This window comes from Pseudomonas sp. C9 (assembly GCF_002000165.1).
In the GTDB taxonomy this organism is placed as follows: Bacteria; Pseudomonadota; Gammaproteobacteria; order Pseudomonadales; family Pseudomonadaceae; genus Aquipseudomonas.
Map to the genome: position 1 here is coordinate 922,493 of NZ_MPAK01000001.1, position 57,671 is coordinate 980,163.

General features: G+C 59.5%; 48 protein-coding genes and 4 tRNA genes (2 of these 52 running past the window's edge). 7 read left to right on the forward strand and 45 right to left on the reverse strand.

Annotated features, from left to right (window positions below):
* A protein-coding gene (locus BMS17_RS04405) for an endonuclease (protein ID WP_046028251.1) crosses the window boundary here: on the forward strand, positions 1 to 247 show its 3' portion. The gene continues 443 nt to the left of window position 1, outside the view; 247 of the gene's 690 nt are visible here — the last part of the coding sequence; the start codon falls outside the window, past its left edge; the stop codon is at positions 245 to 247.
* Positions 248 to 313: 66 nt separating this feature from the next.
* Here the strand turns inward: BMS17_RS04405 and BMS17_RS04410 are convergent, their stop codons facing one another.
* On the reverse strand, positions 314 to 679 hold the full coding sequence (locus BMS17_RS04410) for a sporulation protein (RefSeq protein ID WP_046028252.1): 366 nt from the start codon (positions 677 to 679) through the stop codon (positions 314 to 316).
* A gap of 250 nt (positions 680 to 929) precedes the next feature.
* On the opposite strand from BMS17_RS04410, the gene csrA reads away from it, so the two are divergent.
* On the forward strand, positions 930 to 1,124 hold the full coding sequence (gene csrA, locus BMS17_RS04415; RefSeq protein ID WP_007938114.1) for a carbon storage regulator CsrA: 195 nt from the start codon (positions 930 to 932) through the stop codon (positions 1,122 to 1,124).
* A gap of 192 nt (positions 1,125 to 1,316) precedes the next feature.
* Here the strand turns inward: csrA and BMS17_RS04420 are convergent, their stop codons facing one another.
* Entirely contained in the window at positions 1,317 to 1,772 is a 456-nt protein-coding gene (locus BMS17_RS04420) for a DUF2214 family protein (protein ID WP_046028254.1), read from the reverse strand.
* A 517-nt stretch (positions 1,773 to 2,289) separates the two neighbouring features.
* Here BMS17_RS04420 and BMS17_RS04425 point away from each other — a divergent pair.
* On the forward strand, positions 2,290 to 3,042 hold the full coding sequence (locus BMS17_RS04425) for a carbonic anhydrase (RefSeq protein ID WP_046028255.1): 753 nt from the start codon (positions 2,290 to 2,292) through the stop codon (positions 3,040 to 3,042).
* Positions 3,043 to 3,112: 70 nt separating this feature from the next.
* Here the strand turns inward: BMS17_RS04425 and BMS17_RS04430 are convergent, their stop codons facing one another.
* Positions 3,113 to 3,307, reverse strand: a complete 195-nt coding sequence (locus tag BMS17_RS04430; RefSeq protein WP_046028257.1) for a hypothetical protein — start codon at positions 3,305 to 3,307, stop codon at positions 3,113 to 3,115.
* Between the two features lie 149 nt (positions 3,308 to 3,456).
* On the opposite strand from BMS17_RS04430, the gene BMS17_RS04435 reads away from it, so the two are divergent.
* Positions 3,457 to 3,771 (forward strand): hypothetical protein, encoded by a 315-nt coding sequence (locus tag BMS17_RS04435; protein ID WP_046028258.1) that lies wholly within the window; start codon positions 3,457 to 3,459, stop codon positions 3,769 to 3,771.
* 643 nt (positions 3,772 to 4,414) lie between these two features.
* Here the strand turns inward: BMS17_RS04435 and BMS17_RS04440 are convergent.
* The 3 genes from BMS17_RS04440 to BMS17_RS04465 form a co-directional block, all read right to left on the reverse strand.
* Positions 4,415 to 4,705, reverse strand: coding sequence for a hypothetical protein (locus BMS17_RS04440; protein ID WP_077430516.1), 291 nt, complete (start codon positions 4,703 to 4,705; stop codon positions 4,415 to 4,417).
* 105 nt (positions 4,706 to 4,810) lie between these two features.
* Complete coding sequence (locus BMS17_RS04445) at positions 4,811 to 5,200, reverse strand: hypothetical protein (protein ID WP_077430517.1); 390 nt, start codon at positions 5,198 to 5,200, stop codon at positions 4,811 to 4,813.
* Positions 5,201 to 6,202: 1,002 nt separating this feature from the next.
* Positions 6,203 to 6,279: transfer RNA gene (locus BMS17_RS04465), tRNA-Val, on the reverse strand.
* Positions 6,280 to 6,462: 183 nt separating this feature from the next.
* On the opposite strand from BMS17_RS04465, the gene BMS17_RS04470 reads away from it, so the two are divergent.
* Positions 6,463 to 7,746 (forward strand): FAD-binding oxidoreductase, encoded by a 1,284-nt coding sequence (locus BMS17_RS04470; protein ID WP_077430519.1) that lies wholly within the window; start codon positions 6,463 to 6,465, stop codon positions 7,744 to 7,746.
* Positions 7,747 to 7,914: 168 nt separating this feature from the next.
* Here BMS17_RS04470 and BMS17_RS04475 read toward each other — a convergent pair whose 3' ends face one another.
* From BMS17_RS04475 to leuC, 39 genes are all read right to left on the reverse strand, one after another.
* Entirely contained in the window at positions 7,915 to 8,886 is a 972-nt protein-coding gene (locus tag BMS17_RS04475) for an XdhC family protein (protein WP_077430520.1), read from the reverse strand.
* 1 nt (position 8,887) lies between these two features.
* On the reverse strand, positions 8,888 to 10,123 hold the full coding sequence (locus tag BMS17_RS04480) for a cytochrome c (protein WP_077430521.1): 1,236 nt from the start codon (positions 10,121 to 10,123) through the stop codon (positions 8,888 to 8,890).
* Between the two features lie 2 nt (positions 10,124 to 10,125).
* Entirely contained in the window at positions 10,126 to 10,665 is a 540-nt protein-coding gene (locus tag BMS17_RS04485) for a (2Fe-2S)-binding protein (protein ID WP_046026867.1), read from the reverse strand.
* Positions 10,658 to 13,489, reverse strand: coding sequence for a xanthine dehydrogenase family protein molybdopterin-binding subunit (locus BMS17_RS04490; RefSeq protein ID WP_077430522.1), 2,832 nt, complete (start codon positions 13,487 to 13,489; stop codon positions 10,658 to 10,660). The genes BMS17_RS04485 and BMS17_RS04490 overlap by 8 nt, the downstream gene beginning before the upstream one ends.
* 217 nt (positions 13,490 to 13,706) lie before the next feature.
* A complete protein-coding gene (locus tag BMS17_RS04495; protein WP_077430523.1) occupies positions 13,707 to 14,339 on the reverse strand; it encodes an RraA family protein in 633 nt (210 codons plus the stop codon).
* Complete coding sequence (locus BMS17_RS04500; protein WP_077430524.1) at positions 14,330 to 15,112, reverse strand: IucA/IucC family C-terminal-domain containing protein; 783 nt, start codon at positions 15,110 to 15,112, stop codon at positions 14,330 to 14,332. Before BMS17_RS04500 ends, BMS17_RS04495 begins: the two co-directional genes overlap by 10 nt.
* Positions 15,109 to 15,900: an ABC transporter ATP-binding protein gene (locus BMS17_RS04505; protein ID WP_046026871.1), complete on the reverse strand. Its 792-nt coding sequence runs from the start codon at positions 15,898 to 15,900 to the stop codon at positions 15,109 to 15,111. The genes BMS17_RS04500 and BMS17_RS04505 overlap by 4 nt, the downstream gene beginning before the upstream one ends.
* Positions 15,901 to 15,912: 12 nt before the next feature.
* Positions 15,913 to 16,944, reverse strand: a complete 1,032-nt coding sequence (locus tag BMS17_RS04510; RefSeq protein WP_046026872.1) for an iron chelate uptake ABC transporter family permease subunit — start codon at positions 16,942 to 16,944, stop codon at positions 15,913 to 15,915.
* Positions 16,937 to 17,926, reverse strand: a complete 990-nt coding sequence (locus BMS17_RS04515) for an iron ABC transporter permease (protein ID WP_046026873.1) — start codon at positions 17,924 to 17,926, stop codon at positions 16,937 to 16,939. The genes BMS17_RS04510 and BMS17_RS04515 overlap by 8 nt, the downstream gene beginning before the upstream one ends.
* Positions 17,923 to 18,846, reverse strand: a complete 924-nt coding sequence (locus BMS17_RS04520; protein WP_046026874.1) for an ABC transporter substrate-binding protein — start codon at positions 18,844 to 18,846, stop codon at positions 17,923 to 17,925. The genes BMS17_RS04515 and BMS17_RS04520 overlap by 4 nt, the downstream gene beginning before the upstream one ends.
* Positions 18,836 to 20,683 carry an IucA/IucC family siderophore biosynthesis protein gene (locus BMS17_RS04525; protein ID WP_046026875.1) on the reverse strand — a complete coding sequence of 616 codons (1,848 nt, stop codon included), beginning with the start codon at positions 20,681 to 20,683 and terminating at the stop codon, positions 18,836 to 18,838. The genes BMS17_RS04520 and BMS17_RS04525 overlap by 11 nt, the downstream gene beginning before the upstream one ends.
* A gap of 4 nt (positions 20,684 to 20,687) precedes the next feature.
* Positions 20,688 to 21,461 (reverse strand): HpcH/HpaI aldolase/citrate lyase family protein, encoded by a 774-nt coding sequence (locus BMS17_RS04530; protein ID WP_046026876.1) that lies wholly within the window; start codon positions 21,459 to 21,461, stop codon positions 20,688 to 20,690.
* On the reverse strand, positions 21,455 to 23,326 hold the full coding sequence (locus BMS17_RS04535) for an IucA/IucC family siderophore biosynthesis protein (protein WP_077430525.1): 1,872 nt from the start codon (positions 23,324 to 23,326) through the stop codon (positions 21,455 to 21,457). Before BMS17_RS04535 ends, BMS17_RS04530 begins: the two co-directional genes overlap by 7 nt.
* A gap of 18 nt (positions 23,327 to 23,344) precedes the next feature.
* A complete protein-coding gene (locus BMS17_RS04540) occupies positions 23,345 to 24,772 on the reverse strand; it encodes a DHA2 family efflux MFS transporter permease subunit (protein WP_077432168.1) in 1,428 nt (475 codons plus the stop codon).
* Positions 24,769 to 25,980, reverse strand: coding sequence for a type III PLP-dependent enzyme (locus BMS17_RS04545; RefSeq protein WP_077430526.1), 1,212 nt, complete (start codon positions 25,978 to 25,980; stop codon positions 24,769 to 24,771). Before BMS17_RS04545 ends, BMS17_RS04540 begins: the two co-directional genes overlap by 4 nt.
* Positions 25,973 to 27,754 (reverse strand): IucA/IucC family siderophore biosynthesis protein, encoded by a 1,782-nt coding sequence (locus BMS17_RS04550; RefSeq protein WP_046026879.1) that lies wholly within the window; start codon positions 27,752 to 27,754, stop codon positions 25,973 to 25,975. The genes BMS17_RS04545 and BMS17_RS04550 overlap by 8 nt, the downstream gene beginning before the upstream one ends.
* A 211-nt stretch (positions 27,755 to 27,965) precedes the next feature.
* Entirely contained in the window at positions 27,966 to 29,342 is a 1,377-nt protein-coding gene (locus BMS17_RS04555; protein WP_077430528.1) for a diaminobutyrate--2-oxoglutarate transaminase, read from the reverse strand.
* Positions 29,343 to 29,703: 361 nt separating this feature from the next.
* Entirely contained in the window at positions 29,704 to 32,127 is a 2,424-nt protein-coding gene (locus tag BMS17_RS04560; RefSeq protein WP_077430529.1) for a TonB-dependent receptor, read from the reverse strand.
* A 67-nt stretch (positions 32,128 to 32,194) separates the two neighbouring features.
* Positions 32,195 to 33,145 (reverse strand): FecR domain-containing protein, encoded by a 951-nt coding sequence (locus BMS17_RS04565; protein ID WP_077430530.1) that lies wholly within the window; start codon positions 33,143 to 33,145, stop codon positions 32,195 to 32,197.
* A complete protein-coding gene (locus BMS17_RS04570) occupies positions 33,142 to 33,651 on the reverse strand; it encodes a sigma-70 family RNA polymerase sigma factor (RefSeq protein WP_046026883.1) in 510 nt (169 codons plus the stop codon). Before BMS17_RS04570 ends, BMS17_RS04565 begins: the two co-directional genes overlap by 4 nt.
* Positions 33,652 to 34,048: 397 nt before the next feature.
* Positions 34,049 to 34,125, reverse strand: a tRNA-Asp gene (locus BMS17_RS04575).
* A gap of 92 nt (positions 34,126 to 34,217) precedes the next feature.
* A tRNA-Asp gene (locus tag BMS17_RS04580) sits at positions 34,218 to 34,294 on the reverse strand.
* A 55-nt stretch (positions 34,295 to 34,349) separates the two neighbouring features.
* A tRNA-Val gene (locus BMS17_RS04585) sits at positions 34,350 to 34,425 on the reverse strand.
* A gap of 158 nt (positions 34,426 to 34,583) precedes the next feature.
* Complete coding sequence (locus BMS17_RS04590) at positions 34,584 to 35,360, reverse strand: SDR family oxidoreductase (protein ID WP_077430531.1); 777 nt, start codon at positions 35,358 to 35,360, stop codon at positions 34,584 to 34,586.
* Positions 35,357 to 36,568, reverse strand: a complete 1,212-nt coding sequence (locus tag BMS17_RS04595) for an O-succinylhomoserine sulfhydrylase (RefSeq protein WP_046026885.1) — start codon at positions 36,566 to 36,568, stop codon at positions 35,357 to 35,359. The genes BMS17_RS04590 and BMS17_RS04595 overlap by 4 nt, the downstream gene beginning before the upstream one ends.
* A gap of 79 nt (positions 36,569 to 36,647) precedes the next feature.
* On the reverse strand, positions 36,648 to 38,153 hold the full coding sequence (purF, locus tag BMS17_RS04600; protein WP_046026886.1) for an amidophosphoribosyltransferase: 1,506 nt from the start codon (positions 38,151 to 38,153) through the stop codon (positions 36,648 to 36,650).
* 41 nt (positions 38,154 to 38,194) lie between these two features.
* Positions 38,195 to 38,755 (reverse strand): CvpA family protein, encoded by a 561-nt coding sequence (locus BMS17_RS04605; protein ID WP_046026887.1) that lies wholly within the window; start codon positions 38,753 to 38,755, stop codon positions 38,195 to 38,197.
* 278 nt (positions 38,756 to 39,033) lie between these two features.
* The gene (locus BMS17_RS04610) at positions 39,034 to 39,690 is read right to left on the reverse strand and encodes an SPOR domain-containing protein (protein ID WP_046026888.1); all 657 of its coding nucleotides are present in this window, start codon (positions 39,688 to 39,690) and stop codon (positions 39,034 to 39,036) included.
* On the reverse strand, positions 39,674 to 40,981 hold the full coding sequence (gene folC, locus BMS17_RS04615; protein WP_046026889.1) for a bifunctional tetrahydrofolate synthase/dihydrofolate synthase: 1,308 nt from the start codon (positions 40,979 to 40,981) through the stop codon (positions 39,674 to 39,676). The genes BMS17_RS04610 and folC overlap by 17 nt, the downstream gene beginning before the upstream one ends.
* Positions 40,978 to 41,898, reverse strand: a complete 921-nt coding sequence (gene accD, locus BMS17_RS04620; protein ID WP_046026890.1) for an acetyl-CoA carboxylase, carboxyltransferase subunit beta — start codon at positions 41,896 to 41,898, stop codon at positions 40,978 to 40,980. The genes folC and accD overlap by 4 nt, the downstream gene beginning before the upstream one ends.
* A gap of 207 nt (positions 41,899 to 42,105) precedes the next feature.
* A complete protein-coding gene (locus BMS17_RS04625) occupies positions 42,106 to 42,726 on the reverse strand; it encodes a phosphoribosylanthranilate isomerase (RefSeq protein WP_077430533.1) in 621 nt (206 codons plus the stop codon).
* 63 nt (positions 42,727 to 42,789) lie between these two features.
* A complete protein-coding gene (gene truA, locus BMS17_RS04630; protein WP_077430535.1) occupies positions 42,790 to 43,614 on the reverse strand; it encodes a tRNA pseudouridine(38-40) synthase TruA in 825 nt (274 codons plus the stop codon).
* A gap of 246 nt (positions 43,615 to 43,860) precedes the next feature.
* Positions 43,861 to 46,500, reverse strand: coding sequence for a FimV/HubP family polar landmark protein (locus BMS17_RS04635; RefSeq protein WP_077430536.1), 2,640 nt, complete (start codon positions 46,498 to 46,500; stop codon positions 43,861 to 43,863).
* Between the two features lie 208 nt (positions 46,501 to 46,708).
* Complete coding sequence (locus BMS17_RS04640; protein WP_046026894.1) at positions 46,709 to 47,719, reverse strand: aspartate-semialdehyde dehydrogenase; 1,011 nt, start codon at positions 47,717 to 47,719, stop codon at positions 46,709 to 46,711.
* A gap of 238 nt (positions 47,720 to 47,957) precedes the next feature.
* Positions 47,958 to 49,070 carry an aspartate-semialdehyde dehydrogenase gene (gene asd, locus BMS17_RS04645; protein ID WP_046026895.1) on the reverse strand — a complete coding sequence of 371 codons (1,113 nt, stop codon included), beginning with the start codon at positions 49,068 to 49,070 and terminating at the stop codon, positions 47,958 to 47,960.
* Between the two features lie 66 nt (positions 49,071 to 49,136).
* Positions 49,137 to 50,219, reverse strand: a complete 1,083-nt coding sequence (gene leuB, locus BMS17_RS04650) for a 3-isopropylmalate dehydrogenase (RefSeq protein WP_077430537.1) — start codon at positions 50,217 to 50,219, stop codon at positions 49,137 to 49,139.
* Between the two features lie 69 nt (positions 50,220 to 50,288).
* Positions 50,289 to 51,056: a class I SAM-dependent methyltransferase gene (locus BMS17_RS04655; RefSeq protein WP_077430538.1), complete on the reverse strand. Its 768-nt coding sequence runs from the start codon at positions 51,054 to 51,056 to the stop codon at positions 50,289 to 50,291.
* 155 nt (positions 51,057 to 51,211) lie between these two features.
* The gene (gene leuD / locus BMS17_RS04660) at positions 51,212 to 51,856 is read right to left on the reverse strand and encodes a 3-isopropylmalate dehydratase small subunit (RefSeq protein ID WP_046026898.1); all 645 of its coding nucleotides are present in this window, start codon (positions 51,854 to 51,856) and stop codon (positions 51,212 to 51,214) included.
* A 10-nt stretch (positions 51,857 to 51,866) separates the two neighbouring features.
* Positions 51,867 to 53,285 carry a 3-isopropylmalate dehydratase large subunit gene (gene leuC, locus BMS17_RS04665; protein WP_046026899.1) on the reverse strand — a complete coding sequence of 473 codons (1,419 nt, stop codon included), beginning with the start codon at positions 53,283 to 53,285 and terminating at the stop codon, positions 51,867 to 51,869.
* A 154-nt stretch (positions 53,286 to 53,439) separates the two neighbouring features.
* Here leuC and BMS17_RS04670 point away from each other — a divergent pair, with 154 nt between their 5' ends.
* Together BMS17_RS04670 and BMS17_RS04675 are read left to right on the forward strand one after the other, a co-directional pair.
* On the forward strand, positions 53,440 to 54,330 hold the full coding sequence (locus BMS17_RS04670; RefSeq protein WP_046026900.1) for a LysR family transcriptional regulator: 891 nt from the start codon (positions 53,440 to 53,442) through the stop codon (positions 54,328 to 54,330).
* A gap of 69 nt (positions 54,331 to 54,399) precedes the next feature.
* Positions 54,400 to 57,671 carry the 5' portion of a PAS domain S-box protein gene (locus BMS17_RS04675; RefSeq protein WP_077430539.1) on the forward strand. 7 nt of this gene lie beyond the right edge of the window, so the window shows 3,272 of its 3,279 coding nt (coding positions 1-3,272); the start codon lies at positions 54,400 to 54,402; its stop codon lies off the right edge, out of view.

Sequence of the window (57,671 nt, forward strand, 5' to 3'; positions counted from 1 at the left end):
AGTCGACTTCAAGGCAAAGAAGGTCATGCCCCGCCCATCCATTCGCGGCATGATCGCCCGGACTTATTTTTACATGAGCAAGCAATACGGCTTGAGCCTGTCGAAACAGGATCGCCAACTGTACGAAGCCTGGAACAAGACCTATCCGGTGGAAGCCTGGGAACGTCAGCGCAACCAAAGCGTGGCGTGCGTCATGGGTCGCGGCAATGAGTTTGTCGGGCCGGTGGACATGAAAGCCTGCGGTTGATAGCCGCTGAAAAACAAAAGGCCTCGGTGTAATACCCGAGGCCTTTTTTATTTCTATCTGCCACTGTCACTGAGCCAAAGGATGCTCAAGCACCAGCAATTCGATGTTCTGCTTCTTGGCCCGAACCAGCGCCGCCGCCACCTCTGACTGCTTGGCCTCGGCCTCGGCTTTCGAACTGAATGGCCCCATCAGAATGCGCGTCTTGCCATTTTCCATGATGACGTTGGAAACGAAGCTATGCTCGATCAACCAGCCGCTCAGATCGCTGACAGCCTGGGTTGTTTCGCCTCGCACCTCGAGATCCCATTGCGGCCCGGTAGCCGTTACTGGAGCGGAAACGACTGCCGGCTTAGGCTTTTGAGCGTCAACCCCCTTACCCTCACCGCACCCAGCCAACGCCAGTACAGCGAATACCAAGACCATTTTGCGCACAACGGTTCCCTCTGAATGCCGAAAGCGGCGATTTTAACACCCATGAATACTTCTCGAGTGCCGCAAAATGGACTCAAAACAACGAGAATGATGATGGCAGCCTCTGTATAGTTACGCCTTGGGAATTAATGCAGCATCTGCGCGTCAGAAAGAGGCACCCAAACCGTGAGACTTCGCACTAATCTATACATAACACCGACCTCTGCACTGTTCGAATCAGGTGCCCTACAAAGCAATCAAGGAGAAGACCATGCTGATACTCACCCGCAAAGTCGGTGAAAGCATAAACATCGGTGACGACATTACGATCACCATCCTGGGCGTGAGCGGCCAGCAAGTCAGGATTGGCATCAACGCTCCGAAAGACGTTGCAGTGCATCGTGAAGAAATCTATCAGCGCATTCAGGCTGGCCTCACCGCGCCAGACAAGCCACAAACTCCCTGAATCCTGTTGCAGTCAGTAGCCAGCCCGTTCGCCCTGAACATCGGCTGGCTAAAGATTCGGGCGCTGTAGTGCCCGCCGTTTAATTGCTCACCCTCTCCCCTCCCGGCAAGACGTCGATACTACCGGCATGTCACATGCCATGGCTGTCAGACATTTCTGAATAAACCCGAGGAAGGACCTGATCGCACCCGCTTAACCTAACGTCACCCCGCGCGCCATACCCGTCGCAGCAATGACCATCAGCAACACCAGCAGCGCTTCGATGTGACTGAAACGGGCAAACAGTTTTGCGCGCCCGGCATCGATCGCCGCACCACGGCCAAGCGCAATTCGCCATTTGATCAGTGTCACCATGGGTGCGACTTCTAGCAGCAGGATAAGCACGAAGAGCGTCATCTTGAGATGAAACAGTGGCTGGTGCAGGTAATAATCGGTGCCTTTCTCGTATCCGCCAAAGGCCCGCATTCCACCGCTAACCAAGAGGATGACTGCGCTGATCCCCCATAGGTTATCGGCCATCAGTACGCGACGCACCTCCCCCGTCCCGGCCGCCAAGCGACTGAACGCCGTCCCTCGGGTCAAAACCGCCCAGAAGCCCAGCGCAAAAGCCAGCAGGTGAATTGCTGCAAGTGACCAATGAACCAGCATTGATATACCCCCGTCAGTTTGAGTTTAGCCAGTCAGTAGTAGCCCAAAAAACCGGGACTTGCCCGATTTGAGCGCAGGGCGCTTTATCAGGGATTGAGTCAATGGATCGTCAAATAGCGTTGCTGCCGGGGATAGGCGCAACAGCAGTTCGAAGGTGCGGGACAAATCTCAGGCAAAAAAAATCCCAAGCAGCTGATGGAAGCTTGGGACTTAAAAATGCATAAACCGTGGTGGTGAACGCGGGGCGATAATATCCCAACGACTTACTTGTAACAATATATTTTAGGTCACTAGTTGGTTAAAAAATATCGTAACCCATTAAATATCCACAATTTTTGTATGGATCCTTGGAAAGTTCCAGTTGAAACAAGCCATCACCCGCCATACCCGCAGGCCTGAATATGACGCCAGAAACATAACGTCACAGACCGTCTAGACTCCATCCATCAAGAGCTGAAGGTTTCTGCTCGCTTTTGACAGCAAGCCCCCCCTCCCAATTCACCTGAGTACACAAGCCATGTGTGAATCATGTGATTCAAATCCGCTTCAAAAAACGAGTGGCCGCCGTAAGTTCCTTCAGCTTGCCGGACTTAGCGCAGGAGCACTGTTGTTGGCTGGCGCCTTGCCTGGCCAACTCCTCCACGCTGCGGAGAAAACGGCGCCACCCCCAAAACCGCAAAACGCAATCAACCCCGACATGGCCCTTCAAAGGCTTATTGAGGGAAACGAACGGTATGTTTCGGGCACTTCCAAGACGCATGACTTCAAAGCCGAACGAGAAGCCTTGGTCTCAGGCCAGAACCCGTTTGTGTCGGTGCTCAGTTGCTCTGACTCTCGCATCGCCCCCGAGTACGCTTTCGACACTGCACGCGGAGATCTTTTCTCCATACGTGTCGCCGGTAACTTCGTTACTGATGAAGGCCTGGCAAGCCTTGAGTACGCAATCGCGGTGCTCGGCTCACCGCTGATTCTCGTGCTCGGGCATGAAGACTGCGGCGCTATCAATGCAGGTATAAAAGCAGTAAAAGATCAAACCGTTTTCCCCGGCCACATCCCAAAACTGACTGATGCACTCAAGGCTTCTATCGAGAAAGTGCTAAAAGAATCAGGGAGTCTTCCTGCCAACGCTGTAGCGCAAAATGTCAAAGACTCGGTCAACAAACTCAAAAACGCCTCACCCATTCTGACTGATGCCCTCAGCAAAGGTACGTTGAAAATAGTGGGCGGCATCTATCGCCTGGCGAGCGGAAAGGTAGACCTGGTCGCCTGACTCAGAACACCCAACGCCTGTCGTTGAGATAGCCAGAAACAAGGAGCCCAGCGCAAAGGCTGGGCTCAAGTTATTTTCTGTTGTCCATCATCTTGTCGGCGAGAGCCTTAGCCCTTTCAATCAACAGGTTCTGCCTGTCCTCATGAGTAGCCCCTCCTACGACCGGGGCCGTCAGGTTGCTTTCGGCAATCAACGCAGCGCAGAAGTACTGATCCCAAACAGCCCTGCCTTCAAATGCCTGCCTTTTCATTTCGTCGGCGATCATATGCGGCTCCTTTTGGTGAGGTAGCACTGCTATCTTACGCCCGAATTTCAAACAACCTGGGTCACTAAAGACAATCAGCACGAGTCGAGTGGCAAACCATGGGGCCGAGTGGTTCAATTCATGAGCACTTCAAACGAGGGAGACGTGCGGTGGGTGTTTTAAAAGCGTTAAGTGTATTTTCATTCGGCCTTTACTCGCTTGTGGGTGCAGGCCTGATGGTTGGGACGTATTTATTGCTCTATGGAGCCCAGTGTGCAGAGTCGCGGATAAAACACCAACCCCTGCCAACAGACCGCGTCTTGGTGTTTGTTGTTGTCGCAGCGCTGGCCGGCTTCTGCGTGGGCAGCCTTGCGCAAGGACTTGCGGAGATACGGGATGAGTGCGCCGCCATCGGCGAAATGCCTAAACCCTGCCTGTTAAAGCGGTTGGGACGCACAACCCTGAGTGCCGGCTCGGCGCTGTAGCATCAGGTATCGACGGAAATGGCAGGATCAATCTTGCTTTTGTTGCCAGTAGTGCGCTCGCTCCACTGGGTTATCCATGATTTTAGCGCATTGATCTGCATACTTGGCCGAGAGGGTCGAAAGGCTCACCGCGCCGCTTTTCAAGTCGCTATGCATCGATATGATTGATGCTCGAGATCTGGCTCGAGTCCCGGCCTTATCGGTGATGGCCATGGAATAGCCCAAAGCATCCACCGCTGTTTGTTTGTTTTTTCAGCCAACTCCGGTTGTTGCCCCCGAACAAGTGAAGCGCAGACCAAATAATATGCAGCGCACTCGTCGAGTTCCTGCGCAAAGCTGTAGGCTGCTCGTTCGAGTTCGAAAGCTGATGCTGAGCCCATCGAAAACAACAAGAAAAGAAGAAAATATCGAACCACAGCAGAGCGTCCTTTCACGGCTTGAGATAAGCAGGGTTTGCAACACATCCGTAGAGGGCAAAACCAACGCCCACCCTGGTCGCCACTAGTCATGCAAATCATGACTTATGACCGAATTCGCTCTTGCGCCAACGCCCCCACTTCAACAAATCACGTCAGCCGGCGAGGCAGATACCTGACTGGAGATAGCCCTGAGCCCTCCCCGTAAACGCCCAAATCTGTGGCGATCAAAACCTGGGGAGATCACCAATTTGCTCAAGCTCGGATACATGAGCCTCTAGTTCTATAGTCCTCTCGCCGGAGGCATTGACTCCCAAAAATACCCTGCCTCGGTTTTCACCGAAGTCATCTCCAGCAAAAACTTCATCGCCTCGAGCAAGCGCATCGCAAACATGATCGAAACTGACGACCTGGCTATCTCCGATAGCCTGCATGTGCCCATCCACCTTTACCCATACGAACTCTACAAACTTGCCGTCATGGTCCTTCCGTGCCGTGGAAACGATGTACGTATCCATATCGCTTGCCTCATTGAATGCCCCATAGCTAATCCTAGCCCCATTTCCTGGTGCCATTTGTTTGCACGCCAGCCGGTGAGGATCAACAAAGGGAGGCGACATGAATCACCTATGCTCAGAAGATCGACCGATCTCCTCACGAGTAGGCATGGTCCAGTCCGAAGATCGTCTTTCATAAATCGAGTCGTCGCGTTTATATCCGTCATAGGTGAACATCAATAGGTAAAACGCGAACGCAGTTGCAGCTAAAGCAGCCCTACCTATGGGATTCGCATCTTTGGATAAGCCACCAGGACCAATGGCAACCCTACCTCCTCGAAGGTAGGAAAACACTGCCTGACCGAACCAAGCCTGTAGCGCCAGCGCCTCCCAGAAATGCCCCCAATCCCCTACGAAGCGCACAATAGCGTTTGTCAGAGAAGCTACGATCAACAGGGCCAGCATCAAATACCGAAATTGCTTGAGAAAAACCAGGACGCGGTTCTCCGGCTCCATATTCCCCCTGCCTCCCAATCGATTAATTGAGCTACCAACACTATCCGAGTCCTGATATCGGTTGATTCGAGCCGATCCTAAGTCACGACTAGCAGTACCCCCCTTCAAAGTCAGCCGCTATTGCGGCAAGGAATCGGCATCAGGGATAGGGAACAAAATCTCCTAACCACTCTCGGGCTATTGGGACCGCGTATTCAAGCAACTCAAGCGGAACATTCTCTACGAACAGGGTGACCTCAAAACGAAGCGTTTCGTCGTTTCGTCGTTTCGAAAGATTTCAAACAACAGCCCGTTGTTACCTCTCCAGCATTCCATCGCAAGGCCATCGTGACCTTCAACAACGCTTGAAGCACAGCAAAACCGATATTCAACTCCGTGTACGACCACATCGCACCTCCATTTATTAATGGCCGCAACCATACCCCTCCCCCATGAGCCAGGCATGGACTCAACGTACTCATCCAATAATTCCGGAAGTTGCTCACCAAAACTGGCGGCAATATTTCGAGCAAGCGCGATCTCCCGCTCCACCGACTCGATGATTCGAGGGTCAACCTCGGGTGACGCAGAGTAACGGTCTTGCCCACGGTGTCCAGTTTCGAGCCGATCTGTGCGGCGATGTTGGCAAGGGCAAATGTGGCGAATGGGACTGGTCACCAGCATTGCCAACCTGGTAGCCAGGTTTGGCATCTCGGCATCCTCCCAGCATGGGAGTGAAGGAATAAAAAGGCCTGTGCAGAGTGTTTTCGCGAGATGCGCAGCAGGACACGCCCGAACCCAATACCACCCACCGCCCCCAGTGCTTCAGCAGATCTTCAGCAGTGTGTTCGGTGAAGCACTATCAGGAGTGGGCACGACGAAAAGAAGATCGAGTACCTGGAGGTGGGCGCCGGGTTGGCGTTTTGAGTGGGGTTTTGCAAAAGTTTTGCAAATCACAGACAACAAAAAAGGGCCCACCTTTCGGTGAGCCCTTCTAGACCGCCCAGCAGAGCGGATTTTGTTTGGTAGGCGCGATTGGACTCGAACCAACGACCCCCACCATGTCAAGGTGGTGCTCTAACCAACTGAGCTACGTGCCTGCTGTGAGGCGGCATTCTACGGAATTCCGGAGGGGTGTCAACACCTTTTTTCGAGCTAACCCTATGAATATGCAAAATATTTAATTTTGCTGCCGAGAAGCAGAATTTCCGGTGGCTGGCGGTCGATTTTTAACTCGGGTAGGATCAATGCACTCGTAAAATATATTAAACAGAGGCAGCAGGATGGCGAACATTCCCTACCCAGAGTCCTATTACGCCGCATCGGCCAATGCGGTCCCGCCGCGTCCGGCCTTGCAGGGCGAAGTAGAGACTGATGTCTGCGTAATTGGCGCCGGCTACACCGGCCTGTCCTCTGCCCTGTTTCTGCTGGAGAGCGGTTTTAAAGTCACGGTCCTGGAAGCGGCCAAGGTGGGTTTTGGTGCGTCGGGCCGTAACGGCGGCCAGATCGTCAACAGCTATAGCCGTGACATCGACGTGATCGAGCGCAGCGTCGGCCCCAAGCAGGCTCAACTGCTGGGACAGATGGCGTTCGAGGGCGGTCGGATTATTCGTGAGCGGGTCGCCAAATATAATATCCAGTGCGACTTGAAGGACGGCGGCGTGTTCGCAGCCATCACGGCCAAGCAGATGGGGCATCTGGAATCGCAGAAGCGCCTGTGGGAGCGTTTCGGCCACACGCAGCTTGAGCTGATGGATCAACGCCGCATCCGTGAAGTCGTGAACTGTGATCAGTACGTCGGCGGCATGCTCGACATGAGTGGCGGGCACATTCACCCGCTCAACCTGGTGCTGGGCGAGGCAGTGGCTGTTGAGTCGCTGGGCGGCACTGTCTATGAGCAGTCGCCAGCGGTGCGCATCGAGCGCGGCGCCAATCCGGTGGTGCATACGCCACAGGGCAAGGTCAGGGCCAAGTTCATCATCGTCGCCGGCAACGCTTATCTCGGTAATCTGGTGCCGGAACTGGCGGCCAAGTCGATGCCTTGTGGAACCCAGGTCATCACCACCGAACCGTTGGGTGACGAATTGGCGAAAAACCTCCTGCCACAGGATTACTGTGTCGAGGACTGCAATTACCTGCTCGACTATTACCGCCTCACGAGCGACAAGCGGCTGATCTTCGGCGGCGGCGTGGTGTATGGCGCGCGCGATCCGGCGAACATCGAGGCGATCATTCGGCCGAAGATGCTCAAGGCGTTCCCGCAGCTCAAGGACGTGAAAATCGACTACGCCTGGACGGGCAACTTCCTGCTGACCCTGTCGCGCCTTCCGCAGGTCGGGCGACTGGGTGACAACATTTACTATTCCCAAGGCTGTAGCGGTCATGGCGTGACGTACACGCACCTGGCAGGCAAGGTGTTGGCCGAAGCGTTGCGAGGTCAGGCCGAGCGTTTTGATGCGTTTGCTGATCTGCCGCACTATCCGTTCCCCGGCGGACAATTGCTGCGCACACCGTTTGCGGCGTTAGGCGCCTGGTACTACGGGCTGCGGGACAAGTTCGGATACTGATACAAAAAAGGGCCGCTGAATGCGGCCCCTTTTTGTATCAGCCTGGAAAGTCAGCACTATCCCTTGTAGGAGTGAGCCTGCTCGCGATGGCGGAGTGTCAGTCTATGAAGTATTGACAGGAAAACCGCTATCGCGAGCAGGCTCACTCCTACAAGAAGAATCGGGGGGTCAGAGTCGATCCCGCGCTATCCCGCTGCGAATCCGCAGGATGTCGGCGAGTACGGCGAGGGCGATTTCAGCGGGGGTTTTGCTGCCCAGGTTCAGGCCGATGGGTGCATGAATCCGCGACAGCTCCAATTCCCCCAAACCACCAATCCGACGCAATCGCTCGAAGCGCTTTTGCGAGGTTTGCATAGACCCCATCACACCGATGTAAAACGCCTCGGTGCGCACCGCTTCCATCATCGCCAAGTCATCGATGCGCGGATCGTGGGTCAGCGCCACCACCGCGGTGTCGCTGTGGCAGCCGCCGTCAGCGATGAATACCGAGGGCAGTTGGCGACGAATCTCGACGTTTTCCAGCACCACGCCTTCCAGCACCTCGTCGCGCGGATCACAGAGAATGACTTCGAAACCCAGCCCGACGGCAAACTCCGCGCAGGCCTGAGCGACTGAGGAATACCCCGCCAGCAACAATCGCTGTGCCGCACCGATGCGCACGCGCACCCGATCGATCTCACGTTCGATTCGCACACCCTGCTCGCGATCATCGAACAGGCTGCGCGCACCATTGGCCAGATCGATCTCGCGGATCAGTCGACGCTGCCCCAGCAGCGCCGACTCCAGCTCCCGCAGGTGTGCCTGAACCTCGCAATCGGGCTCAAGCTTCTCCACCAGCACATCGAGCACACCGCCACAGGGCAAACTTACCCGGGAGCGTGGATCGTCGCCCTCGCCATAACGGACGACGCTGACCGCTTCAAGGAACGCCCCTTCGGCGACTCGCTCGAGAAAATCCTCCTCGACACAACCGCCCGACAGCGAACCGATCCATTGCCCGTCGGTGTTCACCGCCAGCAGCGAACCCGGCGCACGAGGCGCCGAGCCGTAGGTGGCAAGCACCGTACAGAGCCAAAGGCGCTTTCCGGTCGTCGACCACTCCAGCGCCCGGCGCACCACTTGCAGGTCGAGATGCTGCATGTCAGTGCGCCTTGTGCTCGAGCGGCGGCGCATCGGCGCGCAACGTCTGCACATCATTGACCGCCAGATCACCAGCCTGACCACCCCACGCTTGACGCAGGTAGTTCAGCAGATCAGTGAGTTGCTCGTGACTGAGCTTCTCGGCAAACCCCGGCATCGGTTGCATGTGTTCGAACCCGGAAAACTTCTGCTCACCAATACCGTCGTCGATCACCCGGACCAGGTTGCGCGGATCTTCCAGGCGCAGCGTGGTGTTGCCCCGCATGGCCACGGCAATGTGCGGCTTGCCTTCGCCACCGACAGCGTGGCAACCGGCGCAGACGTTGAGGTATTCCTGCCGCCCACGCTGGGCGCTCGCCGTGAGTTTGTCCAACGGCATGTCTGTCAGCACTTTCGCCGCCGGTGGTTGATCGCCGAGCAGGAAGGTCGCCATCGCCGCCAGGTCCGGATCTGTCAGGCCCTGGGTGCTGTTGTGAAACACCGGGAACATTTCGTTGAACATCGTGCCCTGGGCGCTCATGCCGTGCTTGAGGAACGAACTCAGGTCCTGATGATTCCAGCCGCGAGCCGCCAGGTCATTGGCCAACAGGCTTGGCGCCAGATAGCCATTGAGCAGGCCGCCCGTCATACGTTTGTCCTGCTGCATCGCCCCCGGTAAACCGCGCGGGGTGTGGCATTCGCCGCAGTGGCCGAGCACGTCGACCAGATACTGGCCACGCTTGAAGGCGTCACTTTTGCCTTCGGTGGGCGCCAATTTCACGTCCTTGCCGTAAAGCATGTTCCAGCCCATCAGACCGAGGCGCACGTTGAATGGAAAGTTCAGGCTGGTGACCGGGGCTGCACGCTCAATCGGCTCGATGGTTTTCAGGTACGCATGAATCGCATCGGAATCTTCACGCGGCATCAAGTGATACGAGGTGTACGGCATCGCCGGATACAGGTTCGCGCCGTCGCGACGCTTGCCTTCGGTGAGCGCAGCAAAGAACTCGTCATCGTTGTAAAGGCCGATGCCGTGCTCTTTACTCGGGGTGATGTTGGTGCCGTAGATCGTACCGAACGGCGAGACAATCGGCAGACCGCCCGCATACGGCGCGCCACCCGGCGCGGTGTGGCAAGCCATGCAGTCGGCAGCGCGGGCGAGGTATTCGCCGTGCTTGACCTGATCTTCCGCGTGGGCCAGCAATACCGGCGCAGCCAGACCAACCGCCAATGCCAGGCGGGAAAGTAGTTGCTTCATGCTCAACCCTCCTTGACCAGGCCGAGATCGGTCAGCACGTTGCGCGTCGCGCTGTAGTAGCGCACGTAGCCGGTGCAACGGCAGATGTGGTGACCGAGGCTGTCCTCGATGACTTTTTCCAGTTGGCTTTTGACGATGGGCTGACGCTGCAGCTTCTCGACCAATACCGTCGCGGCATTCACAAATCCGGGGGCGCAGTAGCTGCACTGGAAAGCGAATTCATCGACGAAACGCTGCTGGATCGGGTTCAGCTCAGTGACTTTCCCTTCCTCGTCACGTTTCGCATGGCCTTCGATAGTGCGTACTTTTTTGCCTTCGAAGTAATGCGCGCCGGTGATGCAGGTGCGCACTTCTTCGCTGGTGCCGTCCGGGTTGTCGACGATCACCACGCAGGCGTGGCAGATGCCCTGGCCGCAGCCCAGACGCGAGCCGGTGAGGTTCTTGTATTCGTGCAAGTAGTCGATCATCGGCAGATCATCAGGGATGTCCACCGGGCCGACGGATTGACCGTTGAGGGTCAGTTGAAGCGGACGGTTAGCCATTGAGGGCCTCCTTGATGCGAGCAGAAGTGATAGGCAGGTCGCGGACCCGTTTACCGATGGCGTGCGCCACGGCGTTACCGATGGCACCGACCACCGGGATCATCACCACTTCGGCAATGCCCTTCGATGGATCGCTCGGCGACAACGGCGGCAGGATTTCAGCTGTCTGCTTCCACACCGCAACGTGGCGCGCCATCGGCAAGCGGTAACGGTTGAAGTTCCAGTCACCCTCCCCCGGTCCGCCTTCGTACAACGGCATCTCTTCCATCAACGCATGGCCGATGCCCATGGCGATCCCGCCTTCGATCTGGCCCCTGACCAGTTCTTCCACCAGCACCCGACCGCACTCGACCCACGAGTGATGATCGAGCACCTGCACTTCGGCCGAGCCCTTGTTCACTTTCACTTCCACCAGCGTCGCCACCGGGCTGTAGTAAGTCACGGCCGCGTTGTTCAACTGAGTGTCCGGGTAATGCACATTCTGGCGATCCAGCAGGTGGAAACCGGCGCTGTTCATTTGCGCCTTTTTCACGTTTGGAGCGCCGTCGCCATACTTGACCGCCAGGGCGTCGAGCGGCAGACGCTCACGCACGCCGTCGATGCTGAACTCGGCCTCGGCCCAGCTCCAGCGGTTGAAACCGTGCACGGTCGCGCCAGTGACCAAACCGCGTTCGTGGGCATGTTTGGCCAATTGCTCAAAGCTCAACGGCTGCATGCCGTTGGCGGTAAGTTTGCCGTCGACCCAGTGCGCATCTTCGCGACGCACCACATAAGGGTTGGCCGAACCGCCGTAAGGGCCCTGACTCCAGATCTGCAACGCCGCCGGCCACAAACCGTGGTTGAACAGCACGCGTGCCGCTTCACGGGTGGCGTGGCTGAAGTAGTACGCAGAGTTGGTCGCCGACGACGCCGAGGCAATCTTGCCGACCCAGCGCGGATTACGCAGCAAACTGTCCTGCTCGGCCTGACTCATGATGTACGGGTTGCCGCCGCTGATGAGCTGCAACTCCTTCCATTCGGTCTCGCCGGTCTTCACTTCAGTCGCCGCGATGCCGAGGAAGTCAGCCACGACCAACGCCTGGGACGTGGACATGCCCGTGCCGATTTCGATACCGATGTGGCGCAAGGTCATATGCCCTTGCGCGGTGAATTCGATACTGGCCATCGGCGCTTCGGAACCGGTGCCGAAGTCTTTCTGGCAGATGGCAAAACCCACGCCATACCAGTTATCCGGATCCTGCGCTTCGCGCTGCTTTTTGATCGCGTCGCGGTTTTTCCAGACTTCGTGAACGGCGGCCTTATCGAGAATCTCGTGCAAGCGCAAGGCACCCGCCGGCACCGCGCCCTGGGTGTTTTTCATGCCCGAGACCATGGCGTTTTTCTTGCGCAGGTCGATGGCATCGATGCCGAGGCGATCGGCAATTTCGTCGACCATCATCTCGGTGGACGCCATGCTTTGCAGGGTGCCGTAGCCACGCATCGAACCGGCTTCAACGGCGCGAGAATGGTAGGCCGTGACCTGCAAATCGTTCTGCGGCATGTAGTAGATCGACTGCGCCGCCGTGGCGCCAACCGCCGCCACCGATGGGCTGTAGTTGACTCGCCCGCCGCCGTCGACGCTCATCTCGGCGCGGAAAATCTTGAAGCTGTGATCGGTCTTGTCCACCGCCAATTGATAGCGGATATCGAACGGGTGACGCTTGATGCCGCTCTGGAACTGCTCATAGCGATCGTTGGCCAGGCGCACCGGCACACCCGCGCCGTACAACGCCGCGAGGGCCGCGTAGTAGACGAAAATGTTGTGGTCCTTGGAACCGTAGCCGACGGTGTAGCCTGGGTGCATGTTCAAGTGCGCCAGACCGAAGCGAGACGGCGCGATCATCTTCGCGGTTTCGGTCGCGGTTTCCAGCGGGCACTGGGTCGCTACCACGAAATGCAGGGTCTTGGTCGCCGGGTCGTACCAACCGTTGCCGTTGTCCGGCTCCATCGCGGCGGGTTCGATCGATGGGGTTTTGTAGCGTTCGTCGAACACCAGCCAGTTGTCCGGCGGCGTGTCGATCTGCTGTTTCATGCGATCAGCGTAGAACAACCCGCGCTCGGTCAGGTTGCCGTGTAGGTTCGGTTGGGAATTCCACACCGGGCGACGGTTTTTCAGCATCGGAAACAGGATCGAGTCCTTGAGGCTGGCGAATTCGTCTTCGTCTGCCGAGGTCTTGCCGCCCACACGCACGTAGCGGAAGCTGCCGTAGGGATCGCCTTCGTAGAACGGCACTTGGGCGCCGTAGCGGATTGCTTTGTCATTGAATTTGAGTTTGGCCTTGGCCTGGCGAAAACGCTCGAAGTCGTTCCAGATCAGGATCGCCACCGGATGACCGATGAACATCGGCACCTTGCCTTCCGGCAGCAGCGGATCAGGCGCGTGATCTTCCGGAAAGGCGATACCGTCTTTCTCCAGGTCGGCGGCGGTGACGATGCGGTCGGGCTGCAATTCGGCGCCAAGCCACGACAGGTCCATGCCCGCGTAGATGCGGTCGGCCTTGATGGTTTTCAGCAGCATGGCGTGGCCTTGTTGCTGCGGCCAGCCCGGCATGTCCTTGGCGCGGATGTCGCGGGCAAAGACTTTGCTGCCGCAGACCTTCGACAAGGCATCGTTACGCGTGCGTGCCTTGCCGTTGTTGCCGAGCCATTGCTCGGACGGCACGGTCACGCTGTTTTCCATCAAGGCTGCCAGCGCCTGGCTGCTCAGTGGCGTGAGCGTCACGCTCACACCCGCTACCAGCCCGCCCTGAAGGAACGAGCGCCGGGATATTTCACGGTTGGACATGGATCATCCTCTGGGCGGTTATGGGCCCGCCCTTCTGGTTATGTACTGGAAATCTCGAGTCTAGCGGAAGCCCTTTTTGACGATTCAAAGGGCTGAGTTTGACAGCGCAAAGCTGACCGAAAGGTTAAGTTTATAGACTAATGCCATTGCGGCAAACAAAAAACTGACCAGCGAATCAAAAAACCGCGACTGTTCGACGCAGCAAATCGATGATGCCTTAGGACAGGCGGGCGTCCAGTCTGAGCAGGAACTCCGCGCGGCGGCGTTGATCGGTTTCTTCCTTGGTGATTAATTCGGGCAGCAGTTCGGCAGCTCGCCGGGCATCGAGAATGTAGACGCCGTCCTCGTCGCCAATGACCAAGTCCCCTGGCTGCACCCGAACCTCGCCCACCTGGATCGGCTGATTGACTTCACCCTCGGCGCCAATACCCCGAGTGGTGAACGCACTGACGTCGCGACAAAACACCGGCAACCCATGAAGACGCAAGGCGCCGACATCAGTAACCGCGCCCGATACCACCACCCCGGCCAGTCCCTTGATCAAGCCAGCCAAGGTCCGAAGCTCACCCCAGCAGCCGCACTCTGCGTCGCCCACACATTCGATCACCAGCACGTCGCCTGGCTCACTCAGCAGCAACGCTTCACGCAAAATGCTGCCGTCCGGTGGGAAAACTTTGACGGTGACCACATTGCCGACCATGCGGATATCGTTGAACAGCGGCTTGATTCCCCGCAGGAAGCCGCGGTCGGAAAAATGGCCTATCGTGGACGACGGGATTGCCCGGTACTGGTCGATCAACTCTGGACTGACGAGCTGCTGGCGAGGGCTTATCTGGTAACTCATCGGCATTTCCCCGGACGTAGCAATGGGCAGGTCGAGCAGTATTCAGCGGGCTCGGTGGCCAGGTAGTAAAAGCAACAGGTTCGGCGAAAGCGAATGCTGCGCTGCCCGTCGTCCACCAGCGTCGGTGGTCGGCGGAAGTGGCTCAGCGGGTTGTAGTCGAGGCCGAACAGTGCGGGTTCGGCTTGGGTCAGCAGCCACTGGAAGTCCGCTTCATAACGCGCCCGTATCGATGGATCGTCGATTTTCGCCATGCGCTTTTCATACAGCGAATAAACGCGCACGGCGGTGTTTTCCCAGAGGATGCGCCGGGAAACACCGGTAACCCGATTGAAGGTGTGCCACAACGGCTTCAGCAGTCCAGCGAACAGTCCCTGCACCAAGGCTTCCCGCCAGGCTTCGCGTTCATTGACCCCATACGTCAGCGGCTGGCCGTGATGCAGCGGCATCGAAGACGTCCACAACCCGTCATCGTGGCCGTATTCAATCACCGAGTTGTCGAGCGTCAGCAGCAGCCCTTTGTCATACACCGACATCGCATACAAGCAGGCGCCGGTCGCCAGGAAGGACAAGCGCTTGCCCAGCAGCGAGGCCGTGATCGCCCGGGTGGGCGAGCCAATCACCGGACCCAGGGCGTCCAGCAGTTGCTCGCACACGTCCTCCTGCAACAAATCCCGGGCCAGCAACGAGCGCAACGGGTCGCGCTCGTCGCTGCCCTTGAGCCGCAAGCCTGCGGACAACACCGCCCACTCCGGCGCCGTGAAATGTCGCGCCAGACTCATTGCGGCAGCTCCCGGCCAAACGGAATGCACAGCGGCGTCCCGAAGAACGGATCGGGAATGATCCGGCAATTGAGGTCGAACACGGTTTTGACCAGTGCCTCGGTCAGCACTTCGTCGGGCCGGCCTTGGGCAAACGCGGTCTGGTTGTGCACCGCCACCATATGGTCGGCATAACGACAGGCCAGATTGAGGTCGTGCAGCACCATGATGATGGTTTTGTTTTCCAGCCGATTGAGGTCGCGCAGCAGGTCCAGCACTTCGATCTGGTGCGCCAGGTCGAGAAAGGTGGTGGGCTCGTCGAGCAGCACGATGCCGGTGTCCTGGGCCAGGGTCATGGCGATCCACGCACGCTGGCGTTGCCCGCCGGACAACGCGTCCACCGGTCGATCCGCCAGGGCCTGCAGACTGGTTTGCGCCAGCGCGCGGTTGACCATGGCTTCGTCTTGCGCCGACCACTGTTGCATCCAGCTCTGATACGGGTAACGCCCCAGCGCCACCAATTGCCGGACGGTGATGCCCTCCGGCGCGCTGGGGGTCTGGGGCAAAATGGCCAACTCCCGGGCCACGGCAGCCGTGGACTTTTGCTGAATATCCACACCGTTGAGAATCACCGAACCCTGCTGCGGTTTCAGCAGTCGGGCGAAGGATTTGAGCAAGGTGCTTTTGCCGCAGCCGTTGCTGCCAATCAGTACCGAAATCTTGCCCTGGGGCAGTTGCATGTCCAGCGCGTCAATAATCACCTGGCGCTGATAACTCAGGGTCAGGCCGCGACTTGCAATCGACGTCATACGTTGAATTCCTTAATGACGTTGTTTAATCAACAAATAGAGAAAAAAGGGTGTGCCCAGCACGGCGACAAAAATGCCGGCCGGCAGATCCAGCGGCAAAAACAGCACACGCCCGGCAAGGTCGGCCAGCACCACTAGGTTCGCCCCGACGAGCGCCGCCATCACCGCCTGACCGCCGAAACCCGGGGCCACCAGACGCTTGGCAATGTGTGGCGCAATCAATCCGACAAATGCAATCGCCCCGCCCCAGGCAATCGCTGCCCCAGCCAAGGCCACGCTCACCAGCAACAAACCGGCGCGCAACCACTGCACGCGAACGCCTATGCCCTGGGCCAGGTTGTCGTCCAGTTGTTGCACCATCACCTGCCGGGCCAGCAGCACCAGCAGCGGGCAAATGCCCAACAACCAGCGACCCAGCGCCAGCGGTTCCGGCCAACTGGCGCCATACACGCTGCCGGTCAGCCAGACATAAGCCGACAGGGTCGTGGTCAGCGGGCTGAAGACCAGAATGAAGGTGGTCGCCGCCGTCAACATCGCGCAGACGCCGACGCCAATCAACACCAGTCGCAGCGGTGAAGCGCCCTGTTTCCAGGCCAGCAGATAGATCGCCAATGCTGCCAGCCCCGCGCCGAGCATCGCCGCCAGCGGCAGATACTGTTGGCCCAGCGCCACGGAGAAAAACGACAAATACAGCACCGCCGCCGCACTGGCGCCACTGGTGATACCCAGCAGGTCAGGGGACGCCAGCGGGTTGCGGATGATGCTTTGCAGAATCAGCCCCGACACCGACAGCGCCGCCCCCACCAACGCTGCCAACAGCATGCGTGGAAAGCGCAGTTGCTCGACGATGAACGTCAGGCTGGCGTCCTGGCTCGACAGCAAAATTCGCAGCACCTCCAGCGGCGACAGCATGACTTTGCCCAGTGACAGCGAACCGAGCATGATCAGCACCGTCACCATCAACGCCGCCAGTAACCGCCACAACGTGATGACGTTGATCCGCCGGGAAAACCCGCTGCGCCGCCAGGTCAGGACCTTATCCATAACGACCTCCACGTCGGGCCAACAGAATAAAAAACGGTGCGCCGAACAACGCCGTCATCACGCCCACCGGCACTTCCTGAGGCAGGATCAACACCCGCGACAAGGTGTCCGCCAGCAATAGAACAATCGCGCCGAGCAGCGCACACCCCGGCAGCAACCAGCGATGATCGATGGACAACCCCTTGCGCACCATGTGCGGCACCAGCAAACCGATAAACCCGATGCTGCCCGCCAATGCCACGGCACTGCCCGCCAGGCAGACCACCAGCACGCTCATCAATAGCCGGATCAAACCGGTTCGCTGGCCCAGGCCGGTGGCAATCTCCTCGCCTGCGTTGAGCACGTTGACCTGCCCCGCCAGCAACATCGCGCCGAACAGTCCGAGTACGCCACACAGCAGCAATGGCGCGGCGACCGACAGGCTGCGCTCCGTCAACGATCCCGCCAGCCAGAACAGCACGGTGTCCAGCCCATCCTGATTGACCACCAGCAACGCCTGGCTGAAGGCAGAGAACAAAGCCGCCATCGCCGCACCCGCCAGCACAATGCGCAGCGGGCTGAGACTGCCCTGGCCCATGTTGCCGATCAGCCACACCAGACAACCGGCCACGGCCGCGCCCATGAACGCGCACCACAGCCAGGCATCCGGGGATGACAGGGAAAACAGCGAGGAACCCAGAATGATAAAAAACGTCGCGCCGGCATTGATCCCGAACAACCCGGGTGACGCCAGCGGATTGCGCGTCAGCGCCTGCATCAAGGCCCCCGCCACTGCCAGGCTCGCGCCCACGGCCACGGCCATCAAGGTGCGCGACAGGCGCGTAGTGGTCACCAGCACATGACTGACGCTCAACGGATCGGGATGCGCAAACGCCGCCACAATCTGCGACAACGGAATCCAGGTCGCGCCGACCGCCAGGCTCAGCACGCAACTCATCAGCAACACGACACCGGCAATCCACAACTTCAAACCATTGCTCATGAGGCCGCGTCCGCCGTGACCAGCCGCGCAACGTCATCGAGCATCAGGTTCGCCCCCAAAATTCCCCCGGACAGGTTCCAGGTCACCCCGTCGACCCGCCACACTTGCCCCTGTTGTGGCGCACGCATTTGCTGCCACAGCGGATGCTGCACCAGGTGTTCATAGTTTCGCTGCACTGCCGGTTTCTCCGCGCGCATGAAGACAAAGAAAATGTCGGCATTCACCACCGCCAGGCTCTCCTTGCTGGTGAGTTTGATAGATGCCCCACTCGCTGCCCGACTGGCCTCACTCCAGTCGAAACCTAGCTCGGTGATCACCGAACCTGGAAAGCTGGCCGGCAAATAACTGCGGATATGGTCTTCACGGACATCCAGAATCGACACCGTGGGCGGCCAGCGCCCGGCAAACTTCTTCTGCAGTTGTTGGCGCAGTTGCGCCGTGCGCAGCTGCCAGCGGGCCAACACTTCGTTGGCCTGCTGCTGGCGGTGCAAGGCGACGCCCATCAATGCCAAGGTCTGTTTGAACTCGAACACTTCCTCCACCATCACCACCGGGGCGATCTGCTTGAGCAACGGTGCGATGCGTTCATGGCGAAAGCGCGAGGCGAAGATCACGTCCGGCTTCAGCAGCGCGATGTCCTCAAGACTGGGCTGGGTTTCCAGCCCGACATGGGGCGCCGGCTCCAGCGTCGAACGCAGATAGCGATAGGTCGGTTTTTCGCTCCAGGAATCGACGATGCCGCACGGTGTGATGCCCAACGCCACGGCGCTGTCGGTGGCGCCCTGAAACAGGGTGATCACCCGCAGCGGCGCGGCGTCGGCCTGGGCCCACGCCGATGGGGTAAACCTGAGTGCAAGCACGCCCAACGACAGGCGCAGCAGCGTGCGCCTGGAGGGATGGCAATGAAGGTCAGGCTTCACGATGCAACCGGTGGAAAGGGTTCACCACCTGGCCTTTACCGAACGGCATGCTGCCGGGACCGCCCGCCCGCTCGATCATTGGCGTGAGCAGCAGTTTCTGTGGCCAGTGAGGGGCTTCGAACAATTGCTGCTTGATCATCGCCCGGGCTTCAGTGTCGAACTCGATAGTGTCAATCAACTCGTTCAGCACTTCGCCCATCGCCGTCCACAAGGTACTGGCCGGCAGCGAGTAAACCTGCGCCAGCGTATCGATGATCGCCCGGAAGTTGACCTGGATCCCCAGTGTCTGCAACCAGAACAACAGGTCTTCGGGACGCTCGTGATACAGCGTGTTGGCGTGCCCTTTCTTGAGCCGGTACGCCGGATCGGCCAGGCCATTGCGTTCCAGCCACGGCACGTAAATGCGCAACGAATCGTGATCGCGCAGCAACAGCCCTTGGGCGTAGCCGGCCTTCCAGACCAGCACCGCGTTCTGCCCGTGAACTTCACCGAGCATGCCGATGCGGAACATCCGCAGGTTGATCTCGAAGAAGCTGTGGCACAACTCGCGGAACAGCGTCATCACCGACGCGGTGTTGGCCGGCAGTTGACGGTAGCCCATCCAGTCATCGAAAAAGTGCTGGTTGTTGCCGGGCAATGGCGTGCCGAGGGCCGCCATGGGCACCAGTCGGGTGTCCGCCTCTTCGAGCAGCACCGAAGGATAACTGCGAACCATGGCTGCCAGATGACGCGGCGCTTCGTCGAACAGTGTCGCGTGCGGCGGCATGAACGCCCACCACTTGGTTTCATCGCACAGGTGCAGGGACTGTTGCAGCGTCTGATCCTTGCCCAGTGCCCGGCGCAACAGCGCTTCACTCAAACCGCCGTTGATCATTTTCACCGCAGGCAGGTAACGCGAGGCACCCAGCGAATAGATCGCCATCGGTAACTTCAGGTAATCAGCGCTGTTGAAGCAGGGGGTCATCGAACGCAACGATGAGGTGGCGAAGAAATCGCCGTCGGTGAATTTCAGTCGCTGGCAGTCGCCCTTGGCGAAAGCATCGCCGAGTTGCGCCTCCAGTACATGGTCGAACTGCCATGGGTGCACCGGCAGTGCGATGTGGCTCTGGGCGATACCCCGTTGTTGCAGTTCTTTATGCAAGTCGGCCTGCAACGCCGGCGGCAACAGGTAGCGGGCGGGATAGCTCTGCTCCAGGTCCACCACACCGTCGCCGCATTGCAGCAGCGCGCGGTCGATCGCGACCCAGTTCAGCGCCACTGGCTGGGCGAATTCCGCTTGATACTGCTGATATTCCGCGTCATCCAAACCTTGCTTGGCTTTGGCCAGTGGATGGTAAGGACGATCACGCAGCGAAGCCCACTGCTCCATGGTCAGGAAAAAATCCGCGTTACTTTTTTCCAGCAAGCGCTGGCTGTCGACCCGATGGGCCAATGACATTTCAGTTTGGCTAACGCTGGTGCGCAATACATCAAGGAACAGCGCAAAGCCCTTTTCATTGTCCTCGTAGCGATCGGTCATTCCGGCCAACACTTGGGTCATGAACGCTTCAGGCGACAGTTCTCTCAGTTGCCCATTCTCCCGACCCACGACGGGCGTACCCGGTACCTTTTCCCATTGCTGAGTAATGCCGGGGCGCAGTGCCACGACGATCGAGGCCTGCGGCGCACTGTGCCATTCCCAGATGCGCTGCTCGGCGCTCAATCCGCTGAACGGCTGATCGACCGATGACGCGGGCGCCATCAGGTTCAGCGGTTCGGTCCCGAAAAAATGTTCGGCCAGCAAGCAATCGACCAGATCTTGCATCACCCTGTCGGCGGCCATCGTGGTGAAGTTCATCGGATTATTTTCCTTCTGCTGAAGTGGCGGCCAATCTGGCCTGGAGGGCACGAAAAGCGATGCCACGCTCGTCACCCAAAACAAAACTTTTTACGCCCCGGCTCAACCACCGTTCGTGGTCGCCCGGTTGGCGTGGAATCGCGCAATACGGCACGCCCACGGCACGGGTTGCTTGCCAAGCGGCGAGCAACGCTTGCTGCACCTCGGGCCGGTCGATCTGCCAGGGCAGGCCCATCGATTGCGATAAATCGGCAGCGCCTTCGAGAATCATGTCGAGGCCGGGAACGGCCGCAATCTCTGCGGCGCGCCGCACACCTTCGGCGCTTTCGATCATCGCCACGATCATGATTTGCTCGTTGGCCAGCTCGATGTAGTTCGCCAGGCTGTGTTTACCAAACGCGCCGGGGCGCCCGGCATTTAGGCTGCGAGTGCCCTGCGGGTGGTATTTGCAGGCGCGGATGCTCTGGGCCAATGGCTCGGGGGCTTCGATCATCGGCAACACAATGCCCTGGGCACCCCCATCGAGCAGGCGCAGCAGGGTTTTCGGGTTGAGGTCCGCGACCCGCACCAACGGCGTGATCGCGTAGCTCTCGGCGGTGCGAATCATGTTCTCCACAGTTTCGGGATTGATCAGCACGTGTTCCATATCGATGATCACGAAATCGAAACCGGCTTCGGCAATCAACTCGATGGCCGCCGGTGCCGGAATCGAACTGATCAACCCATACACCGGCGCACCCGCCGTGAGTTTCTGCTTGAGTAGGTTGGTCCTCAGCATGATTGCGGCCGGAAGGCATGCAGCGGATTCGGCACTGATTTGAAACGACGTTCGCCATCGCCCAGCAAGCGGCGCTTGGTCAGTTCTTCGACTTCATAGAACGGCGCGAACACATCAAACGTTTCATAACGCACACGGTGTTGCGGGTGTTCGGCCTGGTAAGCCGAGATCACTTCGGCGGTCATCTGCCAGAACAGGGCTTCCTCCAGTTGATAGTGCTGATGCAGGAAGATCGCCATCTCGGCCAGGCAGATGAAGAAGAACGAATCACAGGAGAAATCCCGTACCGCATCCACGTCATCGGTGAGGATGAACGAGTTGCGGTTGAGCTTGGCGTGGCTGGCTGGCAGTGGTACCAGGGTCGGGCACAGCTCGGGGCGCCCGAGATGCTCGGGTGAATAGCGCACACCGTCGTGGAAATCTTTCAAAGCAATACGCTGCGGCCAGCCCTGCTTGACGATCAGGACGATATTCTGACCGTGGGACTCCATGCCGATGCCTTCGGCGTAGAGCATGTGAATGATCGGCGACACCGCGACCTGCAACAGTTGGCGGGTCCAGGCATGCAGCCCGTATTGTGTGATCCAGGCATCGATGAACGGGATCTGTTCACCGCTGCCGTAGCGGTTGTCCACAGAACTCAGGCCATTGAACGGCACCGCTTGCTCATCTTCCTGCAGGTATTGATGGATGCTTTCGCGCCACAGAGTGCCCATCGTGCCGTAGGCCTGGGACATGCGCGTGGCCGGCAGGTGCTCGTAGTCAAAACTGACGCCGACCACCTCGCCGAGAATCACAAAACCCAGGTCGCGCGCCGTGCTGTCACTGCGGATCAACTGGTGCAGCCAGTCAGTGATGATCGGGCCGTTCATCACGGTGTGCCGGGCCAGAATGCGTGTGCTGGACGTGTTGGTCATGCTCAACGCGAGCTTGACGTAAGGCCGCTGTTTTTCAGTGACATTGGCCAAGGTGCGGATCGACTGCTGAGCCTGGTAGCGATCATCGGTGGTGCCCAGATAGATCACCTCTCCGCTGACCAGCTCTGGGTAAAACACCGGGACAATGACGTTTTCCCACTGCCACGGGTGCACCGGCATCAACCAGTAATCGCCCAGCGACTTGCCTTGATCGATGAGGCTTTCGGCGAGTTGCTGCCAGCGCTGCAGGCCGAATTCCTGCTGGATGAAGCCGTCGTATTGCAAGTGCCGCGAGACGTTCATCGCCCCACAGGATTTGGCCACCGCCAGCCAGACAATCGCGACGGGCGCGGCAAATTCCGGCCCATAGCTGGCGTTGTCCTTGAGCGAGAAACCGATGCGCGATTTGTAGCAAGGGTGATAGCTATGGGCGTCCATGAAGTGCTGTTCCAGCGCATCGACATCCAGTTGATGGGATGGCTGGGCCGCCTGATAACCCTGACTGCGCGATTGCAGATCCTTGAGCAGCGTCTGTTCCAGTTCATGGGTGAAGCGTGGCAGGTGCGGGCTGTCCTGAAGCTCGACCAGCAATTCGGCCAGCGCTTGATGCAGGCGCACACGGCTGTGTTCGCCCGAAGCATTGACGCGTTCAAGGGTGGCGTAATCAAGGCGGATCAGTTCGAAGCTGGCGCTCAGCAAGCCTGTGCAGTGGTATTCCACCGGTTGTTGCTGTGCATCGAGGCCGCTGACGACAAACCGGCATTGGCTGCCGCTCAATGGAGAATGGCGGTAAGGCAGCACGTTTTCATACAGCAGGGTTTGCAGCAATTGACCGACCACCCGCTGTTCCACTTGTTGGTAGTGCCGTGTGTCAGCGCTCGCCAGCCAGACGCCTGGCGCGTGATCTTGAGCCTGATGGGTTGCCTGAGAAGAGGTCGCCATTGTCATACCTTGTCGATTAGATAATTAACGTTGTTCGAGGGCCGAGGGCAGTGCCTCGACCGGCTCGTCGGATGCGTGAACGGGAAAACGCCAGGCGCAGGGCAGCGCCAACAGAACCAGGATGCCGGTGGCCATGAACACTTCGCTGACCGCCCCAGAGGTGCTCGCCTGTTGAATCCCGGCCCCGGTCTCGGCGGCCAGACGAAACTCCAGCCAGAGCGACGCGATGACGATGGCCAATGACGACACCAGTCGACGGGAAATGTTGTTCATCGCCGCGCCCTGGGTCACCATCGGTTCAGGCAACGCGTTGAGCCCGGCGGTGGTAACGGGGATGTAGGACAGACCGATCCCGGCGCCGCGAACCATCATCAGGAAAAACACCACACCGATGGAGGCGCCAGCGCCGAGCATGCCCAGGCCCAGCGTCGACGCACCGGTCAGCAGCAACCCCCAGAACACCACGCCCCGCGGCCCGTGCCGATCCAGCCAGCGACCTCCGATATGTCCGAACAGGCTGGCAAACAACGCTGTGCACAACAGCGACAGGCCAGTCCAGATCGGGCTGTAGCCCATCACCACTTGCACCAGCAGCGGCAGCAATACGAGGCACTCGAACATCCCGACCGATTGCACCACCGCGATAATCACGCTCAAGCGATAACCGCGCAGCGCGAAGATGCGCAGGTTCAACAGGGGTGAAGTCCGGTTCAGTTCCAGCCGTACGAACGCGACCAGGCACACGATCGCCACCAGCAACATGCCGAGGTTGAGAGGATCAGCCAGGGCTTCGGCGTGACGTAGACGACCCACCGCAATCATCAGCAAGCCAATGCCCGCCGCAATCAGCAGATAACCCGCGAGGTCGAACGGTTGGCGCTCGGACGGTTCAGAGGCTGGCAGCACCGCCACGCCGAGGATCAGCGCCACGAAACCGATCGGCACGTTCATCAGGAACAGCGAACGCCAACTGAACCACTCCAGCATCAGGCTGCCGCATAGCGGCCCCAACGCCGGCGCCAGCATGACCGCCGCGCCCCACAAACCGGTAACCCGACCCCGCTCGCCTTTGGCGTACACCGAGAAAATGATCGCCAACGACAACGGGATCATCAGCCCGCTGGCAATGCCTTGCACCACGCGAGCCGTGATCACCAATGCGATGGAGTCGGCCAGCGCGCCCATCAGCGAACCGCAGACAAATAACGCCACACCCCACAGGTAGAGACGCTTGCGCCCCACCCGCTGGCTGAGAAAACTGGTGAGCGGCATGGTCATGCCCATGCTCACCATGAACGCGGCCACGATCCAGGTGGCCAACAGCGGTCCGATATCGAAGGCACTCATGAAGGCCGGCAACGCCGGGTTGAGCGAGCTGTTGTTCAGGCTGACGGTCAAGGTACCCAGCAGCACATTGACCACTACCAGCCAGCGCGGCACTGCAAACGTCAATCCCAAGGTGCGACTCCTGCCGCTTGCACAAACACTTGCGGCGGTCGCGGATGGCAGAGGAAGTCCGCATGGGAAATGTTGTAGCCGTAAGCCCCGGCCAACGGCAGCACCAGCATGTCGCCGACTTCGACGCCGGTCAGCGGGCAATCGCGACTCAGCACATCCTTGGGCGTACACAGTTGCCCGACCACGGTCCACGCCTGCTCCAAGGCACCCGATGTTGCCGGGTGCCTGGGCAGATGAATGACCGGGTGATCGTGCCCCTGTGCCACTGGCAAGCGAAACTGATGTGTGCCGCCGCGACAAACCAGGAAGTGCTTGCCGTGACTGGTTTTGGTGTCCAGCACTTCAATCGCGTAGTAACCGCAGTAAGCACTTATGAAACGGCCGGGCTCAAAGCGCACGATCGGCGCATCGACACACGTCGCCAGGGACCGGCCCAGATGCGCGCACAAACGCTGCCAGTCGAACTGCTGCGGGCCGAGGTAATTGACCCCGATGCCACCGCCCACATTCAGATGGGTAATCGTCGCCGGGTCGGCGGACAGCGCCTTCCATTGCGGCCAGCGTTCCAGGTACAGGTCGAGCAGTTGTTCGTGACGCTCCACTTGCGACTGATGGGACATCGCATGGACATGGAAACCCTTGAGCCGCAGATGGCTTACGCTGTCGACCCAGCTAACGGCCTGGGCCAATGCCGACTCGTCAATCCCGAACGGCGTAGCCGTGCCAGCCATCGCCAGTTTGCTCGACAGGGGTGACGGCAGTTGCGGGTTGATGCGCAGCAACACGTCCTGCACTCGCCCCGCTTCCCGTGCCAGCCGTTGCAGGCGGACGATTTCATTCAGGCTTTCGATGTGAACGGCTTCGACCTGATGTTGCAGGGCCAAACGCAGATCGGAATCCAGTTTGCCGGGGCCGGAAAAGATAAACGGCTTGATGGCCGGGCAAGCCTGGAGTCGATCGATCTCGCCGCCAGACGAAATTTCGAAACCGTGCACCAGCGGTGCTACGGCGGTGAGAATTTGCGGGTCGCTGTTGGCCTTGATCGCGTAGTAAAGCTCCACACCTTCAGGCAGTGCCGCCATCACCTGGGTCACGTGCTGTTTCAGTGCGTCCAGGTCATAGATGAACAGCGCCAACGGGTCTTCGTGTCGCGTGCGGGCTTCGCCGATGGCGGCCAAAACCGCGGCTGGCAGCTTACCCATGGGTGGCCTCCTTACCCCACGGGCACACCAGACTGACGTAGCTGGCCTGACGATCCGCCTTGGCCGCCAGACGGACTTTCAAGTTGGTTTTGCAAGCAATCGGCTGACCGGCGATCAGCGCATCCAGCTCCGGCGCAGCGCGGGACAATTCGGCGCGGATACTGATCAATTGCTGCTCCACCCGCTGCCACATCAGCGGCGCCAGGTGCGCACGCTCCCAACTCAGGGCCAGCACCGCCTCGGACAAGTTGTTGACGAACAGGCAGTAGACGATGCGATTCCAACCCTGCTGTCGGGAATACAGCAGCGACTCACGCACCCGAGGATGAATGTCGGCATCGATCCGGGAAGCACCCAGTTCCTCAGTCAGTTTCACCCCTTCAAAATCCCGCAGCAGCAGGCGCTGCGGGCGACCGTTGTCATGCACCAGCACGCTGTTCTGCAAATGCGGCTCCATGACGATGCCATGGTTGAAGAACAGCGACAGCACCGGCCTCAGCAGCAGCGCCTGATAGTCGTCAAACCAACTCAACAGCTGCTGGTCATCGATGTCGTTACCTTTGAAGCGACTCAGGAACTCATGCACCAACGGCCGCAAATGCAGGCCCCGGGCGAACAGTGTGCCGGCCATGATGCTGCAGTCAGTGCCGGTGTCGAGGCAGAAATTCTCCCGCAGGATCGCGCCGGTCTGCTCGCGGAACCAGTGTGTATCAGCTTCGCTGGACTGCTGTGGTGCCCAGCTCAACAGGCCCGGTTCGCCCACCACCGACAACCCGCCGAGCGTCTCGGGCTGGGTCAGTTGCAGGTTGCGGAAGACACGGTCGATCATCAGCGCGCTTTCCAGCTCATACCAGGCGTTTTTCCTGACGCAATTGGTGATGCGCACATTCAGCGAGCCCTTGATAAAGAACTCATGCCCCTCGATGTACCAAGTGCGGATCGATGCAGTGGGATTGGCCATCAGGCCAGTGGCGCCCAGATCGACGATGGCCGCGGATTTCAGCAAGCGCTGCACCCGGCCGTCCTGCATGAACAACTGCGCCTGTACCGGGTGCATGCTAATCACTGCATACCCCGGCCGTGCTTGCGCCTGATCGGCAAAACCCGCCAGTACCTGGGCTTTGCTCAAGCCGTTGGCCCCGACACTCAACCCTTCCAGCGGCACCTCGAACAGGTGCAACGGCGTGCGGGCCTGGAACTCAGGGGCGTAGGTTTCCTGGGCCAGATGAGCGGGCCACAGCCGCGCTTTCGGTGCCGGGTGGTTCGGATGACCAAACCACAATCCTTGCTCGCTGGCCAGGTAGCTGCTGAGCGGGTCCGAGTCCTTGGGTGTGTTGTGGCCAACAATGGCCGCGGTCAGCAACTGGCTTTGCAACACCTGATCCAGCAACTCGTCGTTGCTGGCGCGGGTCATGTGTTCGCACGCCGCGAGCAACTGCTCGACGAACTCGCCGAATCCAAGGCACGACCATTCGCCCTCATCGCGCCGGGCATAGACGTCCGACAGGTAACGGTGACTGCCCAGCCCATCACGGCGGTCCACCATCACAAAAAACTGCTGCTGATTGGGCAGCTTGATGGTCAGGGGAATGCCCTTCCATTTCAGGCCCTCAAGGTAACTGCCCGGGGCGATGCCCTGCATCTGCGTCGGCCAGCTATAACTGACGCAGTTTTCCGGCAAGGCGAACTCTTTGATCAAACAGTTAAGCAGCGCGCACGTTGTCGCCAACTCACTGACCATATTCGGTAACACATTGCGATTTGGATGATTCATGGGTGCTCCACAGTAGCCCGCGAGGTCACTGAATACGTTATGTCGCGAAAAAATTAGTGACTGATCGACTTAATTAAAAGTCGACGAATCCCCACACAGCGACTTCACTTCGCTAAGCCTTTTAAAAAACCGGATGACGATAAAAGTGACTTACGCCAACATCATCAAACTGCAACTCGAGGAATTAACCATTCAGCGTCGATTGATTCATTCAAGGGCGCAACTGCAATAACGCAGCGGCCACAGCGTTATCAAAACGCTGTATCACTTGTTGGCATTGTTCATCGTCGATAATCAATGGCGGCAACAAGCGGATGACATTGCCCTTGCGCCCACCGCGCTCCAGTAACAGACCTTGCTTGAAGCACTGCTGCTGGATGGCCACGGCCAGCGCCGGGTCCGTCGGGAAATGCCCGTGGCGATCAGCCGGCTCGCGCTCGTTGACGATCTCGATGCCCAGCATCAGGCCACGACCGCGCACCTGGCCAAGGGCCGGATAGTGCGCTTGCAACTCGACCAGTCGATCCTTGAGCCACTGGCCACGGCGCTCGGCCTGAGCGGCGACGTGTTGCTGCTGCAACACCTGCAACGTGGCCAGCCCGGCAGCCATGGCCATCTGATTGCCGCGGAAAGTGCCGGCGTGATTACCTGGCTCCCAGGCGTCGAACTCACGACGAATGCCCAGCACCGCCATAGGCAAACCGCCACCGAGCGCTTTGGACATGACGATCAGGTCCGGCTCGATCTCGGCGTGCTCGAAGGCAAACATCTTGCCGGTGCGGGCGAAACCGGTCTGCACTTCGTCGAGGATCAGCAGGATGCCGTGCTTGCGCGTCACCTCGCGGATCGCCCGCAGCCAGTTCACTGGAGCACAGTTGACCCCACCTTCCCCCTGCACCGCTTCAAGAATGACTGCCGCCGGCAACGACACGCCACTTTCGACGTCTTCGATGAACTGGGTGAAATAGTGGGTCAAGGCCTCTACCCCGGCCTCACCGCCAATGCCCAACGGGCAACGGTATTCGTGAGGGTACGGCATGAACTGCACCCCGGGCATCAGGCTGGCGATGGCATTTTTCGGTGCGGTATTGCCGGTCAGGGCCAGGGCGCCATGGGTCATGCCATGGTAGGCCCCCGAGAAACTGATGATGTTATTGCGCCCGGTGTGGGTCTTGGCCAGTTTCAGTGCGGCCTCCACCGCGTCCGCCCCGGACGGCCCGCAAAATTGCAGGCAGTAATCGCGGCCCTGGTTTGGCAACAGGCTGAGCAGGGTTTCGCAAAAGGCATCCTTGACTACCGTGGTCAGGTCCAGGGTATGCATCGGCAGGCCCGAGGCAAGGAAGCTGTCGAGGCTGGCCATGATGGCCGGGTGATTGTGCCCCAGAGCCAAAGTGCCGGCGCCGGCCAGGCAGTCGAGGTACGTTTTACCCTCGACGTCAGTCACCCAGACCCCGTGCGCCTTGGCAATTGCCAGCGGCAACTTGCGCGGGTAACTGCGCACATTGGATTCAAACTTGCTTTGTCGAGCCAGATAGTCGGCATTGGTTTTTTGCAAAGGGTTAGAGTGCAATACGCCATCATTCAACATCGGTTTATCCTCGATAAGTTTCGATATGCAAATTATTCTCATTTGCAAATTAACGCAACTACTTGCTCGCCATTTTTTGAAAACTTACATAGTTTGCCAGTCAGCTATTAAAATCGTTCACGCACACAAAATCCCAAGTTATAAAAAACCTGAGAAACGATCATCAGTGCCATTATCCGGCCATGCTTTTATTATAAAAATGACAACTTTTTAATACCCTGCAACAGGCACTAACTTGTAGAAAAATATCGCAATGGGTCATTCACGTCAGATGGGCGAGCATTTCTTTCTCTGCAGGAATCAATTCATGAACACAACCCGGCGGCGCCCTTCCCTGTGGCGCAACGCACGGTTAATCGACTCAGAAGTCGACGGTCGCTGAAAGGAGGTAGGTACGTGGGGTCGCGAGCGTCAATCCCGGCTCGCTGTCATCCGAGGCCCCGGCAGAACTCCAGTAGCGCTTGTCGGCGACGTTCTCGACATTGGCACGCAGGGTGATGTTCTTTTCTTCAACCTTGAAGGCGTAGCGCGCGCCGACGTCGATGCGCGTCCAGGCATCGATTTCCTTGTCATTGGACTGGTCCAGATACTGCGAACTGGAATAGATACTGCGGCTGGTCAGGGTCAGGCCTTGCACGCTCGGTACATCCCACTCGGCGCCCAGGCTGACGTTGTATTCCGGCGTGGCAGGAGCGCGGTTGCCGTCAAAGGTGCCGTTGGCGGTATTGGTCAATTCGCTGTCGATGTACATGACGCCACCGAGCAGGCGGAAACCTTTGAGCGGCTCACCGAACACACTGACTTCCACACCGTTGTTTTCGCGTTTGCCGTTCGGGCCGAACACTCGCGTTATGGCGTTGGTCTCATAGGCCGGCTGCTTGATCCGGAACACTGCAGTGGTGATAGCGAACGCACCCGCGTCGTACTTGGCACCGACCTCGACCTGCCGACTGATGAACGGCGGGAAGATCTCGTCCTCGTTGACCGAGGTCGACGGCGCAATCTTGCCTTGGCTCAAGCCTTCCATGTAGTTGGCATACAGCGACAGTTTATCGGTTGCCTTGAACAGGATGCCGCCCGACGGAGAAACCTTTTCTTCATCATAGGCCGTGTCGCCTTTGACATCATCCGACCAGTCGTCAACCTGCACTCGCTGCCAGCGGGCGCCGAGGGTCAGTAGCACTCGATCATCGAAGAAACCCAACGTGTCGGATAACGCCATGCTGCTAAAGCGGTTCTCGGTATACACCTTCGGATCGAATCGCGTGGGGGTGATCGGCGTCCGTGTTTGCACGGGGTTGTAGATATTGCTGGGGGCAGCGGCATAACGGGCGCCGCCATTTTCAAAGTCCATGTAGAAATAGCTGGCAGCCAGATTCACTTCATGGCTCACCGGGCCGGTATGGAACCAGTTGCGCACCCCGGCATTGGCCGTCCGGACATTTTCGTCACGGGTGAAGTCACGTGGCAGAACGCTGAAATCACCTGCGTTGTTGGTGACCGATACGGCGTGTCGGAGAAAATCATGATCACTCCTGCGCGCGCCCACACCGCCATACAGCATGACGGAGTCGCTGACATCGAATTCGCCGGTCACCGTCCCGAAGGTATCCCTGGTACGCGCCTTGCTCCATGGCTGCGCGTAGTTGCTGCGAACCTCGCTTGCATGCGGAACCTGCGCCTTGGCGCCCACCTGCACACGCTCCTGCGGGGCGTCGGTATCACGCTCGGTATGCCCGACGTCCGTCGCAAGTCGCAGGCGTTCACCGCGAAAATCCAGGCCCAGCACGGCCATGTCACGGTCGACACTCTGATGATCCCACTCGGTGTCGCCGGACTGCTTCACGCCGTTGAAGCGAACGCCGAACATGTCACCTTCACCAAAGCGCCGGCCGACATCCACGGCCCCGCCGACCTGGTTGTTGGAGGCATAGTTGGTGGTGAACGACGTAATGGGTGCATCGGTGGCGCGTTTGGGCACCACGTTGATCCCTCCACCCACGCTACCCCGCGGCGAGATGCCGTTGATGAGCTGGCTCGGACCTTTGAGGATGTCAACGCGGTCGGCCATTTCCATATCGATCGTGTAAGTCGGCAAGACGCCGTAGAGACCGTTGTAGGAGACATCACTATTGAACAGGCTAAGCCCGCGAATGGTGAACTGCTCATACCGCCCACCCGCCGGGTTGGTGGCGCGAACCGAGGGATCGCTGGCGATAAGGTCACCCAAGGTACGAGCCTGCAGGTTTTTGACCGTTTCACTGGTGTAGGTGGTCTCGCTGAACGGCGTTTCCATGAAGTCTTTGGAGCCCAGCAAGCCTTGCGACCCAAGGCGCGCGACCTGCCCGCCAGCATACGGATCACCGTGCGCCGTGTCCGCAGCAGCGAAAATAGAGGTAGCGCCCAGTTGCAGGCCGCTGCCCGTTGGCGCCGGGGTCAGCATGTACGCCTGTTCACCCACCGGCTGCAGTTGCAGACCGGAACCCTGTAGCAACTGGGTGAAGCCCTCCTCCACCGCGAAGTCGCCGGAAAGACCAGGGCTGGTGCGCCCCCTCACCAGTGCCGGGTCCACCGACAGATTGACCCCGGCCAGCCCCGCGAAACGGGTCAACGCCGCGCCGAGGCTACCGGCCGGCACCTGATAGCTGCGGCGCGGCGCGTCTTCGGCCCAACCGGCAGTGATAAACAATGGACAGGCACTCAGACTCAACAACAGACTCAAGTGCAACAAGGGGCGCAACCGGGACGGAGCCAGACGCGTACTACAAGGCATCACTACAGGCATTGAGAATCTCTCTGATTTCGTTTCACTTGCCTTGAATGACAAGCGGCGCGAAAAAAGGGGACACGCTTTAAACATTATTTTTGCGCGCCACCAGCGTTACCCAGTAACGCGTACGCGAATGCACCTCCAGCGGCAGGCTGGCCGCTAGCAGCGCGAGGATGCGATCGGTGTCTTCCAGGCGAAAACTGCCAGTGATGCGCAGCGATTCCAGTTCTGGCTCCCAACGCAATACGCCTGGACGATAGGTACTGAGTTCGCGCAAAAAATCCCCCAAGGGTTGGTTCTGCGCCATCAGCACACCGTCACGCCAGCCTGGGGCCAGCACGTCGAATGGCTCCACAGCGCCGGCACCCGCCGCTTGAAGGCTGACTTGCTGGCCGCCGCGCAATGAAAAGACCGGCCCGCGCAGGGGCTGTAACTGCACCGTGCCTTTAAGTACTGACACCTTGTAGCCCGCCTGCCCCTGACGAACGCACACTTCGCTCTGACCGACGACCACTTGCCCGAAGCGCGTGAGGATCGTCAGCGGCGAAGTCCCGGGTACATTCAGTGCGATTTCGCCTTCCACCAGTTTCAGACGCCGGTTCTTCAGGTCGATATCGACGGCGCTGGCGGTGTTCAACTGCAGAGAGCTGCCATCAGCCAACTGAACTTTTTTGCTTTCCCCAGTGACGGTCCGCAGGTCGGCACTCCAGACATCCAGGGGCAATTGCTGACTGATCAGCCACGCGGCCGGCACCAAAGCTACCGCCCCGACGGCGCGCTTGAGCACTGTACGTCGACTGGTTTGCGGCCGGTCCAGACTGGCCATGGCGAGGGCCGATGGCAGTTCTGCAAAGCGTTGGCGCAAGAGTTGCGCTTTCTGCCAGGCCTGTTCGTGACTGGAATGGCTGTCGCGCCAGCTCTGCAGCTGTGCCCGGTCCCGCTCATTGGCGCAGCCGGATTCCATAAGGGCCAGCCATTGCGCGGCGGCCCGCACGACTTGTCGGGCTTGAGCCGAAGGTGCCGAACCGTTCACAGCTCCACCAACAGGCAATGTTCGTAGGCTTGAGCCATGTAGCGCTTGATCGTGCGCTCCGAGACTTGCAATCGCTCGGCAATTTCTTGATAACCCAGGCCTTCCAACTGGCTCCAGAGAAACGCCCGCCTTACCGGCCGCGCCAATCCATCGAGCAATTCATCCAGGGCTTGCAGGGTTTCCAATAGCATCCAGCGCTGCTCAGGGGACGGCACGCAGTCCTCAGGGAGTAATGCCAAAGCAGACAAATAGGCTTGCTCCAGGCTGCGCCGCTTGTAGAAGTTGGTCAGCAGCCGCTTGCCGACTGTCGCCAGGTAGGCGCGAGGTTCTTGCAGATCGGCGATGCGTTGGGAGCTGGCGAGCAACCGCACAAAGGTATCCTGACTCAGATCTGCCGCATCGCTGCCGTTACTCATGCGTCGTCTCAACCAGCCTTCGAGCCAGCCACGGTGGTCGCGGTACAGGTCGTGGAAGGTTTGCTCCGGCGGCGTAGCTACATCACTCATCTAAAGAAACCCTGCGCGAAGAAATATTCTAAATGAGATTCATTCTAATTTGTGTTGAGGCGTCACACCAAGTCCTTTGTGCAAATTGCATCGAGTAAATGCTTGAATTGTTTAGTGACGGAGAGGTAATTCGGCCGCGCAGGCGCCGATTCATCGGGGCGGCGGATTAAAAAAGGGGGGGAGAGATTTTCGAGAGGGATCGGAGCTCACTGAGCGCTCGCGCTTGGCCGGCAGATGCGGATCCATGAGGATGACGGGAAGGAGACAAAGCCAAATCGCAGACACAAAAAACCCCGGTCTTTCGACCAGGGTCTTTGCTATCGACTCGAAGCAGCACTGGCTTTACCAGCATCTTTCTTCGTAGCTTCAAGGCGTTCAGTGGGCCTTGAAGCAGATATGGCGCAGCGGACGGGACTCGAACCCGCGACCCCCGGCGTGACAGGCCGGTATTCTAACCGACTGAACTACCGCTGCGTATCGCTTTGGACTTTCGCCCAAGTAACTCGTCTGATTGAAAACTCAGTAGCTTTTCAATCTCGAACCAGATAAATCTGACTCGGAAAATATGGCGCAGCGGACGGGACTCGAACCCGCGACCCCCGGCGTGACAGGCCGGTATTCTAACCGACTGAACTACCGCTGCGCGTCGGTGGAGGCTTTTTACAGCTTCCATCTTGCTTTCGCAAGACTCTCGGAAGTGGTGGGTGATGACGGGATCGAACCGCCGACATTCTGCTTGTAAGGCAGACGCTCTCCCAGCTGAGCTAATCACCCGTTTGCATCTCCGAGGCCGCGAAATTTACGCAGGTACCGAACCTAAGTCAATAGCAGGATTGAAGTTTTTCTGAAAAAGACAAAATCGTGTCAATTCCCGCGGCACTGACAACCAGCGCCTTCAACCTCAAGCCCTGTCTGTCATGGGTCCGCTGGAACTACTCGCTGTAAATCATCTTCTTGGTCATGCCGCCATCGACCACAAACTCCTGGCCCGTGACAAAGCCGGCATTCTTCGACAACAGCCAGGCCACCATCGCCGCGACATCTTCGACCGTCCCTACCCTGCCCGCCGGATGCTGGGCATGATCGGCATCCGTCAGCGGCTCGGCACGTCGCACTGAAGGGTCGCGCGTGTCGATCCAGCCAGGGCTGACCGCATTGACGCGGATCTCCGGCCCAAGACTGATCGCCAATGCGTGAGTCAGGGCCAATAAACCGCCCTTGCTCGCTGCATAAGCCTCTGTATCCGGTTCCGACTGCCCGGCACGGGTCGAGGCGAGGTTGACGATCGCGCCGCTGTGAGCGCGCAGGTACGGCGCACAGTGTTTGGCCAACAACATCGGCCCACTGAGGTTCACCGCCAGCACACGATTCCAGTAAGCCAGATCGAGGCTTTCCAGCGTAATGTTGTGCGGCTCGGCCACTGCCGCGTTGCAGACCAGCGCATCCAGTCGCCCGAACTGCCCCAGCACTTCAGCAACACCCAGCGCCACCTGCCCTTCGTTCGAGACGTCCATGGCGATAAACCAGGCATTGTCGCCGAGCACTTTCGCCACTTTCGAACCACGCACCCGATCAAGATCGCTCAGCACCACCTGCCAGCCTTCGCTGATCAGCCATGCCGAGATTCCCAGACCGATACCGCGCGCGGCACCGGTGACCAAGGCCACTCGGCCATTGGACCCGGAGGTCGGCGTGGACAACTCGATCACAAGGCTGCCAACCCGCGTGCCAGATCGGCTTGCAGATCAGCCACGTCTTCAAGACCGACCGCAATACGGATCAGGCTGTCACGAATGCCCGCCGCTTCACGCTCTTGCGGCGCCAGACGACCATGAGAGGTAGTGCTTGGATGGGTAATCGTGGTCTTGGTATCACCGAGGTTGGCAGTGATCGAAATCAGACGGGTCGCATCGATAAAGCGCCAAGCGCCGTCTTTGCCGCCCTTGACCTCGAAACTGACCACCGCACCGAAACCCTTCTGCTGACGCAACGCCAACTCGTGCTGCGGGTGGCTCTTGAGGCCGGCGTAATGGACTTTCTCGATACTGTCCTGCTGCTCCAGCCACTCGGCCAGTTGCTGGGCGTTGGCGCAATGCGCCTTCATCCGCAGGTTCAGGGTTTCCAGGCCCTTGAGGAAAATCCAGGCGTTGAACGGGCTCAGGGTTGGCCCGGCAGTACGCAGGAAACCGACCACTTCTTTCATCTGCTCGCTACGACCGGCCACCACACCGCCCATGCAACGGCCCTGACCGTCGATGAACTTGGTTGCCGAGTGCACGACGATGTCCGCGCCCATCTTCAGCGGCTGCTGCAACGCCGGGGTGCAGAAGCAGTTGTCGACCACCAGCATCGCGCCTTTGGCGTGTGCGATTTGCGCCAGCGCGGCGATGTCCACCAGCTCGGCCAACGGGTTGGATGGGGACTCGACAAAGAGCAACTTTGTGTTGGATTTGATTGCCGCATCCCAACCGGACAAGTCCGCCAGAGGCACGTAATCGACTTCGATACCGAAGCGCTTGAAGTACTTTTCGAACAGGCTGATGGTCGAACCGAACACACTGCGCGAAACGATCACATGATCACCCGCACTGCACAGGCTCATCACCACCGCCATGATCGCAGCCATGCCGGTGGCCGTGGCCACGGCTTGCTCGGCGCTTTCCAGCGCAGCAATGCGCTCTTCGAACGCACGCACCGTCGGGTTGGTGTAACGCGAATAAACGTTGCCCGGCACTTCACCGGCAAACCGCGCAGCCGCGTCGGCAGCGGTACGGAATACGTAGCTGGAAGTGAAGAACATCGGATCGCCGTGTTCGCCTTCCGGCGTACGGTGCTGACCGGCACGAACGGCCAGGGTATCGAACGCTACGCCTTCGAGGTCGCTGTCCAGCCGACCGGCATCCCAATCCTGACTCATGCTCACACTCCTTGCCTTGCTGCTTGATATAGAGAGTCTTTAGTAGATACAAAACCGGCCCCTCAGGGCCGGTAGAAACTCAGTTGTTGTACAGATCGATGATCGCACTGACTGCCTGCGTCTTGACCTTGGAGGCATCGTTACGTGCCTGCTCAATCTTGTTCAGGTAAGCCTCGTCGACGTCGCCGGTGACGTATTGGCCATCGAACACCGCGCAATCGAACTTGTCGATCTTGATCTTGCCGCCACCGACGGCTTCGATCAAGTCAGGCAAATCCTGATAGATCAGCCAGTCAGCGCCGATCAGGTCGGCAACGTCCTGAGTCGAACGGTTGTGGGCGATCAACTCGTGGGCGCTCGGCATGTCGATGCCGTAGACGTTCGGGTAGCGAACGGCCGGTGCGGCGGAGCAGAAGTAGACGTTTTTGGCGCCGGCTTCGCGAGCCATCTGGATGATCTGCTTGCAGGTCGTGCCGCGAACGATCGAGTCGTCCACCAACATGACGTTCTTGCCGCGGAATTCCAATTCAATTGCATTGAGCTTCTGGCGTACGGACTTTTTCCGTGCGGCCTGGCCCGGCATGATGAAGGTCCGGCCGATGTAGCGGTTCTTCACGAAGCCTTCGCGGAACTTGACGCCCAAGTGGTTCGCCAGCTCCAGGGCCGCGGTACGGCTGGTGTCCGGGATCGGGATGACCACGTCGATGTCGTGCTCAGGACGCTCGCGCAGGATCTTCTCGGCGAGCTTCTCGCCCATGCGCAGACGAGCCTTGTAGACAGAAACGCCGTCAATGATCGAATCCGGACGCGCCAGGTAGACGTGTTCGAAGATGCACGGAGTCAGGGACGGGTTGGTCGCGCACTGACGGGTGTGCAGCTTGCCGTCTTCAGTGATGTAGACCGCTTCGCCTGGCGCCAGGTCGCGAATCAGGGTGAAACCGAGTACGTCCAGGGAGACGCTTTCGGAGGCAATCATGTACTCGACGCCTTCGTCGGTATGACGCTGACCGAAGACAATCGGGCGGATGCCGTGCGGGTCACGGAAACCGACGATGCCGTAACCGGTCACCATCGCCACGACCGCGTAACCACCCACACAACGGTTGTGCACGTCGGTGACGGCGGCGAACACGTCCTCTTCGGTTGGCTGCAACTTGCCGCGCTGGGCCAGTTCGTGAGCGAACACGTTCAGCAGCACTTCCGAATCGGAGTTGGTGTTGACGTGGCGCAGGTCAGATTCGTAAATCTCCTTGGCCAGTTGTTCAACGTTGGTCAGGTTACCGTTGTGCGCCAACGTGATGCCGTAAGGCGAGTTGACGTAGAACGGCTGAGCTTCGGCCGACGTCGAGCTGCCTGCGGTCGGGTAACGCACATGGCCAATGCCCATGTGGCCGACCAGACGCTGCATGTGACGCTGATGGAACACGTCACGCACCAGGCCGTTGTCCTTGCGCAGGAATAACCGGCCATCATGGCTGGTCACGATACCGGCAGCGTCCTGGCCGCGGTGCTGGAGCACGGTTAGCGCGTCATACAGCGCCTGATTGACGTTCGACTTACCGACGATACCGACGATGCCACACATGCGACGCAACCCCTACTTAATGGATCTGAACTGAACAACACTCACTGAGGCGTTTTGGCCATCGGCAAGAGTTGCTCCTTGAACGGTATCTCAGCGGGTACGCTGATACCGCTGGCAAGCCACTGACTGCTCCACCCGAGAATCAGGTTTTTGGACCAATCTGCAACCAATAGAAATTTTGGCACGAGCTGCGACTCTTTCCACCACCCGTCCTGCTGTACCGGCCCCAGGCTCAACAGCCCGACCGCCACGACCACCAGCAATACGCCACGCGCGGCGCCGAAGGCCATGCCGAGGAATCGATCGGTCCCGGATAGCCCGGTGACGCGAACCAACTCGCCGATAAGATAATTGATCATTGCGCCTACGATTAACGTGGCGACAAACATGATGGCACAGCCCGTGATTACACGAGCCGACGGTGTTTGAATGTATCCGGCGAGGTACTCGGACAATGAACCACCGAACATCCAGGCAACGGCTCCTGCGATGATCCAGGTCACCAGCGACAGTGCTTCTTTGACGAAGCCGCGGCTCAGACTGATCAATGCGGAGATGGCGACGATTGCAACGATCGCCCAGTCAACCCAGGTAAATGGCACAGTGCAGCCTACAGACGGATAAGGCGGCGCATTTTAGCAGAGCGCAGGGCTATCGGTAAGCTGCGATTGTCAGTGCTTTTCAAATCGGGGCGATAGTATTTAACCGCGCTTAGCAATGTAGCCGCTGGCGAAGCCTGCGTCCGGCTGCGCAGCAGCCGTAAAATCAGGCAACTCGGTGTATCAGGTACACCGTACAGGCAGGTTTTACGACGACTGCGCCGCCGGACGCAGCCTCGCAGGCTCGGCAGCTGCTACAAAAAGAGTCGATTGGTCGCTCGTTAACCGCGCTCAGGCTGGAAGCGCACGACGAAGCCCTTGAGCTTCTTCTGGCGGTCCAACAAGTCACGCAGACGGTCGGCTTCGGCGCGCTCGATCAGCGGACCGACAAACACTCGATTCTTGCCATCAGAGGATCGGATGTAAGCGTTGTAGCCCTGACTGCGCAGGTCTTTCTGCAGGCTTTCGGCATTTTCTCGGCTCGCAAGACTCGCCACCTGAACCGACCAGCTGACCGACAGGCCGTTTGCGTCGATACGGCTTTGCGTGGTGTCAGGCTTGCCCGGCGCTGCCGAGATAGGCTGCGACGGCGCGGCAGCAGGCTTGGCGGCCAAAGCAGGCACCGGAGCCGGCTTGGCCACAGGCGCAGGGGCTACACGGGCAACCGGCGCAACAGGTGCCGAAGGCACTTCTTGCTGAGCGATTTCATCATCGCTCGGCACAGGCTCTTGAGGCAGCGCTTGCGGCTCAGGCACCACCACCGGCTCGACCTGAACTTGCGGCATTGCCGGCGCCTGCGGCGCAGCCGGCGCATCGACCGTCACCTGCCGCTGCTCATCCTGCCGGGAAAACAGCATCGGCAGGAAAATCACCGCCAACGCCACCAGCACCAGAGCGCCAACCATGCGCTGTTTGTAGGCCTTATCCAGCAATGCCATTTGCCGCTTCCTCCGTGGAGCGCCGAGCCAACCATTCAAGGGCTTCGGCGACACAATAAAATGATCCGAACAACAGAATCTCGTCGTCGCTCGTCGCCAGCGCACACTGACCTTCCAGCGCGGAGGCCACACTTGAATAAGATGCTACGCAAGCACCAAGGTTCTTCAACGCCTTGTGCAAATCAGCGACCGGACGGGCGCGCGGCGAATCCAGCGGCGCCACAGCCCAATGCTGGACACTAGCATTCAATTCACCGACAACACCATCCAGATCCTTGTCAGCCAGCAACCCGAACACCGCCAGACGCTTGCCGGCTGGTGGTCGACTGGCCAAACGGCGAGCCAGGTACTCGGCGGCATGCGGGTTATGGCCCACGTCCAGCAACAGGTTCAGGCGCTTGCCCTGCCAGTCGAACTGCCGACGATCGAGACGACCGACTACCCGCGTCGCTTTCAGGGCATCGACAATCTGTGCATCCACCCACGGCAAACCCAGCAACAAGTAGGCCTGCAACGCCAGCGCAGCGTTTTCCATTGGCAGATCGAGCAAGGGCAAATCACGCAATTCCACGGCGCGCCCCTGCGCATCAAGTCCGCGCCATTGCCAGTTGTGATCGGTAATGCCGAGGTCGAAATCACGCCCACGCAGGTAAAACGGGCAAGCCAGCTCGCGCGCCTTGTCCAGCAGTGGTTGTGGAGGATTCAGATCGCCACACAGCGCAGGCGCGCCCTGGCGGAAGATGCCGGCTTTTTCGTAAGCCACGGACTCACGGGTATCTCCCAGATAGTCCGCATGATCGACGCCGATGCTGGTGACTAGCGCCATGTCGGCATCCACCACGTTGACCGTGTCCAGACGCCCACCCAGACCAACTTCCAGCACCACAGCATCAAGCCCGGCCTGTTGAAACAGCCAGAACGCTGCCAGGGTGCCCATTTCGAAATACGTCAGGGAAGTATCGCCACGACCGGCCTCGACAGCCGCGAAGGCTTCGCACAGCGCGGCATCCGTGGCTTCGACGCCATTGACCTGCACCCGCTCGTTGTAACGCAGCAGGTGCGGAGAATTGTAGACACCGACGTTCAGGCCCTGCGCCCGTAGTAACGAGGCCACAAATGCGCAGGTAGAACCCTTGCCGTTGGTGCCAGTGACCGTAATTACCCGAGGCGCCGGCTTGCCCAGTCCCATGCGGGACGCTACCTGTTGCGAGCGCTCCAGGCCCATGTCGATGGCCGAAGGGTGCAACTGCTCAAGGTAGGCGAGCCACTCGCCAAGGGTACGTTGGGTCATAGGTTGGCAGGTACCGGTGGAACCACGATCGGCTCGATTGGCGCAGCGACGAATTTCGGCGTCGGCAGGCCCATCATTTGTGCCAGCAGGTTGCCCAGGCGCGGACGCAGCTCCTGACGGTGAATGATCATGTCGATGGCACCGTGCTCCAGCAGGAACTCACTGCGCTGGAAGCCTTCCGGCAGTTTTTCACGCACGGTTTGCTCGATTACACGCGGGCCGGCAAAGCCGATCAGGGCTTTGGGCTCACCGACGATCACATCACCGAGCATCGCCAGGCTGGCGGAAACGCCCCCGTAAACAGGGTCAGTCAGCACGGAGATGAACGGAATGCCTTCTTCACGCAGACGCGCCAGTACCGCGGAGGTCTTGGCCATTTGCATCAGGGAGATCAAGGCTTCCTGCATCCGCGCACCACCGGAAGCGGCGAAGCAGATCATTGGGCACTTGTTTTCCAGCGCATAGTTGGCGGCGCGAACGAAGCGCTCTCCGACGATGGCGCCCATCGAACCGCCCATGAAGGAGAATTCGAAGGCCGAAACAACGACTGGCATGCCCAGCAATGTGCCGCTCATGGAAATCAGTGCGTCTTTTTCGCCGGTCTGCTTCTGGGCAGCGGTCAGGCGATCCTTGTACTTCTTGCCGTCACGAAACTTCAGACGGTCAACCGGCTCCAGGTCCGCACCCAGTTCGGCACGGCCTTCGGCATCAAGGAAGATATCAATGCGGGCGCGGGCGCCGATACGCATGTGGTGGTTGCATTTTGGGCAAACATCCAGGGTTTTTTCCAGCTCCGGACGATACAGCACAGCCTCGCAAGACGGGCATTTGTGCCACAGACCTTCAGGCACCGAGCTCTTCTTGACCTCGGAACGCATGATCGAAGGGATCAGTTTGTCTACTAACCAGTTGCTCATGCTTTCTTTCTCCAGTACCGGCGGCCCGAACGCTTTGTTCGCAGCCCCGCGTATGCCCTTGAGCTAAATTCATGTGTGTGGCGATGATTGATCGGGTGGCCGGGTCAGCGAAAAGCGACCTGCGTACAACCCGAAACATCCTCAGCCGTGCCTGCTTTGTGCAAGTGAAGTTATGGACGGCGGCAGTCTGCCAGCCGTCACATCAACCTAGCTCCTACGCACCGCTTCTATAAATGCCCGAATCTTTGCGTGATCCTTGATGCCCTTGCCCGCCTCTACCCCGCCGCTGACGTCCACGGCGTAAGGCTTGACCCGGGCAATCGCTTCGGCGACGTTTTCAGGCGTCAAACCGCCCGCCAGAATGATCGGCTTGCTCAAGCCATGCGGTATCAGGGACCAGTCGAACGCCTCACCGGTTCCACCGGGAATGCCTTCGACATAAGCGTCAAGCAAGATACCGCTGGCAGTAGGAAACGCATCGCAGGCCGCCGCGATGTCGTCACCCGCCTTGACCCGTAGCGCCTTGATGTACGGCCGGTTCCACCCTTCACACTCGGCAGCCGTTTCATCGCCATGGAACTGCAACAGGTCCAGCGGCACGGCGTCGAGCAACTCACCCAGCTCGCACCGACTGGCGTTGACGAACAACCCCACGGTTGTGACGAACGGCGGCAGCACCTTGATGATGTCGCGCGCCTGTTGGAACGTCACAGCCCTCGGGCTTTTGGCGTAGAACACGAACCCGATGGCATCGGCCCCCGCCTCGACCGCCGCCAACGCATCTTCTATGCGGGTAATCCCGCAAATCTTGCTGCGAACGGCTGACATGTCGATAAAACCTCAGGGTAAATCCGGGGAAGTCCCGGATGGTAACAAATGCATTCGAGGGCGTCAGCCGTCAAGTTCCGTGAAACCGGTCAGGAAGTGTGGGCCGATGTAACGCTCGGGCAATTGAAACTCATCGCGATACTCGACCTGCACCAGATACAGGCCGAACGGATGCGCCGTGACCCCGCCGGAACGGCGAATGCGGCTTTCCAGCACTTCCTTCATCCACTCCACCGGACGCTCGCCGGCGCCGATAGTCATCAGCACGCCAGCAATGTTGCGTACCATATGATGCAGAAATGCACTGGCGCGGATGTCCAGCACAATCATCTTGCCGTGACGCGTGACCCGCAGGTGATGCAGTTCCTTGATCGGCGATTTGGCTTGGCACTGACCGGCACGGAACGCACTGAAATCGTGGGTACCCAACAGATACTGCGCCGCCTCGGCCATGCGCTCGACGTCTAGCGGGCGGTGGTTCCAGGTGATCTCGTCGTTCAAATGTGCCGGACGGATCTGATCGTTGTAGATCACATAACGATAACGTCGGGCGATAGCCTTGAATCGCGCATGAAAATGCGCCGGCATGACCTTGGCCCAACTGACGCTGACATCGTGGGGCAAATTGATATTGGCGCCCATCACCCAGGCTTTCATCGAACGCTCGACCTGCGTATCGAAATGCACCACCTGACCACACGCATGTACGCCAGCGTCCGTACGCCCGGCGCAGAGCAGCGACACCGGTGAGTCGGCGACTTTGGACAAGGCGCTCTCAAGGGTTTCCTGAACCGTGAGCACGCCGCTGGCCTGGCGCTGCCAGCCGCGATAACGCGAACCTTTGTATTCAACGCCCAGTGCGACGCGGAAAAAGCCGTCGGCCGCCATTTCGGCGGCCGGATTATCTATATTTGCCAAGGGGTGCAGCCTGCTGATGTGCGCAAAGGCGGGCATTATAAGGCGGCTGGACCGGGACGCCAGAGGCGCGTGTCTTTTGTGCCGCTGCACTACACGTGCGAGCCTCGCTATATAGACAACCACATAACGCGCGAAACGATAGAGTCCCCAGCTCATCACGCAAACAAAAACGGCAGCCTCACCGGGCTGCCGTTTTGTTTACTGCGCAGCGACCACTCAAGCCAGACGCGAAAGCATTTCCCTGGCTTCGCTCTTCTGCCCGGCATCACCCTCGGTCACCACCTCATTGAGGATGTCCCGTGCGCCGTCATTGTCACCCATGTCGATGTAGGCCTGAGCCAGATCGAGCTTGGTAGCGACCTCATCCGTACCGGAGAGGAAGTCGAAGTCCGGCTCGTCGCCCGCAGTGGCCATCGCGTCCTCTGCGGTAAAGCTCGGTTCGCCAATGCTCTGGGACAGACGATCCAGCTCGGCGTTGACGTCATCCAGCTCAGCCTCGAAGGCATCCGGAAGTTCGTCAAGGCCTGCCACGGTCGGAGTCGGAGCCGGAGCCGCGTCCATTTCATCAGCGAGCGACAGATCGAAATCGGCAGGCAATTCCAGGTCATCCTGCGGCACTTCAGGTACAACCGGCAGATCCTTCAGGCCTTCGTCCAGGCTCAGATCCAGCAGGAAGTCGTCTTCAGCGAGGATAGCCGGCGACGGCTCCGCCCCCAGGTCCATGTCCAGATCGAAGTCCGCGAGGTCGTCGAGGTTCTCCTTGATTTCGGTTTGCTGCTGCAACACCGATTCAAAGCTCAAGTCGTCATCCAGCGGGAACTCTTCCAGCTCCGTCGACGTGTCTTCTTCTGGCGTAACCACCGCCGGGGAAGTGGCCTCCAGATCGTCCAGGCTCAAGTCGAAAGCGCTGTCGAAGTCGTCATCGGCAGCCGCCGGGGCTTGCAGCTCGTCCAGCAGCAGGTCCTTGACGTATTGCGCATCCAGTTCCGCAGCGATAGCCGCGGCAGCCAGGCCACCTGCGGCAACCAGGGCCATGGCCGGGAAACGAGCCTTGAGCTTTTCGACCTGGGCGAAGTTGTCGCCGTTGGCGACCAGTTGACGCTCCTGACCAACGAACGCATCGCGGTCGCCTTGCTGGCCATACACTTCCATCAGCTTCAGACGCAGGTCACTGCGTTGTGGCTCTTGCTTGATGCCGTCTTCCAGCAACGCGGCAGCCTGGTTCAGACGACCGGCCGTGATGTGCGACTGCGCTTTGCTCAGCACATCGTCATCACGCTCGGCGGCAGGCGACACCAGGGGTGCTGCGATCGGTGTCGTCATCACAACGGGCGCAACCACTGGAGCAGGCTCTGCTTTAGGAACAGGAGCAGGAGCAGGCGTCGGCGCCGTGGCGAGTTTTACGCTGGGCGGTGGAACTTCCAGGCCTTCAAAGCTGCTTTCCGGCAGGTCGTTGCCATAGGACAGGTCCTGTTCTTCGGACAATGCACGGGCCATGCGCAGATGCTTCTCGGCTTCTTGCTGAGCTTTGCGACGACGCGCCAGCAACAACAGCAAGAGCGCAAGCACCACCGCACCGCCGCCGATCAGACCCAGCAGGATCGGATTGGTCAGCAGTTCGTTGAATTTCTGATCGTCCGAGACGGCCGGTGCAGGCTCGATTGGCGTTTCAGCAGATGCTGGTGCAGGAGCGACAGCGGCTTCTGGCGCCGGGGCGACTTCAGCAGGTGCCGTCGCAGGGTTGGCGGCCAGCTCGGCAGACATGGCCGGAGCGGTCGCTGCAGGTGCACCCGCGGCGCCATCGGCCTGCATCTTGGCCAGTTGATTGTTCTTCAGCTCGATCAGTTTTTGCAGCTTGTCCAGCTGACTTTGCAGATCGGTCATGCGGCTTTTCAGTTCGGCATTGTCACGACGGGTCGTGTCGAGGCTTTCCTGAGTAATCGCCAGTTTGTTGCTCAGATTCTTGGCATCGCCCGCAGCACCTTTGGCACCCGCCTTGCCGGATTCGGCCGAGACCAGGCTCAACTTGTCCTTGGTGGATTGTGCGTTGCCGGTGTCAGCGCTACCACGCTTGGTGGCATCGAGTTGCTGTTGCCCCGCTCCGGGCTTGGCCACATAGCGACGCCCCTGGCGCCACGCCTTGTTCTGTGCGGCCACTTCGGCAATCGCCTTGGGCTGCGGCAGGCTGGTAGCTTGAGCCTGCTCGGGCATGCGCAGCACTTGACCGGTTTTCAATCGGTTGATGTTGCCATCGATAAAGGCATCCGGATTCAGCGCCTGGATGGCCAGCATGGTTTGCTGAATCGAGCCGCCATTGCGCGCCTTCGCAGCGATCTCCCACAGAGTATCGTGCGCAGTGGTGGTGTGCTGAGCCGGCGCGGTGGCACCGGTCACTGGCGCCGTGACTGATTGAGTCGGCGCTGGCTGCGCAGCCGCTTCGGCGGTCTGCGGCGAGAATTTGGACGGATCGAGCAACACACTGTAATCGCGCAGCAGGCGACCGTTCGGCCACATCACCTGAACCAGGAACTTCACCATGGGTTCGGACAGTGGTTTGCTGGAGGTCACACGCAGGATGCTTTTGCCGCTGGCGTTGAGCACCGGCGTGAAGGTCAAGTCATTGAGAAATGCCTGACGGTCGACACCGGCCTTGGCAAAATCTTCAGGCGAGGCCAGGCTCGGCACCACTTCGGCCGCCGTCAGGTCCTTGATGTCGAGCAACTCGATTTCCGCCACCAAGGGTTGGTTCAGCGTCGACTTCAGGGTCAATTCCCCGAGCCCGAGGGCATGCGCCATACCAGAGGACAGCGCCGAGGCGGCCGCAATTGCTAACACCAGTTTGCGAACTTGAACCATAGCCTCATCCTTTGTTTGAACATTCCTCGGCCAGCGAGAAGGTCTTGATAGTCGCTGCCGTAAGGCGTTGCGCGCAGCGCTGAAGTGTCACCGCGCGCGATCATTTCTTGTCTGCCCCGGAAAGCCCCGCACGGAGGCTTTCTTTCAGCACTGCGGCCAAGCATAGCGCTCGGCTAGAATCATTCTGCGAATTGTTGCCAAGTATCTTTTACAGCTGGTCTTTTATCAACAATTCAGCCACCTGCACAGCATTGAGCGCAGCGCCTTTGCGTACGTTATCTGACGTCAGCCACAAATTAAGTTCCGACAGGTCGTCGACTCCACTGCGAACCCGACCGACATAAACCACGTCCTGCCCCACCGCATCGCCCACGGCAGTCGGATAATCGCCCGCCTCTACCAACTCGATTCCCGGTGCATCTTCAAGGGCTGCGTTGACTTTCGTCAGGTCGACAGCGCTCGCGGAATGCAAGGTCACGCTAAAGCTATCGCCAAAAAACACCGGGGCTTGAATGCAAGTGGCGGAAATCTTTAATAAAGGCAGCGCCATGACCTGACGCAACTCACGCACCAGGCGTTTTTCCAGCAGCGTATGGCCTTGCTCATCCGGCTTGCCGACCTGGGCCAACACGTTGAAGGCCATCTGCCGATCAAAGAATGTCGGCTCCAGCGGACGCACGTTGAGCAACTCGGCGGTTTGCCGGGCCAGCTCTGTTACCGCTTCGCGGCCTTGAGCGGAGACCGCCAGGCTGGCGGTCACATTGACCCGCTGCAGGTCGATCACGTCGAGCAATGGCGCCAGCACCACGGCCAGTGTGGTGGCCGAAGGGCTTGGGCTGCTGACCTGGAATGGCTTTTTCAGGGTGGCCAATACCTCGGCATTGGCTTCCGGCACCACTTGCGGCGCTTGATCGGCCGGCAACGCACCGGACAGGTCGATCAACGAGCAACCGGCAGCGCTAGCGCGAGAGGCGAAGCTGAGCGTCACCGCCGGCCCGGCCGCGAAGAACACCAATTGGACTTTGCTGAAATCGAATTCGTCGACTTCCCGCACCCGCACGTTCTTGCCGCGAAAAGGCACCGAGTGCCCGGCGGATTCGCTGCTGGCCAGCAAGTGCAGGTTGCCGACCGGAAAATCGCGCTCTTCAAGAATCTGCACCAGCGTTTCGCCGACAGTACCGGTGGCGCCGATCACGGCGATATCAAAGGACTGGGTCATGGTTCTACCTCTGGCGAAACGGGGGGAGCGGCACTTTACCGGGTGGGTGACGTACAGGCAATTCGGCTGGGATCTGCGGTGCCTGTTCCGGCCTCATCGCGAGCAAGCTCGGCTCCTACAGGTTTGGTATCGCACTTGTAGGAGCCGAGCTTGCTCGCGATGGCGGCTTAACAGTCACCCAATAACCAAAAAACCCGCGCCTCTTTCAAGGCGCGGGTTGTTTCATTGCTTCAACCGATCAACGCTCGAGCAGAATCCGCAGCATGCGGCGCAGCGGTTCGGCCGCGCCCCACAGCAGTTGGTCGCCAACGGTGAAGGCACCGACGAATTGCGAACCCATGTTCAGCTTGCGCAGACGGCCAACCGGCACGTTCAGGGTGCCAGTGACCTTGGTAGGGCTCAGCTCCTGCATGCTGATGTCGCGGTTGTTCGGCACCAGTTTCACCCAAGGGTTGTGCTGGCTGATCAGCCCTTCGATGTCGGCGATCGGTACGTCTTTGTTCAGTTTGATGGTCAGCGCCTGGCTGTGGCAGCGCATGGCGCCGATGCGCACGCAGATGCCATCGACCGGAATCGGACTCTTGAAGCGACCGAGAATCTTGTTGGTCTCGGCCTGGGCCTTCCACTCTTCACGGCTCTGGCCGTTCGGCAGTTCCTTGTCGATCCACGGGATCAGGCTGCCGGCCAGCGGTACGCCGAAGTTCTCGGTCGGGTACGCGTCGCTGCGCATGGCTTCGGCGACACGACGATCGATGTCGAGGATCGCGCTGGCAGGGTCGGCCAGTTGATCGGCGACAGCGGCGTGGGTCGCGCCCATTTGCTTGATCAGTTCACGCATGTTCTGAGCGCCGGCACCAGAGGCTGCCTGATAGGTCATGGCGCTCATCCACTCCACCAGACCAGCTTCAAACAGGCCACCCAGGCCCATCAGCATCAGACTGACGGTGCAGTTGCCGCCGATGTAATTCTTGGTGCCCGCGTCCAACTGCTGGTCAATGACCTTGCGGTTGACCGGGTCCAGCACGATGACCGCATCATCCTGCATACGCAGGCTGGAAGCGGCATCGATCCAGTAACCCTGCCAGCCGGCTTCGCGCAGCTTGGGGAACACTTCGCTGGTGTAGTCGCCACCCTGGCAAGTCAGAATCACGTCGAGGGTTTTCAGCTCTTCAATGCTGTAAGCGTCCTTGAGCGGAGCAATATCCTTACCCACGGACGGGCCTTGGCCACCAACATTGGAAGTGGTGAAAAACACCGGCTCGATAAGATCGAAATCCTGCTCTTCCAGCATCCGCTGCATGAGCACGGAACCGACCATACCGCGCCAACCGATCAGACCTACACGTTTCATCGCAACTACACCTTCTTGAAATGTGGGCCGCTGCTTTGTCTTGAATTTGGCAGCGGGCCCGAGAGATTACAGATTCCGCAGCGCGGCGACTACTGCGTCACCCATTTCCTGCGTACCGACTTTAGTGCAACCCGCCGACCAGATGTCACCCGTGCGCAGCCCTTGATCCAGCACCAGGCTCACGGCTTTCTCGATGGCATCGGCCGCCGACTGCTGGTTGAAGCTGTAACGCAGCATCATCGACACCGACAAAATGGTCGCCAACGGGTTGGCAATGCCCTTGCCCGCAATGTCCGGCGCGGAACCGTGGCACGGCTCGTACATACCTTTGTTGTTGGTGTCCAGGGACGCCGACGGCAGCATGCCAATGGAACCGGTGAGCATCGAGGCCTGGTCGGACAGGATGTCGCCGAACATGTTGTCGGTGACGATCACGTCGAACTGCTTCGGTGCGCGCACCAGTTGCATGGCGGCGTTGTCGACGTACATGTGGCTCAGCTCGACTTGCGGGTAATCCTTGGCCACTTCCTCGACGATTTCACGCCACAGCTGGCTGGATGCCAATACGTTGGCCTTGTCCACCGAGCACAGCTTCTTGCCGCGCACCATGGCCATGTCGAAACCGACACGGGCGATGCGGCGGATTTCGCTTTCGCTGTACGGCAGGGTGTCGTAGGACTGACGCTCGCCGTTTTCCAGGGTGCGGGTGCCGCGTGGTGCGCCAAAGTAGATACCGCCGGTCAGTTCACGGACGATCAGGATGTCCAGGCCCGCCACGATTTCCGGCTTCAGGCTCGAAGCTTCGGCCAGTTGCGGGTACAGGATCGCCGGACGCAGGTTGCCGAACAGGCCCAGTTGCGCACGGATTTTCAGCAGGCCGCGCTCAGGGCGGATGTCACGCTCGATGGTGTCCCATTTCGGGCCGCCCACGGCGCCCAGCAGTACCGCGTCGGCCGCGCGGGCGCGCTCCAGGGTTTCGTCGGCCAGAGGCACGCCGTGCTGGTCGATGGCCGCGCCGCCGATCACGTCGTGGCTCAGTTCAAAGCCCAGGGCGAACTTGTCACTGGCCAATTCCAGCACCTTGACCGCTTCGGCCATGATTTCCGGGCCAATACCGTCACCTGGGAGAATCAGAATCTGCTTGCTCATGCTTTCCTCATGTCTTCAGTCGGTGCGCCATCAACTGGCGCGCCCGGAAAAATGCTTATCGCTCTGCGCTTATCGTTCAGCCATCAGCACCAGCACATCAGTACTGAACGAGCCATCGGCTTCTATCTCAAAATATTCACGTACTTCGTTGCCCATCGACTGCTGCAATTCGCGGATCGCCGCGCGCATCACTTCAGGTGTACGCATGCGCTCAACCCAGGAGGTGTACTCCAGGCGCAGCCGCTGACGCGTGGTGCTGCGCGTGTGTAACCCCGCCTCGCTGACCTGTCGCAACCACTCACCGGCCGAATAATCGCGCACATGGCTGGTGTCACGCAGCACTTCGACGCTCTGCAGGTAAGTGTCGAACAACGGGCTACCCGGTGACAACACGTCAATGAACGCCGCCACGCCACCCGGTTTCAGCACCCGACGAACTTCGCGCAGGGCTACACCGAGATCGCTCCAGTGGTGCGCCGAATAACGGCTGAACACGAAGTCGAACTCGCCATCGGCAAACGGCAGACGCTCGGCGGCGCCGTTGACCGTGGAAATGTTGCTGATGCCGCGATCAACAGCAGCGGCAGCGACCACGTCGAGCATCTGCTGCGACAGGTCGTAGGCGACCACTTCCTTGACCAGCGACGCCACGTGAAAACTCACATGACCGGCGCCGCAACCCAGGTCCAGCACCCGGGCATTGCCCTGCCCTGCCAGTTCGGCCTGTAGCAACGCGAACTCAGTGCCTTGAGCGTGTACGGCGCTGCTCAGGTAGGCCGAAGCCTGTTCACCGAATTGCTTTTGTACAACCTGACTGTGTTGGGCGGTGCTGGTCATGGGGACTTCCTTTTTGGGGTGAGTCTTGGGGTGTTTATTCGGGCCTCATCGCGAGCAAGCCCGGTTCCTACAGGGATTGTGGCGCTCACATAACCTGTAGGAGCCGGGCTTGCCCACGATGAGGCCAGCCCTGACTACATCAATTCCAATCTTGCTTACGCGTCGCGAAACAACCAAGGCTGGCTCGCACGATGCTTGGCCTCAAACGTCGCAATTGCTTCGTGGTCTTGCAAGGTCAGGCCGATGTCATCCAGGCCATTGACCAGGCAATGCTTGCGAAACTCGTCCAGTTCGAAGCTGTAGACCTTGCCGTCCGGCCGGGTCACCGTCTGGGCTTGCAGATCGACCGTCAACTGATAGCCAGGATTGGCTTCGACCTGCTGGAACAGCTCATCCACTTCAGCGTCGCTCAGGATGATCGGCAGCAAGCCGTTCTTGAAGCTGTTGTTGTAGAAAATGTCGGCGTAGCTCGGCGCGATGATGCTGCGGAAACCGTACTCTTCCAGTGCCCACGGCGCGTGTTCACGGCTGGAGCCGCAACCGAAGTTCTCACGGGCCAGCAACACGCTGGCGCCTTGATAACGCTCGGCGTTGAGCACGAAATCCTTGTTCAACGGGCGCTTGGAGTTGTCCTGGTAGGCATACCCCACGTCCAGGTAGCGCCACTCATCAAAAAGGTTCGGGCCAAAACCGGTGCGCTTGATCGACTTCAGAAACTGCTTCGGAATGATCTGGTCGGTATCGACGTTCGCTCGATCCAATGGCGCGACCAAACCGGTGTGTTGGGTAAAAGCTCTCATGTGCGGTTCCTCAGATCAGTTCGCGAACGTCGATGAAACGACCGTTGACGGCAGCCGCCGCGGCCATGGCCGGGCTGACCAGGTGCGTACGGCCACCGGCGCCCTGACGCCCTTCGAAGTTGCGGTTGGAAGTCGATGCGCAATGCTCGCCGGACTCCAAACGGTCCGGGTTCATCGCCAGGCACATCGAGCAACCCGGCTCGCGCCATTCGAAACCGGCCTCGAGGAAAATCTTGTCCAGGCCTTCCGCCTCTGCTTGTGCCTTCACCAGGCCCGAGCCCGGCACAACGATGGCCTGCTTGATCGTCGAAGCGACTTTGCGGCCCTTCGCGATCACCGCAGCAGCACGCAAGTCTTCGATCCGCGAGTTGGTGCAAGAGCCGATAAATACGCGATCCAACTGAATGTCGGTGATCGCCTGATTGGCGCTCAACCCCATGTACTTCAACGCGCGCTCGATGGAACCGCGTTTGACCAGGTCCATTTCCTTCGCCGGGTCCGGCACGTTCTGATCAACCGCCAGGACCATCTCGGGCGAGGTGCCCCAGCTGACTTGTGGCTTGATCTGGGTCGCGTCGAGCTTGACCACGGTGTCGAATACGGCGTCAGCGTCGGAGACCAAATCTTTCCAGGCTTCGACGGCCATGTCCCATTCCGCGCCTTTCGGGGCGAATGGACGGCCCTTGACATATTCCACGGTTTTTTCGTCCGCAGCCACCAGCCCCACACGAGCGCCGGCCTCGATGGACATGTTGCAGATGGTCATGCGGCCTTCGACGGACAGGTCGCGAATCGCGCTGCCAGCGAACTCGATAGCGTGGCCGTTGCCGCCGGCGGTGCCGATCTGGCCGATCACGGCGAGAACGATGTCCTTGGCGGTCACGCCGAACGGCAATGTGCCCTCGACCGAGACCAGCATGTTCTTCATTTTCTTGGCGACCAGGCACTGCGTCGCAAACACGTGTTCAACCTCGGAAGTACCGATACCGTGCGCCAAAGCGCCAAACGCACCGTGAGTCGAGGTGTGCGAGTCGCCGCAGACTACGGTCATGCCCGGCAAGGTTGCGCCCTGCTCCGGACCGATCACATGAACGATGCCCTGACGCACGTCATTCATCTTGAATTCGGTGATGCCGTATTCGTCGCAGTAGTCATCGAGGGTCTGAACCTGCAAACGCGAGACCTGATCGGTAATCGCTTCGATGCCGCCCTTGCGATCCGGGGTGGTCGGCACGTTGTGGTCCGGGGTGGCGATGATCGAGTCGACTCGCCAAGGCTTGCGCCCGGCCAGGCGCAGGCCTTCGAAAGCTTGGGGCGAAGTCACTTCATGGATGATGTGGCGGTCGATGTAGATCAGCGACGACCCATCGTCGCGCCGTTTCACCTCATGGGAATCCCAGAGCTTGTCGTAAAGCGTTTTGCCGGCCATCAGACGGTTCCTCATCAGCTTTTTACTATTTTCTATGCCTTGGGTTTTGCACGGTTCAATAACCCCTTGGCTTGTGAGGTCGATCCTAGGGGGTTACATTAAATAACTCAAATTCATATTTTTTATGCTTTGGATAACCAACTGGAATACGACGATGGATCTGGCCAACCTCAATGCTTTTATCGCAATTGCCGAGACCGGGAGCTTCTCCGGCGCCGGCGAACGACTGCACCTGACCCAACCCGCCATCAGCAAACGCATCGCCGGGCTGGAACAGCAATTGAAGGTGCGCCTGTTTGACCGTCTGGGCCGCGAAGTCGGCCTGACCGAGGCCGGCCGTGCCCTGCTGCCACGGGCCTACCAGATTCTCAATGTGCTGGACGACACCCGCCGCGCCCTGACCAACCTGACGGGCGAGGTGTCCGGCCGCCTGACCCTGGCCACCAGTCACCACATCGGCTTGCACCGGTTGCCGCCCTTATTAAGGGAGTTCACCCGGCGCTACCCCCAAGTCGCGCTGGATATTCAGTTCCTCGATTCGGAAGTGGCCTACGAAGAAATTCTCCATGGCCGTGCGGAACTGGCGGTCATTACCCTGGCGCCGGAACCGCACACACTGGTCAAGGCGACGCCGGTGTGGGACGACCCGCTGGATTTCGTGGTCGCCCCGGAGCATTCGCTGATCAGCAACGGCGCGGTCAACCTGGCCGACATTGCCCTGCACCCGGCAGTCTTCCCCGGTGGTAACACCTTTACTCATCACATCGTTCAGCGGCTGTTCGAGGCGCAAGGCCTGACACCGAATATCGCCATGAGTACCAATTACCTGGAAACGATCAAGATGATGGTCTCGATCGGCCTGGCCTGGAGCGTATTACCGCGCACAATGCTGGACGATCAGGTTGCGCGAATACCTTTACCGGGCATACAACTGACTCGCCAGCTAGGCTATATCTTGCACACTGAACGGACTCTATCGAATGCTGCAAGGGCTTTTATGGCTTTGCTGGACGCACAAATCGATTTGCCAGGGACTCAAGGCTAACCTGTGCTACTCCTGTAGAGTCACGAATACCTGCGCTTAACGCCCATTTCCGCCCAAGGCCAGCTGCCAATGCCGAAGTCTGTTGACCGTATTCCGCCGATGCCCCGCATCCAGGCGCTAGACCCCAAACGGTCCGAGTTGAGCTGGGAAAGCGCGCCACAATTGCTCGCCGCCCTCAACGGTGCGCGTCTGGGGGCCTGGTATTGGGACATCGAACGTGGGCAGATCAGTTGGTCGCGCGGGACTCAGGCGCTGTTTGGCTTCGACCCGCACATGCCGTTGCCAGAGGATCTGGAATACCTCGACTTGCTGCCGCCGGAGGACCGGGCGAAAACCGTGCGCGCCTTCCACGCGGTGATTGCCGGAGCCCCGCTGGAGCAGGCGATGCATCACCGCATCCGCTGGCCCGACGGCAGCCTGCACTGGCTGGAGATCAACGGCAGCCTGCTGCCGGATAAAAACGGCCGGCCGCGCATGATTGGTGTCATCCGAGAAATCACCCACCAGCGCCAGCGCGAACAAGCCCTGAGCAGCTCGGAAAAACGCTTCGCAACGCTGTTTCACCTGTGTCCGAACATGGTGTTGCTGACCCGCCAGGAAGACGGCTTGATCACCGAAGCCAATCAGCATTTCGAAAGCCTGTTCGGCTGGCCGGTGCAAAACGCGATAGGCCGTACCACGCTGGATCTGGGCCTCTGGGTGCACCCGGAGCAACGCGCCAAACTGGTCGCGGCCACCAAAGCCAAGGGCGACCTGGTCAGAATGGAGGTGCAATTTCGCGCCAGCAACGGGCAAATCCACGATGGCATCCTCAGTGCGCAAAATGTCGAACTCGAAGGCCAGCCCTATCTGCTGAGCACCTTCCTCGACACCACCGAACGCAAAGTGGCCGAACAAGCCCTCAAGGACAGCCAGGAGCGTCTCGACCTCGCCCTGGACTCGGCGCAACTCGGCACCTGGGACTGGCACATTCCCAGCGGCATGCTCTACGGTTCGGCGCGGGCCGCTCAATTGCACGGCCTGGAAGCCAAACCTTTCCACGAGTCGTTCGAGGAGTTTTTCGAAGGTGTGCCCGGCGAAGAGCGCGACACCATGCGCGACGCCTACCGCAGCCTGCGCGAAGGCCCGGCCGGCAATTATCAACTGACTTACCGCGTTCAACTGCCGGACGGCAGTTCGCGCTACCTGGAAAGCCGCGCCCGCCTCTACCGCGATGAAAACGGCGTCCCGCTGCGCATGGCCGGCACCCTGCTGGACATCACCGATCAGGTGGAGCGCGAACAGCGGTTGGTGGCCTCGGAAGAAAAATTCGCCACGCTGTTTCAGGTCAGCCCGGATCCGATTTGCGTGACCCGCCAGGACACCGGCCAGTTCATCGAGATCAACTCCAGCTTCACCCAGACCTTTGGCTGGAGTGCCGACGAAGTGATTGGCCGCAGCGCCGACGAAATTGGCCTGTGGGACGCCTCGGCGAAAAGCCTGCAGCGGATCGAACAGGTCATCCGCGAACAAGGACTGAACAATGTCGCCATCGTCGCCCAGCACAAGGACGGGCAATCCCTGACCTGCGTGATTTCCAGCCGCCAGATCAACGTTGGCGAAGAACCCTGCATCGTCACCACCTTGCGTGATATCACCCAGCAACAACGCTCTGAAGCGGCGCTGAAGGCCAGTGAAGAGAAGTTTGCCAAGGCGTTTCATTCAAGCCCCGACGCCATCACCATTACCGAACGCGACACCGGGCGCTACCTGGAGGTCAACGACGGTTTCTGCCGCCTGACCGGCTATCGCGCGCAAGAGGTCATCGGCCGTACGGTGTATGAGGTGGGCATCTGGGCCGAAGAGAAACAACGTGCGGCGCTGCTCGCCGAGCTACAGATCAAGGGCCGCGTGCATCACCAGGAAATGCTCGGACGCAACAAGCGCGGAGAGTTGCTCACCGTCGAAGTTTCGGTCGAACCCATCACCCTCAACGAAACCGCCTGCCTGCTGCTGACCGCCCGCGACGTCAGCCTGCTGAAAAACGCCGAAGCGCAGATCCGTCACCTGGCCTACCACGACCCCTTGACCAACCTGCCCAACCGCGCCCTGCTGATGGACCGCCTGAGCCAGCAGATCGCCCTGCTCAAGCGCCACAACCTGCGCGGTGCGCTGCTGTTTCTCGACCTCGATCACTTCAAGCACATCAACGACTCTCTCGGTCACCCGGTCGGCGATACGGTGCTGAAAATCATCACCGCGCGACTCGAAGCCAGCGTGCGCATGGAAGACACCGTGGCGCGGCTCGGCGGTGATGAATTCGTGGTGTTGCTCAGCGGCCTGGAAGGTTCGCGCAACGAAGTCAGCACCCAGGTACGGGAATTGGCCGACACCTTGCGAGAATTGTTGTCGGAACCGATGTTCCTTGATGGCCAGCGCCTGCAGGTGACGCCGAGCATCGGCATCGCACTGATCCCCGACCACGGCTCGACCCCGACCGATTTGCTTAAACGCGCCGACATTGCGCTGTACCGCGCCAAGGATTCGGGTCGCAACACCACGCAGATGTATCACAACACCATGCAGAAGGCCGCCAGCGAACGCCTGCGCATGGAAACCGACCTGCGTCTGGCCCTTTCCCGGGGCGAATTCCATGTGCATTACCAACCCCAGATCGACGCCCGGGGCAATCGCATTGTCGGCGCCGAGGCACTGGTGCGCTGGGACCACCCGGAACTCGGCGCACAGGCACCTGCCGAGTTCATCAAGGTGCTGGAAGACAGCGGCCTGATTCTTGAAGTCGGCACCTGGATTGTCGACGAAGTGTGCAGAGACTTTAAAAAACTGGTCGACAAAGGCCTGGTCAACCCGCTCAGCTTCAGCCTGTGCGTGAACATCAGCCCAAGACAATTCCGCCAAAACGACTTCGTCGAACGCATCGAACACAGCCTTACCAGCCACGGCCTGCCCTGCTCGCTGCTGAAACTGGAAATCACTGAAGGCATCGTCATCCAGAACCTGGAAGACACCATCAGTAAAATGCGTCGCCTGAAAAAGCTCGGCGTGAGTTTCGCGATGGACGACTTCGGCACCGGCTACTCCTCACTGACCTATCTCAAGCGCTTGCCGGTCGACACCCTGAAAATCGATCAGTCGTTCATCCGTGATGCCACGACCGACCCCAACGACGCCGAAATCATCCGCGCCATCGTCGCCATGGCGCGTAGCCTGGAGTTGAAGGTGATTGCCGAAGGGGTGGAGACGGCGGAGCAATTGGAGTTTTTACAGGGACTGGGCTGCCATTTTTACCAAGGGTATTTGCACAGTCGGCCGTTGCCGGCAGAGGAGTTGCAGAAGCTCCT

Coding starts and splice junctions, on each gene's coding strand:
- BMS17_RS04495 (WP_077430523.1), bottom strand. CDS start 14,339: ATGCCGATGAGTTACCAGATAAGCCCTCGCCAGCAGCTCGTCAGTCCA.
- csrA (WP_007938114.1), top strand. CDS start 930: ATGCTGATACTCACCCGCAAAGTCGGTGAAAGCATAAACATCGGTGAC.
- BMS17_RS04440 (WP_077430516.1), bottom strand. CDS start 4,705: ATGGATACGTACATCGTTTCCACGGCACGGAAGGACCATGACGGCAAG.
- BMS17_RS04530 (WP_046026876.1), bottom strand. CDS start 21,461: ATGCTGAGGACCAACCTACTCAAGCAGAAACTCACGGCGGGTGCGCCG.
- purF (WP_046026886.1), bottom strand. CDS start 38,153: ATGTGTGGCATCGTCGGTATCGTCGGTAAGTCGAACGTCAATCAGGCG.
- BMS17_RS04490 (WP_077430522.1), bottom strand. CDS start 13,489: ATGTCCAACCGTGAAATATCCCGGCGCTCGTTCCTTCAGGGCGGGCTG.
- BMS17_RS04525 (WP_046026875.1), bottom strand. CDS start 20,683: ATGAACTTCACCACGATGGCCGCCGACAGGGTGATGCAAGATCTGGTC.
- asd (WP_046026895.1), bottom strand. CDS start 49,070: ATGAAACGTGTAGGTCTGATCGGTTGGCGCGGTATGGTCGGTTCCGTG.
- accD (WP_046026890.1), bottom strand. CDS start 41,898: ATGAGCAACTGGTTAGTAGACAAACTGATCCCTTCGATCATGCGTTCC.
- BMS17_RS04420 (WP_046028254.1), bottom strand. CDS start 1,772: ATGCTGGTTCATTGGTCACTTGCAGCAATTCACCTGCTGGCTTTTGCG.
- BMS17_RS04445 (WP_077430517.1), bottom strand. CDS start 5,200: ATGGAGCCGGAGAACCGCGTCCTGGTTTTTCTCAAGCAATTTCGGTAT.
- BMS17_RS04655 (WP_077430538.1), bottom strand. CDS start 51,056: ATGACCAGCACCGCCCAACACAGTCAGGTTGTACAAAAGCAATTCGGT.
- truA (WP_077430535.1), bottom strand. CDS start 43,614: ATGGCGGCCGACGGCTTTTTCCGCGTCGCACTGGGCGTTGAATACAAA.
- BMS17_RS04595 (WP_046026885.1), bottom strand. CDS start 36,568: ATGAGTCAGGATTGGGATGCCGGTCGGCTGGACAGCGACCTCGAAGGC.
- folC (WP_046026889.1), bottom strand. CDS start 40,981: ATGACCCAACGTACCCTTGGCGAGTGGCTCGCCTACCTTGAGCAGTTG.
- leuC (WP_046026899.1), bottom strand. CDS start 53,285: ATGGCCGGCAAAACGCTTTACGACAAGCTCTGGGATTCCCATGAGGTG.
- BMS17_RS04625 (WP_077430533.1), bottom strand. CDS start 42,726: ATGTCAGCCGTTCGCAGCAAGATTTGCGGGATTACCCGCATAGAAGAT.
- BMS17_RS04485 (WP_046026867.1), bottom strand. CDS start 10,665: ATGGCTAACCGTCCGCTTCAACTGACCCTCAACGGTCAATCCGTCGGC.
- BMS17_RS04535 (WP_077430525.1), bottom strand. CDS start 23,326: ATGACAATGGCGACCTCTTCTCAGGCAACCCATCAGGCTCAAGATCAC.
- BMS17_RS04635 (WP_077430536.1), bottom strand. CDS start 46,500: ATGGTTCAAGTTCGCAAACTGGTGTTAGCAATTGCGGCCGCCTCGGCG.
- BMS17_RS04430 (WP_046028257.1), bottom strand. CDS start 3,307: ATGATCGCCGACGAAATGAAAAGGCAGGCATTTGAAGGCAGGGCTGTT.
- leuD (WP_046026898.1), bottom strand. CDS start 51,856: ATGAGAGCTTTTACCCAACACACCGGTTTGGTCGCGCCATTGGATCGA.
- BMS17_RS04560 (WP_077430529.1), bottom strand. CDS start 32,127: ATGCCTGTAGTGATGCCTTGTAGTACGCGTCTGGCTCCGTCCCGGTTG.
- leuB (WP_077430537.1), bottom strand. CDS start 50,219: ATGAGCAAGCAGATTCTGATTCTCCCAGGTGACGGTATTGGCCCGGAA.
- BMS17_RS04550 (WP_046026879.1), bottom strand. CDS start 27,754: ATGAATCATCCAAATCGCAATGTGTTACCGAATATGGTCAGTGAGTTG.
- BMS17_RS04670 (WP_046026900.1), top strand. CDS start 53,440: ATGGATCTGGCCAACCTCAATGCTTTTATCGCAATTGCCGAGACCGGG.
- BMS17_RS04545 (WP_077430526.1), bottom strand. CDS start 25,980: ATGGGTAAGCTGCCAGCCGCGGTTTTGGCCGCCATCGGCGAAGCCCGC.
- BMS17_RS04475 (WP_077430520.1), bottom strand. CDS start 8,886: ATGCAGCATCTCGACCTGCAAGTGGTGCGCCGGGCGCTGGAGTGGTCG.
- BMS17_RS04470 (WP_077430519.1), top strand. CDS start 6,463: ATGGCGAACATTCCCTACCCAGAGTCCTATTACGCCGCATCGGCCAAT.
- BMS17_RS04480 (WP_077430521.1), bottom strand. CDS start 10,123: ATGAAGCAACTACTTTCCCGCCTGGCATTGGCGGTTGGTCTGGCTGCG.
- BMS17_RS04640 (WP_046026894.1), bottom strand. CDS start 47,719: ATGACCCAGTCCTTTGATATCGCCGTGATCGGCGCCACCGGTACTGTC.
- BMS17_RS04570 (WP_046026883.1), bottom strand. CDS start 33,651: ATGAGTGATGTAGCTACGCCGCCGGAGCAAACCTTCCACGACCTGTAC.
- BMS17_RS04510 (WP_046026872.1), bottom strand. CDS start 16,944: ATGGATAAGGTCCTGACCTGGCGGCGCAGCGGGTTTTCCCGGCGGATC.
- BMS17_RS04505 (WP_046026871.1), bottom strand. CDS start 15,900: ATGACGTCGATTGCAAGTCGCGGCCTGACCCTGAGTTATCAGCGCCAG.
- BMS17_RS04555 (WP_077430528.1), bottom strand. CDS start 29,342: ATGTTGAATGATGGCGTATTGCACTCTAACCCTTTGCAAAAAACCAAT.
- BMS17_RS04425 (WP_046028255.1), top strand. CDS start 2,290: ATGTGTGAATCATGTGATTCAAATCCGCTTCAAAAAACGAGTGGCCGC.
- BMS17_RS04610 (WP_046026888.1), bottom strand. CDS start 39,690: ATGGCATTGCTGGATAAGGCCTACAAACAGCGCATGGTTGGCGCTCTG.
- BMS17_RS04515 (WP_046026873.1), bottom strand. CDS start 17,926: ATGAGCAATGGTTTGAAGTTGTGGATTGCCGGTGTCGTGTTGCTGATG.
- BMS17_RS04500 (WP_077430524.1), bottom strand. CDS start 15,112: ATGAGTCTGGCGCGACATTTCACGGCGCCGGAGTGGGCGGTGTTGTCC.